We start from the raw sequence: 51,037 nt of genomic DNA on the forward strand, positions 1-51,037 counted from the left end.
CGGCCGCCCCGCGCCTGCCCTCCGGCGGATCGGGCGGTGGTGGCGCGTCAGCCCAGGCCGCCTCCGCCGCGACGGCGCCGCGCCTCGCCTCGGTCGCCAGGCCCGAGGGCGCGCCCATGGCGATGCGCGAACAGGCGGCGCCGCAGGCCCAGCCCCATCTGGCGCTGGCCGGCATCGCCGACATCATCAGGCTCTGCGCCGAGAAGCGCGACGTGCGCCTGAAGCAGCAGCTCGAGGGCGACATGCACCTCGTGCGCTGCGAGGACGGAAGGCTCGACTTCCGCCCCACCCGCAATGCCGCCCCGACGCTCGCCGGCGACCTGCAGAAGAAGCTGACCGACTGGACCGGCCGCCGCTGGGTCGTCACCATTTCCTCCGAAGAGGGTGAGCCGACGGTGCGCGAGCGCCTCGCTGGCGAACAGGCCGACCGCGAGCGCGGCGTCCTTGCCCATCCCTCGGTCCAGGCCGTGCTGGCGAAGTTCCCGGGCGCCGAGATCATCGCGGTGCGCCCGCTCGACGGCACGGGCGAACCCGTCCCCGCAACGCTGCAACCGGCCGACGACGACGATTCGGACTGCAATTGGGAACCCGTCGACCCCTGGGACGACGACTTCTGACGATCACGAAGGATTTCGCCATGAAGGACATTATGGGCCTGATGAAACAGGCACAGGCCATGCAGGCCAAGCTCCAGGAGGCCCAGGCTGACATGGAGCGCACCGAGGTGCAGGGCACCTCCGGCGGCGGCATGGTCACCGTCAGCCTCACCGTGAAGGGCGACCTGAGGAGCATCTCCGTCGACCCCTCGCTGCTGAAGGCCGACGAGAAGGAGATCGTCGAGGACCTCATCGTCGCCGCCCATGCCGACGCCCGCCGCAAGGCCGAGGTCGTGGCAGAGGAGAAGATGAAGGGCGTCACCGGCGGCCTGCCGCTGCCGCCCGGCATGAAACTGCCGTTCTGAGCCCCTGATGCCGCCGCGCCGCGTCGCCATCGCCGACATCACGCCCTTCGCCTATGCCTTCGAGGCGGGCATCGGCGGCACCATGACCGATGTCGGCCGCACCCTCGGCAGCGACACCATCGGCCTCCTCGTCCAGACGGTGAAACCGGGCATGCGCTCGTCGCGCCGGCACCGCCACATCTTCCAGGAGGAAATCCTCGTCGTCATGGCCGGCGAGGCGACACTCATCCACAGCGAGGAGCGCGTGCCCGCGAAGGCCGGCGACGCCTTCTGCTACCGCGCCGGCGACCCCGATCCGCATTGCTTCGAGAACACCGGCACGACAGACCTCGTCATCTGGGCCTTCGGCAACCGCTTTCCCCATGAGGTCTGCCTCTATCCCGACCAGGGCGTCGCCTTCGTGGAGGGGCTTGGCGCTGAGGTGCCGCTGGAAGCCGTCCAGCAGAGCGACTGGACCGAAGACCGCCGCAAGACCTGAGAAAGAAGCCCATCCATGTCCAAGAGGGTCGCTGGCCCCGAAATCGAGCGGCTGATCCAGCTCCTCGCCAAGCTGCCGGGCCTCGGCCCCCGTTCGGCGCGGCGCGCCGCGCTTCACCTCGTCAAGAAGCGCGAGAGCCTGATGCAGCCGCTAACCGCCGCCATGGCGGAGGCGCTGGACAAGATCGTCATCTGCAACGTCTGCGGCAATGTCGACACCTCCGATCCCTGCACGCTCTGCAGTGATCCGCGCCGCGACGGCGGGGTCATCGTGGTGGTGGAGGACGTTTCCGATCTCTGGGCGCTGGAACGCGCCGGGGCGATCAACGCCAAGTACCACGTGCTCGGCGGCACGCTGTCGCCGCTCGACGGCGTCGGCCCGCAGGACCTCAATATCGAAAGCCTGGTCAACCGGGTGCGCGAGGGCGGCGTGCGCGAGGTGATCCTGGCGGTCAACGCCACCGTCGACGGCCAGACCACCGCCCACTACATCACCGACCTGCTGGCGGGCACCGGCGTCGCGGTGACACGGCTCGCCCACGGCGTGCCGGTGGGCGGCGAGCTCGACTATCTCGACGAGGGCACGATCTCCGCGGCGATCAGGTCACGCACGAGCTTCTGAGAGGGCGCTGCCGGAGCCCCTGAGACCTTTCGCCAGCGCTCCGGAACGGGCGCCGCCTTCACCTCTCCCCGCCGGGGAGAGGTGAAGGATCCGCGCGGTCGTGCCCTCCATCGACCCCATCCGGCATATCGACCCAATCGACCACATCGCGTCATGACCGGGCCTGTCCCGGGCATCCACGACTTCATGTCGCATGCGGGTGTTCAAGACGTGGATGGCGGGAACAAGACAGGCCCTGACCCGCTGGATAGAGCGCCCGCCCTAGAGGCGATAGGCCTCCTTCGCCAGCCGGTAGGCGAGGTCCACCGCCAGCTCCTGGGCCTCGTCCTCATCGAGCCGGCCGTCACCAACGAGTTCGGCCAGATGCGCGCAGTCGACCCGCCGGGCGACGTCGTGGCGGGCCGGGATGGACGGGAAGGCGCGGGTGTCGTCGTTGAAGCCGACGGTGTTGCAGAAGCCGGCCGTCTCGATCGCTTGGCTCTTGAAGCGCTTCATGCCCTCGACCGAATCGAAGAACCACCAGGGCGGCCCCAGCCGCAGCGCCGGATAATGGCCGGCGAGCGGCGCGAGCTCGCGCGAATAGGCGGTCTCGTCCAGCGTGAAGAGGATGATGGTCAGCGAGGGCTCGTTGCCGACCGCGTCGAGCAGCGGCTTCAGGGCGGCGACATAGTCCGTCGGGCCGGGGATGTCGGCGCCCATGTCGCGGCCGAAGCGGGCGAAGATCCCGGCATTGTGGTTGCGGCGCGAGCCCGGATGGATCTGCAGCACCAGCCCGTCGTCGAGGCTCATGCGCGCCATCTCCGTCAGCATCTGGCCGCGGAAGAGATCGGCCTGCTCGGGCGACGGTTGGCCGCCGGAGACGATGCGGAACAGCCGGTCGGCCTCGACCGGATCGAGATCCGCCGTGCGCGCCGACGGGTGGCCGTGATCGGAGGCGGTGGCGCCGTGGTCGCGGAAGAAGGCCCGGCGTTGCCTGTGGGCCGCGAGATACCCTGTCCAGGTCGCGGTATCCTCGCCCGTCAGCTCACCGAAGCGGATGAGATTGCCGCGGAAACCCTCGAATTCCGGGTCGACCACCGCATCGGGCCGATAGGTGGTGACCACCCGCCCGCCCCAGCCGGAACGGCCGAGCTCCGCATGGCAGCTGAGGTCGTCGAGCGCGCCTTCCGTCGTCGCGATCACCTCGATCCCGAAGGTCTCGAACAGCGCGCGGGGGCGATAGGCTGGCAGCGCGAGGGCCGCCGCGATCCGCTCGTAGACCGCATCGGCATTGTCGGCCGACAGCCGCTCGTCGAGGCCGAACAGCGCGGCGAAGGCATGGTCGAGCCACAGCCGCGTCGGGGTGCCGCGGAAGAGATGATAATGTGCCGCGAAGCGCCGCCAGATGGCCCGCGGGTCCGTCTCGACCGGCGCGCCATCCCTCGTCGGCACGCCGAGATTCTCCATCCGCACGCCCTGCGAATAGAGCATGCGGAAGACATAGTGATCGGGCACGACGAAGAGCTTGGCCGGATCGGGAAAGGCGGCGTTTTCGGCATACCAGCGCGGATCGGTATGGCCATGCGGCGAGATGATCGGCAGGTTCGCGACGCTGTCGTAGAGCCGCCGCGCCACCGCCCGGGCCGTGGGATCGAGCGGAAGGAGCCGGTCGGGCGCGCAGATCTGGCTCGAGGGCGATGGCAGCCGCGACGGGGTCATGAAGCCTCCCGCTCCGGATGGCCGCTTGATGTCGCGCCTTTCCTCCGATAGCAGCAGCAAACTAGTATGGTAGCTTGCGAAGTCAACGTCGCCGGGCTTGTCGCCGTCGCGACGATGGGGCACTGAGACGGGATGCCTATGGCCGATCTCGCGAACCCCCGCCGGCGTCCCGAAGACATCGTGGCGATCCGCCACCCGAACGCGCGCCATGCCCAACATGCGGACGACAGATTCGCTGATGACGATCGGCGAAAGCCGCTGGACGATCTCGACGGAATCGGCCGGGTAGCAGACCATGCCGGCAGATGATCACGCTCGCGACAGGCGCCCAGCGCGCCGCCATAAGCCTCACCGGCGCCGAACTGAAGGCCTGGTCGGTCGACGGCCATGAGCTTCTGTGGCCGGGCGATCCCGCCTGGTGGAGCCAATCCGCGCCCATTCTCTTTCCCATCGTCGGCTGGGCCCGGGAAGGGCGCATCCGTGTCGACGGGACCGACCGCCCGATGGGCGTCCATGGCTTCGCCGCCGGCGGCAGCTTTCGCGTCCTGGCCGCGGACGCAGCCTCCTGCACCCTCGAACTCGCCGCTGATGCGGCAACGCGCGCGGTCTACCCCTTCGCCTTCCGCCTGACCGTCACCCATGCGCTGACCGACGAGGGCCTTGCCACCACCATCGCCGTCACCAACGACGGCGACCGGCCCATGCCCTATGCGATGGGCCTGCATCCCGGCTTCCGCTGGCCGCTGAGCGGGGAGCGTCGCGAAGGCCATGCCATCGTCTTCGCCGAGGCCGAGGAGCCCGCCGTTCCGGTCATCGCGGCCGGCGGGCTGTTCTCGGATGACCGGCGCCCGGTGCCGCTCGCAGGCACGCGCCTCGCCGTCAGCGACGACGCCTTCGCCGCCGAAGCGCTGTGCTTCCTGCAGGCCCGCAGCCGCTCCTGGCACTTCGAGGCCCCGGACGGGGCGAGGCTGACCATGGCGCTCGACGGCTTTCCGCATCTGGCGCTGTGGTCGAAGCCGGGCGCGCCCTTCCTCTGCATGGAGGCCTGGACGGGTCACGGCGACCCGGTCGGCTTTGCCGGCGACCTCGCCGACAAGCCGTCGATGCGGCTACTCGCTCCCGGTGCCTGCGACACGGCCCGGATGAGCCTCGCCTTCACGCCGCGCTGAGGCGATGGCCAGGTTCTGCGGCCCGGCCGAGGTCGATCTGGCATTGTCGGCGCCTCCCGCCAGCCGGACATGACCGTCCTTCCCCAGGACCCTTACCTCCAGGCCAATCGCGCGCTCGTCCGCAAAACTCTGGAATGATTCATAAAAAGATGCGGGTCCTGACGAAGTCGAGCATGGTCGCCTGACCCGAACCGAGGACGGCGGTGCCGAGCCTTTCGGCCCAGTAGCGCTCGGAGCCGTAGCGCAGCCGGCCGCGCCGCAGGCGGTCAGAGAGGAGATGGAGGTCGAGCTCCTCGGTCATGCCGATGGCGCCGTGCACCGCATGGGCGATGGCGGCGACCTCGGCCGCCGCTTCGCCCACCGTGACCTTGGCGGCCGCGACGGCCTCCATGCCGGTCGGGGCGCAGGCGGCGAGATTGGCGGCGGCCCGGGCGCCGTGGACCAGTTCGGTCATCACGGCGAGTTGCTGCTGCACCGCCTGGAACTTGCCGATCGGCTTGCCGAACTGCGAGCGATCATTGGCATAGCGCAGGGTGGTGGCGAACATCGCCTCCATCGCACCGGCCATTTCCGCGGCCTCGATCCGGGCACCGGTGAGAAGCGCGTCGAAACCGGGGAGCCGCGGGCCGTTGGCGCCGCGCCAGCGCATCCGGCAGAAGGTGCCCTCGCCGGTCGTCTCGAGGCTCGCCGCATCGGCCGACAGGAGGATCGCGCCGTCGCCGTCGGGCACCAGGACCATGTCGGCGAATTCCCCCGCCGGCACCTGGGCGAGCAGGACATCGTCGTCCGATCGTGCCGAGGCTGCGATGGCGATGATCCCTTCCGGGATCGCCTCCCCCGCCGAAGCGATCGCCGCCCGCGCCGCCATGGTGGCCGCCAGCGGCAGGGGCAGGGCGTGCCGGCCGGTGGCGAGCAGGACCGGCAGCGTCTCGGCGCAGGAGAGGCCCGCGCCGCCCTGTGCTTCGGCGACGAGCGCGTCGAGGAAGCCGGATTCGGCGAGCGACGCCCAGACGGGCGCCGCCGAGACGCGGTCCTTCAGCCCCCTCACCGCGGCGGGAGTGACGATCTCGGCCATCAGCCGGTCGGCGGTGTCTGCGATCAAGGTGTCGGTCATGGGGAGGCTTACCGGAGGCCGATGCCGCGGGCGATCATGCCGCGCAGGATCTCCCGCGTGCCGCCGCGCAGCGAGAAGGAGGGGGCCATGCTGACCGTATAGGCGAGGGTGCGCATGAGGGCGTCCGGCGGCGACGCCTCGGGGTCGGCGGCGATGGCGGCGGAGATCGCCGCCGGGATCATCTGCTCGTAGGTGGTGCCGAGATCCTTGACGAGGGCGGCATGGACCACCGGACTGTCGCCGGCGACGAGGCTGGCGGTGACGCTCAGCGACAAGGCCCGGAGCGATGCGAGATGGGCCGCCAGCCGGCCGACCAGCACGACGTCGTCGCGGCTGCGGGCCGGCAGGCTCTTCAGATAGCCGAGCCAGGTATCGACCAGCACCATGGACGACAGGATCCGCTCGGGACCCGAACGCTCGAAGGCGAGTTCGGCATTCACCTGTTCCCAGCCAGCACCCTCTTCGCCGATCAGCGCATCGGCGGGCAGGACGACGTCGTCGAAGGTCACCTCGGCGAAATGCGCGTCGCCCGACAGGTCGCGGATCGGCCGGATGGAGATGCCCGGCTGCTTGAGGTCGACGATGACCTGCGACAGGCCCCTCTGGCGGTCCTCGATGGTGCCCGAGGTGCGCACCAGGGCGATCATGGCGTCGCAGATCGCCGCGTTGCTGGTCCAGATCTTCCGCCCGTTGAGGCGGTAGCCGCCGCCGGGCAGCGGCTCGGCGCGGGTGCGGACGCTGGCAAGGTCCGAGCCGGAATTCGGCTCGCTCATGCCGATGCAGAAGAACATCTCGCCGGCCGAGATCTTCGGCAGATAGGACTGCCGCTGCGCCTCGGTGCCATAGCGCAGGATCAGCGGCCCCGACTGGCGGTCGGTGATCCAGTGCGCCGCCACCGGGGCGCCGGCGGCGAGCAGTTCCTCGGCGATGACGAAACGGGCGAAGAAACCGCGCTCGGCGCCGCCATAGCGCTTCGGCAAGCTGAGGCCGAGCCAGCCGCGCCGGCCGAGCGCCCGGCTGAAGGCCGGGTCCGAGCCCATCCACGAGCGCGCCCGCTTTTCGGGGGGCATGGCGGCGAGCGCCTCGGCGAGGAAGGCCTTCACCTCCGACCGCAGGGCTTCGTCCCCGGCCGGGATGGTCGCATAGGGCAGCGGCGAAAAGCTCGTCATGGGCGCGCGTGTCCTCGCAGGAGCTTGCCCGCGCGGCGCACGAGAAGCATCATTTCATTGCGTGAAATGGATTTTCGTGAAGATAGCGCCGCACCACGGCGCGTCAAGCATGCGGCGGGTCCGCCTTAGGACGGTGCCGGCCGTGTCGAGGACCTGACGATGACCGGCCTATTGCACCAGCTTGACCGGCTTTTCCAGCACGGCCAGCACGCGCCGGAGATCATGGCCGCGCTTCAGGACGAGGCCGGCCGTGTTGATCACGGCATAGGGGCCTTGCTTCGCCTCGGGGTTCTTCTCGACGCGGTAGAGCGGCATTTCCGAAGCGCGCCGGAAGATGGCGAAGACCGCCTTGCCCTTCAGGAAATCGATCGCATAGTCGCGCCACTCCCCGGCTGCGACCATACGCCCGTAAAGCTGGAGAATGGCCTGCAGCTCGCGACGATCGAAGGAGACCCGGGGTGGAGCGGCACCGACATTCAGGGGAACGACGGTACCGGGCGATCGCGGATCGATGTCGGACATGAGGCTCCTTCCAGCGCTCCGGTTCGCGTCACGGCGAGGTCATGATCGACCGGGCCGGTGCGATTGGCAAGACGGGGCCCCGCGATCCGTCCGGTGCATCAGACCGGCTTCGACGTCCGCTCGAACAGCGGCAGGGTCTTGTACTGTCCCTTCGGCGTCAGCAGACCCTCGGCGACCATCTTGTCGTGCTGGATCTTGGCGATGTCGTAGGCGTAGGAGCCGGCATAGAAGGCGATCGTGCCGCCCGGCCTGGTCTGGCCGACGAGCAGCTTGACCATCTGGTAGTCGGTGAGGCCGCCATAGGCGTCATTGGCCTCGGTGCGGAACTCGCCGACATGGAACAGCGTCACGATGTCGAACATCGGCAAGAGCCGGGCATCGAGCTGATAGATGTCGCCGAAGATCGCCTTGTAGCCCCAGCCGAGCTCGGGATTCTCGACGATCATCGTCTCGTAGGTGCGGATCTCGCCGGGCGAGGCGGTGATGCCGAGGATGACGTTCTTGCGGTCCTTCTCGACATTGTGAAGGCCGAGGATGTGGTGGCCGCCGGTACCGAAATGGAAGATCGTCTGGGCTGAAACGTCGTTCTCGTCGAGCCAGTCGCAGAAGTGGACGTCGCAGGGGCATTCCTTGACCCGGAGGTCCCAGAAGTGGTCCCAGATGTGCAATGACATGGCGTTGGTCCTTGTGACGCCGCGATCGCGGCGATGTGCCTAGGGTGAAGACGTCGCCACCGCCATCGGCGGCCTGAGGGCGACGGAGGAGAGGTGGGCGCCGCGGTCGCTGCGCGACAGCTGGAGCTTGCGGTCGTGCAGGGCCTCGAGGCCCGGCCTGAGCCCGACGCTGATCAGCGTCGATCCGTCGAGAGCGGCCACCAGGGTCGCCATCAGACGGGCCTCGCCGCCTTCGTCGAGCGCGCTGGTGGCGCCGTCGAGAATGACGAGGTCGGGGCGCTGGACCAGCAGGCGGGCGATGGCCAGGCGCTGGCGCTCGCCGTTCGAGAGGGTCTGATCCCAGCGGTCGACCTCGTCGAGCCGCCGGCTCAGATAACCGAGCCCCGACTCGGTCAGGGCTTCGCTCAGGACGGCATCGTCCACAGCGAGGCTCTGGGCGGGATAGAGCAGCGCGCCCCGCAGCGTCCCGGCTGGGAGGTAGGCCCGCTCCGGGACGAAGGCGATGGTGCCGCCGGCCGGCAGGGCGATGACGCCGGACCCCCAGGGCCAGAGGCCCGCGAGCGAGCGCACCAGCGTCGACTTGCCGGTTCCGCTCTCGCCCGAGACCATGACCTTCTCGCCGGCTTCGATCCGGGCATTGGCCTGGTCGATGAGCACGCGCCCCGAACGGTCGGAGATGGTGAGCTTGTCGAGCTGGACGGCGCCGGAGCCGGAAGGCGCCAGCACCACGCCGCCTTTGTGGTTGCGGTCGAAATCGCCGTCGATGTCGTCGATGGCATTGGTCAGTTCGGTGACGCGCTGCATCGAGGCGTAGCACTGGGCGAGCGCCCGGAAATTGTCGACCAGCCAGGCGATGGCCACCTGGACCTGGAGGAAGGCGCCGGCGAGCTGCGTCACCTGGCCGAGGGTGAACTCCCCCGACAGGTATTTCGGCGCGGCGAGCAGCAGCGGCAGGACGGGCACGAAGACGCCGCTGCCGTTGGTCAGCCAGGTGATGTGGCCGTGCCGGCGCACCACGCCGAGCCAGCGCCGCACGAGTTCCTGATAGGTGGTGCCGAGAGCCCGGCGTTCGTCCGCCTCGCCGCGGATCAGCGCGACGCTCTCGGAATTCTCGCGCAGCCGCGTCAGCTCGAAGCGCAGCTTCGCCTCCGCCTCGTTGCGGCGGGCGACCGCGCCCGGCAGGCGGTGGCCGACCCACAGCATCAGCAGCGACATGGTGATGCCGTAGAACAGCGCCGCCAGCACCATGTAGCCGGGGATCCAGAGGGTCGTGCCGCCGACCTGCACCGTCAGCGCCCCGCCGACCACCCATAGGACGCCGACGAAGGTCAGCGCCGAGACGATCGAGGACAGCAGGCCGATGGCGAAATCAACGATCGGTTCCGTCGCCAGACGGGTATCGTCGGCGATGCGGTATTCGGGATTGGCCGGCTCGGTCCGCGCCAGACCCATCCGGTAATAGCGCTGGCCGCCGATCCAGCGATCGATGAGCGACCCGATCAGCCATTCGCGCCACCGCACCTGCAGCGTCTCGCGCGACAGGACGATGCCGACGCCGATGGCAGCAGCGCAGACGACGAGACCGAAGAAGACGATGACGGCCCAGAACACCGTATGCGTGTCGGTGTTCTCCAGCGCATCGAAGAAACGCCGGTTCCAGGTATTGACCGCGAAATTGATGCCGACATTGACGATCAGGCAGGCGGCGAGCGCCGCCGTCAGGAACCACGCCCGGCGCGCCGTCGCCCCCGTCCACCAGCCCGCGGCGAGGAGGAAGAAGTCACGGAAAACCTTGCGGTCGAGACCGTCGGCGGCGGAGGCGGGTGGCATATTCAACGCTTTGGCACCCGCGAGCGGCTGAACACGAAATCGTGAGCGTCACAATCCACCATTCGCGGATGCTACGCAATTACCCACATTCCGCATGATCGCGCATGAACTGGCGATGAACCGCCTCAGCCGATGCCGAGCACGCGCAGCCAGAGGAGCGACGTGACGGCCGCCAGCAGGGTGGACAGCGCCACCGCCGTCGACGCGATGCCGACGCCCTGCCCGTAGCGTGCCGCGAACAGATAGGCGTTGATGCCCGCGGGCATGGCGGCGAATAGCACGACGGTGCCGGTCCAGGACGGCGGCAGCGCGAAGACGTGGTGCGCGACGACATAGGCGATGGCGGGATGCACCAGCAGCCGCAGCACGCAGATCATCAATGCCACCGGAACATCGGTGCGCACGCCATAGGTCTTCAGCGACAGTCCCAGCGCGATGAGCGACAGGGGAATGGTGGTGTTCGCTACCATGTCGAGCATGGTCGCGGCCACCCCGGATGGCCGAAGGCCGAAGACCTGGAAGGCGACACCCGCCGCCATGGCGATGATCAGGGGATGGGTGGCGAGACCGCGGCCGAGCTTGACGAAGAGCGCGCCGCCGGTGGCGGCACGGGTGCCCTCCAGCATCAGGGTCGCCAGCGTCATGGTGATCGGCAGGTTGACCGCCAACAGCATGGCGATGGGAAAGGCCGCCTCCTCGCCATAGGCCTTGAGGATGATCGGGATGCCGATCAGCACGGTATTGGCCTGGCCCGTGGCGAGACCGGCGATCACCGCGTCGCCGCGGGAGCGGCGGAACAGGCCGGCCGCCAGGACCGTCGCCAGGCCCCAGACGATGGCCATGCCGGCGTAGTAGGCGATCCAGTAGCCCCAGGGGAAAACGCCGGGAAACACGGCCGCGGTGAGCAGCTTGAACATCAGCGCCGGGGCGCCGATGACGAAGAGATAGGAGGTCAGCCCTTCATTGGCCCGCTCGCCGATCAGCCCCGCCAGCGCCGCCCCGTAGCCGAGGGCGACGAGCCCGAAGACCGGCGCGACGAGGAGCAGGAGTTCGACCATGGGGATGCGCGGCTCGGTGAACGGAACCCGCGCAATAAACCATTTCTTCGTCATTCCGCGTTAGGCCTGTCGCATGCCCGCCATGCCCGCCGGAAAAGCCGCGACAGCCGCGAGGGGACCGTCCCTGAAAGTGCTGATCGTCGACGACCACGCCTTCTCGCGTGAGGTCGTGGCGCGCATCGCGAGCGCGCTCGGGCATCGGGTGACCTCCGTCGACGGCGGCCACGCCGCCCTCGAGGCCGCCGCCGCCGACCACTTCGACGTCGCCGTCATCGACCGGCGGATGCCCGACATGGACGGCACCGCCGTCGCCCTGGCGATGCGGGCCCATTCCCGTCATCCGCGTCTGGTGGCGCTCTCCGGCGACGACCCCGCCGACATGCTGCCCGGCCTCTTCGACATCGTGCTGCAGAAGCCGGTCGAGGCCGCGGTTCTGGCGCGAGCGCTCGCCGGCTGAGCCCCCTTGCGGCGCCTCTGTGACAGTTGTGCAACGCACACCTGCCATTTGTTCAGCCATCTTTAAGCAAGCTCATCCTTTCATCACACTGTCCGCCAGTGAACAGGCCTCGAGGTGATTCACCGCCATGTCCGTGCGTCCTCTGCTGCGACCCGACGCGACGATTTCCGGACCGGTGACACCGGTCGTGCGGAAGAGGGGTGGTCCTCGCTCCAGCCGTCCGACGGACATCCTCATCGTCCTGCACCAGGAGCACTCGACGCCCGGCCGGGTCGGCCGCCTGCTCGAGGAGCGCGGCTTTCGCCTCGACATCCGCCGTCCCCGCTTCGGCGATCCGCTGCCGACCGATACGGGCAGCCTCGCCGGCGCCGTCATCTTCGGCGGCCCGATGAGCGCCAACGACCCCGACGACTTCGTCAAGGCGGAAACCGACTGGATCGGCGTCGCGCTGAAGGACGAGCTGCCCTTTCTCGGCATCTGCCTCGGTGCGCAGATGCTGGCGCGCCATCTCGGCGCCAAGGTCGCCTTCCACCCGGAAGGCCATGTCGAGGTCGGCTATTATCCGCTCCACGCCACCGAGGCGGCGCAGCGCGAACTGCCCTGGCCCGACCACGTCTACCAGTGGCACCGGGAGGGCTTCGACGTGCCCTGCGGCGCCGAACTGCTCGCCACCGGCGACTGCTTCGCCAACCAGGCGATCCGCGTCGGCCGTGCCGCCTACGGCATCCAGTTCCACCCCGAGGTGACGCACTGGATGATGAACCGCTGGACGACGCGGGCGCACGAGCGGATGGCCTCCCCCAATGCCCGCCCCCGGCAGGACCATTTCGACGGACGCTATCTCCATGACCCCGGCGTGCGCCTTTGGCTCGACGCGTTTCTGGATCACTGGACAGCCCTGAAGGTCGCCTGAACCGTCGGCGCCGATGCCGTGTCATGGTCATGACATCGACCCCGGCGAGCGTCACACTGGTTCTGCGGCCGATTCGCCGAGGTCCGCATCCCCGGACGGGGTCGTCGGGGGACGCGGGCGATGCGGCCGGGACGTTGATGGTTGCGGCGCCCGCTTGAGGCGTCGGCGTGCAGCGCAGGGAGGTCGTCATGCCCCGCATCTTCACCGGTCTCGAAGTTCCCGAGGCCCTGCGCGAGGATCTGGCGAGTTTGCGTGGCGGCCTGATGAGCGCCCGGTGGATGGAGCCGGAGGACTATCACCTCACCCTGCGATTCGTCGGCGACGTCGATGAACGCACCGCCAACGAGATCGCCGATCTCCTCTATGCCGTACGCAAGCGCTCCATCGAGGTGACGCTGACCGGCCTCGGCGCCTTCGGCGGCGACCGGCCGCGCTCCATCTACGTCGCGGTCAAGCAGACCCAGCCGCTGATGGACCTGCAGGCCGAACACGAGCGCATCATGCGCCGCGTCGGATTGCTGCCGGAACCGCGCAAGTTTGCGCCCCACATCACGCTGGCGCGCCTCGGCCGCGATGCCACCGCCCGCACCGTCGCCGACTGGCTGGCGCTGCGCGGCCTGTTCATCAGCCGCACCTTCATCGTCCCGAGCTTCGTGCTCTTCTCGTCGAAGGAATCAGTCGGCGGTGGCCCCTACCTCGTCGAAGAGACCTATCCGCTGGCGGCGTGAACGACGGCGACGGGCGCAAGTCGCCTCAGTTTCCGGCAGCGCCCTGGTTGGCCACCTGCGGCTGGGCGGGAGCCGGCGTCGCCTGCTGCTGCCCCTGGCCGAGGCCGACGGCTCCCATCGTCCGTGTGAACCAGTTGCCCTGCTGCGCCGGGGCCGGAGCGGGCTCCGCGGCGAAGGCTGATATGGTGGATGTCTGGGCAGGGCCAATGGTGCGTACGGCCACCGACGTTCTCAGAGGTGAGGGCATCGGCAAGGGCGCACTGGCGATGGTTGCCGCGACCGAGGTTTCGAGCGTTGCCGCCGCGGGTGCTGCAGGCGGCAGGCTGACGGGCGTCGACGTGGCGGAGGCGAGCGCGGGGGCTGCGGCCGGCGCCGCTTCGGCGACGACCGGCGAACGCGCCGAGACGAGCGTCACCGGCTGGCTCTGCTGGCTGGCGAGCGACAGGTGGGGCTCCGACGAGCCGACACGGATCTGGCGGTGGGCGAAGCGGTCCGCGAAGGTGCGATGTGTGCCGCCGTCGATGCCCGAACGGGCCGGCGCGGCCGGCAATTCGCGCGACAGCGCCGCGACCTGCGCCATGTCGCGGGCGTGTTTTGCGGCCACGGCCTGGCGGATGGCCGGCGGCACGACATAGGCCGGGCAGCGGCCAGCGGCCTGGAAGGTCGGGCGCGGCGCCGACGTATCGTCGCCGATGGCGGTGAAGCGGGTGCGGATCGACCGGGCGGAGGCCGGTGCCTCGCGCGTCACCGGGGCCATGGTGGTGACCGGCTGGTTCAGCGAGGTCGGCACCGGAGTGCGCGGCGCCGGTGCGGTCGTGACGTTGGCGGGGGCCGCACCGGTGCGGCGGGTGCCGGCCCAGGGATCACTGGCGGCGATCATCTCACGGGTCTCGCCCGTGCCGCCGGCCTGTGCCAGGACGGACTGCGGCGAGACTGCGTTGTAGACGTAGCGGCGCTCGCAGACGTCGACCTGCGGCTCCTGGCGCGTCACCTCGAAATGGTCGTGGCCTTCCTTGAGGTTCTTCCAGAAGGCCATGTTCGGGTTGTTGCGATGGCGGGCCATGTTCCGCGGCGTCATGCGGAACGGAAAGGCCTGCACCTGGAAGCTGTCCTGGCCGCCCTGCAACGCCTCGCGGGCCAGCGCATAGACCTCGCCGATGGCCTCGTCGGTCATCGCGTAGCAGCCGCGCGACGAACAGTCGCCATGCACCATCAGATGCGATCCGGTGCGGCCGTGCGAGCGGTCGAACTGGTTGGGAAAGCCCATGTTGAACGAGAGATAGAAGGACGAGCGCGGATTCATCAGGCCCATATTGATCTGATAGAACCCTTCCGGCGACTGGCGGTCACCCTCCCGCACTTTCGGGCCGAGATCGCCCGAGTAATTGCAGATCGGATAGGTCTTGAAATGGGCGTAGCGGCCGGTCGCGTCACGCTTCCAGACCTCGAGCTCGGCCTCTTCCTTGAAGATCCGCATCAGCACCGGCGAGGCGCGTGTCATGCCCTTGACGTTCAGTTCCTCGAGGACCGCTTGGGCGATCGGCACGTTGCCGCGGTTGGGATCGTTGCGCGATACCGTCTGGCTCTGGCAGCCGGCGAGCAGGACGGAGCAGGCGGCGACGGACAACGCCAGACGCCAGCCGCCGAGACGGTTGGACCGCGAGATTGCCACCTGGGGACTGCCGGCCGTCTGCTGCAATGCTATGCTCCCGAAACAGGGCGAAGAAAGCCCCTCGAACGGTATCAGCTTGGCGCTGCTGATCCTTAACGGACCCTTGAGACCGACCGATAGCGTCAACCCGCGGTTACCGCAACCCGCCGGAAACACCACCGAGGGTTAATGAATTCCTCAGACTGGTCACACGTCGGTGATGGTGCGGCAAGGAACGCGGCGGAACCATGGCGGGCGGGCCCGCCAGTCGCCTCAGATCGTCCGCCCGATGGCGAGGAACTTGTCCCGCCGCAGCCGGCGGATCTCTTCCGGCGGCAATCCGGCCATGCCCTGCAGCGCCGCCTCGATCGCATCGCCCACCCGCACCACCGCGAGATCGGGATCGCGGTGGGCACCGCCGAGGGGCTCCGGCACGATCTGGTCGATGACGCCGAACCGCATCAGGTCCTGCGCGGTGATCTTCATGTTTGTGGCCGCTTCCTGCGCCTTGGTCGTATCGCGCCACAGGATCGAGGCCGCCCCTTCCGGCGAGATCACGCTGTAGATGGCGTGTTCCAGCATCATCACCCGGTTGGCGGTGGCGATGGCGATGGCGCCGCCCGATCCGCCCTCGCCGATGATGATCGCGACGTTCGGCACGCCGAGGCCGAGGCTGCAATCGGTCGAGCGGGCGATGGCCTCGGCCTGGCCGCGCTCCTCGGCGCCGATGCCGGGATAGGCTCCCGCCGTATCGACCAGCGTGACCACCGGGATGTCGAAGCGCTGGGCAGTCTCCATCAGGCGCACCGCCTTGCGGTAGCCCTCGGGGCGCGCCATGCCGAAATTGTGCCGGATGCGGGTTTCGGTCGTGTCGCCCCGCTCGTGGCCCATGATGCAGATGCTCTGGCCGCGGAACCGGCCGAACCCGCCGATGATCGCCTCGTCCTCGCCGAAGACGCGGTCGCCGGCGAGCGGCGTGAAGTCCTCCAGGAGTTTCGCGATATAGTCGAGCGTGTGGGGGCGGCCGGGATGGCGGGCGACCAGCGTCTTCTGCCAGGGCGTCAGGCCCTGATAGAGGTCCTTCAGCGCCTGGCCGGCCTTCTGCTCGAGCCGCGTCACCTCCTCGGTGATGGAGACCCCGCCGTCGCGCGCCGCGACCTCGCGCAGTTCCTCGACCTTGGATTCGAGTTCGGCTATCGGTTTTTCAAAATCGAGGTAGCTGCGCATCGGCAAGGTGCGGCCCAGGACCTGTGGACGGTGGCCCGCGGGGGCCGGGGGGGACGGCCCCTGAGGGCCCGATGAAGCGCGAGCACATGCCTTTCGGGGCAGGGCAAGTCAAGGACGGACCTGTCCTTACCCGTCGTTGCCGAGGGGGTGCAGGTCCCGCACGAGGCTTTTCAGCCGCTCGTCCAGCACATGGGTATAGATCTGCGTCGTCGCAATGTCGGCATGGCCGAGAAGCTGCTGGACGGCGCGCAGATCGGCCCCGTTCTGCAGCAGATGGCTGGCAAAGGCGTGGCGCAGCACGTGCGGCGACACCTTGGCGGCGGAGAGCCCGGCTGCACCAGCGACACCCTTGAGTTCACGGCCGACATGCTGGCGCGTCAGATGGCCGCTCTCGCCGGAGGACGGGAACAGCCATTTCGACGGCCCGAAGCCGGCCGTCTCGCGCAGGGCGAGATAGGCGGCCATGGCGTCCTTCGCGGCACCGTTCAGCGGCACGATGCGCTCCTTGTCGCCCTTGCCGCGCACCATGAGGAAACGCTGGTCGCGGCGCGCCGCGGTCACCGGCAGGGCGATGAGTTCCGACACCCGCATGCCGGTGGCGTAGAGGAGTTCCAGAAGGCAGGTGATCCGCGCCGCCCTGAGGCGCTCGCCGACAGGCCGCGCGGCGTCGTCCAGGCCCTCGCGGGCGACGGCGAGCAGGCGGTCGACCTGGGCCAGCGCCAAGGTCTTGGGCAGCGGCCGGCCGCGCCGCGGGCCTTCCAGCACGGCGGCGGGGTCCTCGCCGTTCATGCCCTCGGCATAGAGGAAGCGATGCAACTGGCGAACCGCCGATAGCCGGCGGGCGACGGAGGCCGTCTTCAGTCCGCGCGACTGGCAATCGGCCAGATAGTCGCGAATCGTCGCCGTCGTGACCGCTTTCGGGCTCGCTCCGACGGCGCCGAGGAAACCGGCATAGTCGTCGAGGTCGCGGCGATAGGCCTCCAGCGTATTGCGCGCCGCGCCGCGCTCGGCGGCCATCATGTCGAGAAACAGGTCGATCTCGCCGGCCATCGCGCTACCGGCGCGGCTGCAGGCGGGCGGGCGGGACCTGCACGCTCATCTCGCGCGCCTCCGGCTCCACCAGATAGGCGAGCGCCAGCATGCCCGAAAAGCCGAGCCCGGCGAGCACGAAGAGGATCAGCAGGAAACGGAACAGCGTCGGCATGACGGGAGGCGCCCTTGTCCGAATCGTGTTGGACCATCAAAGCCGGTCCCGGGCAAGCCGCAAGCGGGCGGCGGTCCGCAGAGCGCTTCCTCCACCAACGCTGCAAACCGTGGACAGGCCGGTTCTGCCGCTTCCAGCGACGGCGGCGGCCTTCTATGGTCCGGCGCGCGAGGACCCATGACGCTCAAGATCGCCACCTGGAACATCAACTCCGTCCGTCTGCGCATCGAGACGGTCGCCCGCTTCGTCGGCGAGCATCAGCCGGACGTCCTTTGCCTGCAGGAGACCAAGTGCATCGACGGCCAGTTTCCGCTGGCCGACGTCCGCCGCATGGGCTTCGAGCACATCGCCATCCACGGGCAGAAGGGCTACCACGGCGTCGCCGTGTTTTCCCGCTTCGGCCTCGCCGACATCGACCGCCGCGCCTTCTGCGGCAAGAACGACGCGCGGCACATCGCGGTGACCCTCGCCGAGGGGCCTGCCGCCGGCACCCGCATCCATAATTTCTACGTCCCGGCCGGCGGCGACGAGCCCGATCCCGTGGTTAACGACAAGTTCGCCCACAAGCTCGGTTTTCTCGACGAGATGGAGGCCTGGGAGGCGCTGCGCGTCGGCGCCGGCGCGGACCGCGCCATTCTCGTCGGCGACCTCAACATCGCCCCGCTCGAGCACGACGTGTGGAGTTCGAAGCAGCTCGCCAAGGTTGTCTCGCACACCCCGCTCGAGCGCCGGCGGTTGACCGAGGTGGCGGCGGCCGGCGGCTGGGTCGACATGATGCGCGCGCTCACGCCCGAGCCGCAGAAGCTCTACACATGGTGGAGCTACCGTTCGGCCGAGTGGGACACCGCGGACAAGGGCCGCCGCCTCGACCATGTCTGGCTCAGCCCGGCGCTCGCCCCCGCCATGCGCTCCGTCGAAATCCTGCGCGAGGCACGCGGCTGGGACCGGCCCTCCGACCACGTTCCGGTGATCGCGACGCTGTCGCCCTGACGATGCAGGACGGATTGTGTTGCGCTGCATCACCCGAAGGCCCTATGGCGGCGCCGGGGTGGTTTCGTTGACACCCCGCGGGGCCGCTTCTAGGGTGCGCGCCCGGTCGAAATGACTTTTAAAACCGATTATCCGAGCGAAAAATCATCCGCTCGGGGAGGGACATGATGAAGATCCTTGTGCCCGTGAAACGGGTCGTCGACTACAACGTCAAGATCCGCGTGAAGCCCGACGGCTCCGGGGTCGAACTCGCCAATGTGAAGATGTCGATGAACCCCTTCGACGAGATCGCCGTCGAGGAGGCCATCCGTCTCAGGGAAAAGGGCGTGGCCACCGAAATCGTCGTCGTCTCCATCGGCGCGCAGGGTGCCGCGGAGACGATCCGCACGGCCCTCGCCATGGGCGCCGACCGCGGCATCCACGTGAAGACCGACGCGATCGTCGAGCCGCTCGCCGTCGCGAAGATCCTGAAGGGTGTTGTCGGTGAGGAGGCCCCGGGCCTGGTCATTCTCGGCAAGCAGGCGATCGACGACGACGCCAACCAGACCGGCCAGATGCGCGCCGCCCTCCTCGGCTGGCCGCAGGGCACCTTCGCCTCCAAGGTGGAAGTGTCCGGCGACACCGTCTCGGTCACCCGCGAGGTCGACGGCGGCCTGCAGACCGTGACGCTGAAGACGCCGGCCATCGTCACCACCGACCTTCGCCTCAACGAGCCGCGCTACGCCTCGCTGCCCAACATCATGAAGGCGAAGAAGAAGCCGATCGACGAGAAGTCTCCCGACGCCTACGGCGTCGACGTCACCCCCCGCCTCAAGGTCCTCAAGACCGCGGAGCCGGGCGGCCGCCACGCCGGCGTCAAGGTCGGCTCCGTCGCCGAACTGGTCGGCAAGCTCAAGAACGAAGCCGGGGTGCTCTGATGGCCACGCTCCTTCTCGCAGAACACGACAATGCCTCGCTGAAGGACCCGACGCTGAAGGCGCTAACCGCTGCGGTCGCGCTCGGCGCCCCGGTCACGGTGCTCGTCGCCGGCTCGGGCTGCCAGGGGGCCGCCGAGGCCGCCTCGAAGCTCGCCGGTGTTGCCAAGGTGCTGGTCGCCGATGCCCCCGCCTATGCCAACCTCCTGGCCGAGCCCACGGCGGCACTGATCGTCTCGCTCGCCGGCGGCTATGACGCGCTCGTCGCGCCGTCCACCGCCAACGGCAAGAACATCATGCCGCGCGTCGCCGCCCTCATCGACGTGATGCAGATCTCCGACATCACCAAGGTGCTGGCGCCCGACACGTTCGAACGGCCGATCTATGCCGGCAACGCCATCCAGACCGTGCAGTCGACCGACGCCAAGAAGGTCATCACCGTGCGCACCGCATCCTTCCAGGCGGCCGGCACGGGCGGCACCGCCACGATCGAGGCGGCCACGGCCGTCGCTGATCCCGGCCTGTCGACCTTCGCCGGCGAGGAGATCGTCAAGTCGGACCGTCCCGAACTCGGCGCCGCCAAGATCATCATCTCGGGTGGCCGCGCACTCGGCTCGAAGGAGAACTTCGCCAAGGTGATTGAGCCCGTCGCTGACCGGCTCGGCGCCGCCATGGGCGCCTCGCGCGCCGCGGTGGATGCCGGCTATGCGCCGAACGACTGGCAGGTCGGCCAGACCGGCAAGGTCGTGGCGCCGGATCTCTACATCGCCGTCGGCATTTCGGGCGCCATCCAGCACCTCGCCGGCATGAAGGACTCCAAGGTCATCGTCGCCATCAACAAGGACGAGGAGGCGCCGATCTTCCAGGTCGCCGACTACGGCCTCGTCGGCGACCTCTTCACGATCCTGCCCGAGCTCGAGAAAGAGCTCGGCAAGTAGGCAGAGACCTGCTGCGGGCGGGGAGCCACCTCCGCCCGCAGTCTTATTTGCGGTCGGGATGGCGTCGGCGGCGGGACCGTCGTAGAGATGTCCGCCAGTTCGTTTTGATCGCACCGCCGCCCGACGCCACGCGCCGGGCCGTCCACCGGGTGGAACCATGGAAATTCGCAAGATCGGCGTGATCGGCGCCGGACAGATGGGCAACGGCATCGCGCATGTGGCGGCTCTGGCCGGCATCGACGTGTCGCTGCACGACATCTCCGAGGATCGCATCAAGTCCGGCCTCGCGACGATCAATGGCAACATGAGCCGTCAGCTGTCGAAGAACCTCATTTCCGAGGAAGAGCGTCAGAACGCCCTGCTGCGCATCGGCGGCGCCCCCAAAGTGGACGACCTCGCCGACTGCGACCTCGTCATCGAGGCCGCCACCGAGAACGAGCAGGTCAAGGTCAAGATCTTCCAGTCCGTCTGCCCGGTGCTCAGGCCTGACGCGATCCTCGCCACCAACACCTCGTCGATCTCCATCACCCGCCTCGCCTCGACCACCGACCGCCCCGAGCGTTTCATCGGCATCCACTTCATGAACCCGGTGCCGATCATGCAGCTCGTCGAGCTGATCCGCGGCATCGCCACCGAGGACGAGACCTTCGAGGCCTCCCGCGCGCTCTGCACCAAGCTCGGCAAGACGATCGCGGTGGCCGAGGACTTCCCGGCCTTCATCGTCAATCGCATCCTGCTGCCGATGATCAACGAGGCGATCTACACGCTCTACGAGGGCGTCGGGTCGGTCGAGGCCATCGACACCGGCATGCGGCTCGGCGCCAATCACCCCATGGGCCCCCTGCAGCTCGCCGATTTCATCGGCCTCGATACCTGCCTTTCGGTCATGCAGGTGCTTTATGAAGGCCTCGCCGATTCCAAGTACCGGCCCTGCCCGCTGCTGGTGAAATATGTCGAGGCCGGCTGGCTCGGCCGGAAGTCGCAGCGCGGCTTCTACGACTATCGTGGCGAGCGCCCGGTTCCCACCCGCTGACGGGCGCCGTCAGGCTTTGAGACGGTCGGTGTCCTGCTGGTCGACCAGTTCGCTGTTGCTGACGACCCGGTTCCGGCCGGCGCGTTTCGCCGCGTAGAGGGCACGGTCGGCATCGCTCACGATGTCCATGGTGCCGGCAGGCCCCCGTGCCGTAGCGACCCCTATGCTGACGGTCAGCGGCCGTACCGCCGCCGGGTCACCGATCGCGGTCAGGATCTGGTCGGCGACGACGCGTGCCGCCGCCTCGTCGGCCCCCGCCAGAAGCACCGCGAATTCTTCGCCGCCGAACCGGGCCACCACATGATTGGGCCCGTCGGCAATGGCGCGCAACCGGTCCGCCACGCGTCGCAACGCCTCGTCGCCGGTGACATGCCCATGTTCGTCGTTGAAGCGCTTGAAGTGATCGACGTCGATCAGCAGCAGCGAGAGCGGTCTGCCGCTGCGGACGGCAGCCGGCGCCATCGTTGCCAGCGCCTCCTCGAAGCGCCGCCGGTTGCCGACACCGGTCAGCGGATCGCTGAGCGCCGAATCGGCGAGCCGGAGATTGGCGCGGGTGAGTTCGGTATTGGCGCACTGGAGCTCGTCGAGCAGCCGCAACGTCTCGCGCTCCGCCCGCATCTGCCGGACCCGGACCCTGCCGAGGGCGAGGATGCACATGCCCTGGAACAGCGTGTAGAGGATGCAGACCGGGATGAGGACGTAGAGCCCGTCATAGACGATCGCTGCGGCGTGGAAAGCGATGAGGATGGCGACCTGCGCCATGGTCGGGCCGGGAGCCATGTTGGTGCGCAGGGTCACCGCCTGAACGAGGACGCAGCCGATCCCGAGCACGGCGATGCGCATGCTGTCGTCCGCCACCCGGTAGAGGACGGCACCCGTCACGCCCCACAGCAGCGCCACGACGACGCACATGATGGCGAAGGCCTTGGCGCATCTGCCGACATCGTCGATGCCGTACTTCCCCTGGTAAGACCGCGCCACGGCGACGCGCATGATCGTTCCCAGCGCGACGAGCAATCCACAGAACACCGCCTCCTGACGGGCCCCCGACAGAAAGACGTGGATGATGACGAGCGTCATCGCCGCGCTGGCCATGAGATAGGGGCGGTAGTCGAAAAGCTCGCCGAGAACTTCGCGCCTCTGCCGTTCATCGAAAACGTCGGCGCCGAGCAGGAGGGGAAATCTGTCGATCACGCCGTGAGCCATGCCTCGCGCTGGAAAGGGAGCGAATCGGCAGGGCCGAAAGCTGGCAGAGCTTACGTAACGCCATCACCTGCGGCCATCCCATTTGTCCCGGATGATGGCGGTATCCACATCTTGCACGCAGGACGCGCAAAGGCTTCGTTAACCGCACCGTGCGAGAGATGGGGTCCGGGACAGGAGACCACCCATGTCGACAGTCGGTATCGCCAGCACGATGATCGCCATGCAGAGCGAGCAGACCCGCATGGGCATCCAGACCGCCATGGTCAAGCAGCAGGTCCAGGCCGACCAGGGCGTCGTTGACCTGCTGGCATCGGCGATTCAGGCGAGCCCCGCCCCCGGCACCGGATTGACCGTCGACAAGACCGCCTGACCGGCTACCTGAACTTCTGGATGAACGGCTCCACCAGCGGCCCCCAGATGCGGATGCCGCCGGGATTGGGCAACAGCGCATGCCCGTCGCGACCGAAGGGCGGCAACAGCTGGAAGTCGAGGGCGCCGCCAGCGCTGCGATAGGCCTCCGCCATGCGGCGCGTCAGCTCCGGGCCGAACGACTGGTCGTTCTCCGTGTAGAGCCACAGCGCCGGCGTCCGTGCCCGCCGTCCCATGTAGCGCGCGTCACGCACCAGTTCGTCGAGGGCACAGGTCTGGCCGGTATCGCCCGCCCGCCCGCGACGACCACCGCCGAAATTGATCGTCCCGGCGACGGCCGGATGGTTCTCCGCCGCGAGCGCCGCGGCTGCCCAGCCTCCCGTCGATTGCCCGACGGCGATGACGCCGTCCTTGCGCACGAAGGGCAGCGCGGTCAGCCCGTCGATGACGGCGGAAAGATCGGCCGCATCGGCGCGCCCGGCGGCGAAATGGTTGGGCCTGCGGCAGGCAAAACGCTCGGCACGCTCGCCGCCGGTCAGGCCGTAGCCGCGCCGGTGGACGACGGCGACGACATAGCCCCGCTCGACGAACCAGGAGACGACATGGGGATAGACGCCATGGCGGGGCTCACCGTTGCGGGCGGCGTCGCCCGACGTGTGGTGGGTCATCACCACCAGTTGCCGCGGCGTATCACCGGCCGGACGGAAGACGATCGCCGCGATCTCACGTCCCTCGTCGGCATTGTGCGACAGGCGCCAGACCTGCTCGCGGTGAACCGTGCCCTCGGCGCCCTCGGGCCGGGGAGCTTGGGCGGCGGTCTGGGCGGCGGCCGGAGCGCCGCAGAGGAGCGCGGCGGCCAGGATCAGAACTGAAAGCCGCCTCATGCGCGCACCAGATCGCCGAGCAGGCTCGCCGCGACCGTCGCCTTCGAGACGGTCAGGCCCGAACCGGCGATCTCCGCGACCGCCTTGCGGATCCGTTCGGCCCGCCCGCCATGCACGGCCATCCAGGCATCGACCGCGGCGGCGCCGGAGGTATCGCCCGAGACCATGTCGGCGGTGATGCGGCGCTCGGCGTCGGCGATCGAATCGAGCGCCCGATCGAGGGCCAGCCGGTCGAAGTAGTCGGTGACGGTGATCGCCTTGGCCGCGCCCTTCATCTGGTCGAGGCGGAAGACGGCCGATGCCGCGAAAGCGGTGGCGGCGACATCGGCGACGCCCCGCCCGGTCTGGTCGGCCACAGCAACGATATCGGGGGCGGCGGCGAGATGGTCGAGGCTCGCCAGCACGCCGGCGAGCGGGTCGGGAAGCCCGGCCGCCCGGAGTTCTGCCGTGCGGGCCGCCCTCGCCGCCGCGGCATCCGCCGGCAGCGCCGTATCGAGGCTCGCCGCCACCGTCTCGATGCCGGCGCGATGGTGGGCGACGACATCGGCGAGGCCGCGGGTCAGGTCGACATTGCGGATGAACCAGATGACCCGGTCGATCAGCAGATCCTGGATCGCCGCATAGAGTTCGAGCTGCAGCGCCCCCGACACGCGGTTGTCGAGGCTGTCGAGTTCGGTATTCAGCGCCGTCATCCCATAGGAGTCGCGCACGGCGGCGAAGGCCGAGGCGATGGTGGCGACGTCGGCGCCGGTCTGATCGATCAGCCGGGTGACGAAGGCGGGGCCGCCGCGGTTGATCATCGAGTTGGAGAGGCCCGTCGCGATGATCTCGCGGCGCAGCTTGTGGCTCTCCACGGCGTCAGGGAATTTGTCCTGCACCGGCCGCGGAAAGTAGCGGACCAGTTCGCGCGCCAGATAGGGATCGTCCGGCACCGACGAGGCGAGGAGGTGGTCGTAGAGATCGATCTTGGCATAGGCCAGCAGCACGGCGATTTCCGGTCGGGTCAGGGGATCGCCGCGCCGGCGCCGGTCGGCCAGTTCCATCTCGTCCGGCAGGTATTCCACCGCCCGGTCGAGCTTGCCCTGCGTTTCAAGGCTCTGCATCAGCCTTTGCTGGAAGCCGAGATCCTCGAGGCCGCGCCGCTGCGACAGCGACAGCGCCAGCGTCTGAAGGTAGTTGTTGCGCAGCACCAGCTGGCCGACCTCGTCGGTCATGGTGGCGAGCAGCGCGTTGCGCGCGCCGCCGTCCAGCCGGCCGTCGCGCTCCGGCGTCGTCAGGGCGATCTTGATGTTGACCTCGACGTCCGACGTGTTCACCCCCGCCGAATTGTCGATGGCGTCGGTGTTGAGGCGAACCCCGGCGCGCCCGGCCTCGATGCGGCCCCGCTGGGTCATGCCGAGATTGGCGCCCTCGCCCACCACCCTGGCACGAATGTCGGCGCCGGTGATGCGGATGGCGTCGTTGGCGCGGTCGCCGCCCTGGTCGTCGGTCTCGCCGCTGGAGCGCACATAGGTGCCGATGCCGCCGAACCACAGGAGATCGACCCGCGCCTTGAGGACGGCGTTCATCACCTCCTGAGGGGTCGCCTGGGCCTTCGGCAGGTCGAGCACCGCCTGCACCTCCGGCGACAGCGCGATGGACTTGGCCGAACGGGAGAACACGCCCCCGCCGGCCGAGATCAGGCTCTTGTCGTAATCGGCCCAGGACGAGCGCGGCAGGCCGAACAGGCGCTTGCGCTCGGCGAAGGCCGCCTCGGGATCGGACGAGGGATCGAGGAAGATGTCGCGATGGTCGAAGGCCGCCACCAGCTTGATGGTCTTTTCCAGCAGCATGCCGTTGCCGAAGACGTCGCCGGACATGTCGCCGACCCCGGCCACGGTGAAGGGCGTCACCGAAATGTCGGTGCCCATCTCGCGGAAGTGCCGCTTCACGGCCTCCCAGGCGCCGCGGGCGGTAATGCCCATGCCCTTGTGGTCGTAGCCCTGGCTGCCACCCGAGGCGAAGGCGTCACCCAGCCAGTGGCCCTTGTCGAGGGAGAGCTGGTTGGCGATGTCGGAGAACGTCGCCGTGCCCTTGTCGGCGGCGACGACGAGATAGGGATCGTCGCCGTCGTGCCGGACGGTTTCAGGCGGCGGCACGATGGTCGCCCCGTCGATATTGTCGGTGATCTGCAGGAGCGAGCGCACGAAGATGCGATAGGATTCGGTCCCCTCGGCAAGCCAGGCGTCGCGCTGGCTCGCCGGCGGCAGGCGCTTCGGCACGAAGCCGCCCTTGGCGCCCACCGGCACGATGACGGCGTTCTTCACCTGCTGCGCCTTGACGAGGCCGAGCACCTCGGTGCGGAAGTCCTGCGGCCGGTCCGACCAGCGCAGGCCGCCGCGCGCCACCTTGCCGAAGCGCATGTGCACGCCCTCGACCCGCGGCGAGTAGACGAAGATCTCATAGAGCGGGCGCGGCGCCGGCAGGTTGTCGATCCGCTTCGATTCGAACTTGACGGCGATCGTCGGCCTGACCTGCCCGTCCTCGCCGGTCTGGTAGAAATTGGTGCGCACCGCCGCCTGGATCAGGTTGATGAAGGCCCTGAGGATGCGGTCCTCGTCGAGCGAGGTGACATGCGCCAGGCTCTCCTCGAAGCGCGAGAGGAGATCGACGAGCTTCGCATTGCGCTCCTCCGGCGACAGGCCGAGCCGCGGATCGAAGCGCAGGTGGAACATCAGCACGATGCCTTTGGCGATCGCCGCATGTTTGCGCAGCGTCGCCCACAGGTAGTCCTGGCTGAAGGGTGCGCGGATCTGCCTGAGGGTGCGGGCGAGGGTGCGGATGACCGCGACGTCCCGCCAGGCGAGACCCGCCTCCAGCGTCAGCGCATTGAATCCGTCGCTTTCCGCATCGCCGCGCATCACCGCCATGAGGGCTGATCCGAGTTTCTCGTCGAGCGCCTCGAGGTCGATGACCTGACCCCCGGGCCGGGCGAGCGACATGTCGTGCAGCCAGACCGGCGCCGTACCGGCCGGCGCGATTTCATAGGTGCGCTCGTCGACCACCGCGAAGCCCATGGCCTCGAGGATCGGCACGCGTTCGGAGAGCGGGATCGGCCGCCCGCGGGCGAAGACCTTGAGGCCGGCTTCCGTGCGTTGGGCGGGGTCCGGCCGGTAGAAGTCGATGGCGAGGGAGCGGGACTCGGTGAGGCCTTCGAAGATGCGGATGTCGCCGATCGCGTCTTCCGCCGGCACTGCCTCGCGATAGGCGGCGGAGAAAGCCTCGCGGTAGCGCGCCGCGAGATCGCCGGCCCGGGCCGGGCCGTGGATCAGCGCGAGAGCCTCGCCGAGCCCGTCGCTCCAGGTCCGCACGATGCGCGACACCGCCGCCTCCAGCTCCGCCCGGTCGATGCGCGGGGTCTCCCCCTCGTCGCGGCCGATGATGAAGTGCACCCGCGTCAGCGGCCCGTCCGGGAAGAACGGGTAGAAGGCCGAGACGCGCCCGCGATAGACGCCAGCCAGGTAATTGCCGATGGCGAGCCGCACCGTCGTGTCGAACCGGTCGCGCGGCACATAGACCATCACCGAAACGAAGCGGTGGAAGCGGTCCTCGCGCGGCAGGACCCTGACGCGCGGCCGGTCCTCGAGCTGCATCACCGCCATGGCGTGGTTGAACAGCGTGTCGTCGTCGATCTGGAACAGTTCGTCGCGCGGATAACTCTCCAGCACGTTGACCAGCGCCTTGCCCGAGTGACCGTCGGGATCGAAGCCGGCCCGCGTCAGCACGCGGTCGACCTTGCGCCTGAGATAGGGAATGGTTCGCGTCGAACGCGTGTAGGCGGTGGAGGTGAAGAGCCCGACGATGCGGGCCTCGCCGACGAGCTGGCCCTGCCGGTCGAAGCGCTTCACCCCGACATAGTCCATGTGGATTCGGCGGTGCACGCGCGAGCGGACATTGGCCTTGGTGATGATCAGCGGCACCGGCTGCATCAGGAATTCGCGCAGTTCCGGCGTCATGGTGACGAGGTCGGTGCCACGTCGCAGGATGCGCACGTTCTCGTCGCGCAGGATGCCCAGTCCGGAGGTGAATTCCGGTTCGAGCTGACCTTCGGCGACGCCGCCGACATAGGCATAGTCGCGGACGCCGAGCAGGGTGAAATTGTTGGCGGCCAGCCATTCCAGGAACTGGATGCCCTCCGCCATCTCGGTGACCGGCAGGACGGGGTTCGCCTTCAGGTCCTCGATGATGGCGCGCACGCGCGCCTGCATCGGCTTCCAGTCGGCGACGCAGATCCGCACGTCGGCGAGGGTCGCCTCCAGTTCCTCGACCAGAGCCGCGCGGCGGCCCTCGTCGCCGATCCTGTCGACATGGACGTGGATAAGGCTTTCCCGCGGCGCGGCGGGATCGGGCTCGAGGCCGCGATAGGCGGACAGGGTTCCGTCCAGCTCGCGTTCGACGGTCAGGATCGGGTGGACGACCAGGCCGACCTTCAGACCCTGCTCGGCCAGCACGCCGAGCACCGAATCGACGAGGAACGGCATGTTTTCGTTGACCACCTCGATGACCGTGATGGCGGCGAGGCGCGAGGCGACCGAGGTCGGTTCGGGATCGGCGAGGCGGATCGACGACCGGCCGGGGGTCCGCCGGGAGAAGGCGGCATGGCTGGCGACGGCCAGCGCCGCGAGATCGCGCGCGTCGTAGGCGACCACGTCCTCCGGGTCGGCGCGGCCGAAGAGGTCGACCGCATAATCGGCGGGAACACTGGCTTCGGTACCGCGCAGGATGATGCCCGCCTGCTCGATGATGGCCGCGGCCCCCCGCGCATCCTCGGCCCGATTGCTCATGCTCGTCTCCTTGCGGCAGATTCGTCTTGGTTGTTGGCGCCGTGCGGGCAGGATGATCACGCTGCCCCTCGGCCGTAAAGTCAATTTCGCCGGCCCGATGGGCCATGCTACCACCCTGCGACGCGGTGATGACGCCGGCCGGAACCGGCGGGTCATCGGATCGGTTTCGGGAGACAGCGCCATGCCGGCATCGCCATCGAAGACGAAAAGCGCAGCCAAGGCCGGTCCGTCCGCCAGATCCGCCAAGAGCGCGGAAAAGCCGACCGGCCGGGAGACGGCCGCCACCGAGGCGATCATCGCCCTCGACCTGCCCGCCGCCCCGCTCGATGCCGAGATCGAGGCATTCTTCCAGAAATGCCGCGACAAGATCGGCTTCGTGCCGAACGTGCTCCTCGCCTATACCCACGATCTCGCCAAGCTGAAGGCCTTCTCGGCCATGTACAACGACCTGATGCTGGCGCCGTCCGGCCTCAGCAAGCTGGAGCGCGAGATGATCGCCGTGGTGGTTTCGGCGGTGAACCGCTGCTTCTACTGCCTCACCGCCCATGGCGCGGCGGTCCGCCAGCTCTCCGGCGATCCCGAACTTGGCGAGATGATGGTGATGAACTACCGCGCCGCCCGACTGGATGCCCGCCAGCGCGCCATGCTCGATTTCGCCGTGAAGCTCACGGAAACGCCCTGGACCATCGACGATCCTGACCGGGACGCGCTGCGCAAGGTCGGCTTTTCCGAACGCGACATCTGGGACATCTCGGCCACCGCCGCCTTCTACAACATGTCGAACCGCGTGGCCTCGGCCACCGATATGCGGCCCAACGCCGCCTATCATGCGACGGCGCGCTGATTTGCGATCGCCCGGGACTGGCAGCGCGCCCCGGCGCGCCTAGATGACACGGGATCAGTTCCTGTCGTCGCGCCACGGAGCCATGCCATGGCCACCAACACCTCCTATCTCGGACCGGCCGATCTTCCGGACGTGATCCCGGTCTTTCCCCTGCCGGGCGCGCTGCTGCTGCCACGCGGCCAGCTGCCGCTCAACATTTTCGAGCCGCGCTATCTGGCGATGATCGACGACGCCTTCCTGTCGGGCCGCCGCCTGATCGGCATGGTGCAGCCGGTTCCCGCTGACGAGGACGCCAGGCGTCCGACCCTGTCTGCGGTCGGATGCGTCGGGCGTATCACCCAGCTCGCCGAGTCCGGCGACGGGCGCTACATGCTGAGCCTGACCGGTATCACCCGTTTCCGCATCGTCGAGGAACTTTCGGTCACCACTCCCTATCGCCAGTGCAAGATCGACTGCGAACCCTATCAGGGTGATTTCGAGGCGCGGGTCGGCGAGGATGACGTCGATCGCGACGGTCTCCTGAAGACCCTGAAGGAGTTCCTCGAGGTCAACGACATGGAGGCGGACTGGGACGGCATCCGCCGGGCCCCGACGGAGATCCTCGTCAACGCTCTCTGCATGATGTCGCCCTGGGGCCTGAAGGAGAAGCAGGCCCTGCTGGAGGCACCCGACCTGAAGACGCGGGCTGCCCTGCTCGTCGCCGTCACCGAGGTCGCCCTCGCCAAGGACAGGCCCGCCGACGATAAGCAGCCGCTCAACTGACGCCGCTGGCATGGCGCCCCGCGACCGGCTAGACCGATCCTTGCCCGTGTCTCAGGGGGAACCCATCACATGACGACGCCGAATGATCCCGGGACCGCCGCAGACGGCGACCCGAAGCCCCTCGAGAGCAAGACGGCGGTGCCGCAGACCCGGCCCGGGACGGTCGATCCGCGCCTCCTCGAGGTGCTGGTCTGCCCGGTGACCAAGGGGCCCCTCGAGTACGACGCCGAGGCCGGAGAGCTCGTCTCCCGCGCCGCCAGGCTCGTCTACCCGATCCGCGAGGGCATCCCGATCATGCTGCCTGAGGAAGCCCGCCCGCTGGCCGACTGATCCGGTCAGAGCAGGGCCGTGCCGTCGGTGTGGCGCTCCACCAGCGCCTGGCGCAGCTTTTCGATGGCGCGGTTCTCGATCTGCCGGACCCGCTCCTTGGAGATGCCCAGCCGCTCGCCGAGCGATTCCAGCGTTGCGGTCTCCTCGCTCAGCCGGCGCGCCCGGATGATGTTGAGCTCCCGGTCCGACAGGACATGCAGGACGTCGCGCAGCCAGGCGACCCGGCGGCTGCTGTCGATCGTCTCGCCCACCACCTCGTCGGGGAGCGGCGCCGCGTCGACAAGATGATCAAGCCGCTCCGACGACCCGCCGCCGTCGCTTTCGTGGCTGGGCGCGTTGAGCGACAGGTCGGAGCCAGAAATGCGGGCGTCCATGACCGCGACGTCGGCCTGCGATACGCCGATGGCCGCGGCGATCTGCTGGTGGAGGACCGCCGAGCCGATCCCCGCACCCAGGGTCTGAGACAACTGCGCCCTGAGGCGCCGCAGATTGAAGAACAGCGCCTTCTGCGCCGACGACGTTCCGCCGCGGACGATCGACCAGTTGCGCAGGATGTGGTCCTGGATCGAGGCGCGGATCCACCAGGTGGCATAGGTGGAGAAGCGCACGTCCCGCTCCGGCTCGAATCGGGAGGCTGCCTCCAGCAGGCCGACATGGCCCTCCTGGATCAGGTCGGCCATCGGCAGCCCGTAATGGCGGAAGCGCGCGGCGATGGAGATGACGAGCCGCATATGCGCCTGCGCCAGGCGATGGAGCGCCACCTCGTCGCGGCGGTCCTTCCAGCGGACGGCGAGGGCCTGTTCCTCCTCGCGATCGAGGAAGGGAGCGTTGCGCGCCGCCTTCGCCAGGCTCTGACCGATCCCGAAAACCTGCGCCATCACATGCCTTCCCTGAGCTCTCCCGGACAGGCTTGCCCTGCGTTCTTGACCGCGATTACGACGCCCGGCCGGCGCCGGATCAACTGTCCCTGCGCAATGAGAAGCCCTGTTGCCACCGTCCGGGGCGCGCGGGGGATTGGGGGCAGGTCTTTGCTCTGTGACCGGTCATGCGACAGCAGGCCTCGTGCCGCCGGGGCGCGCCCAGCAAAAAGCCCGGCGCGACGGCCGGGCTTTCTGCAGAGATGAGATGGGACGGGCCGGTCAGGCGGCTTCGACCTCGGGCTCGTCGCTCTCGTCGGCTTCGTCCGCTTCGGCCTTGGCCGGACCGCGGCGCGGACCCTTGGCGAGTTGCGCCTCGATCAGCTTGACGGCCTCGGCCTCGACCACCCGCTCGACGGCAGCGAGTTCGCGCGCCATGCGGTCGAGGGCCTGTTCGTAGAGCTGGCGCTCCGAATAGGACTGTTCCGGCTGGGCGTCGGAGCGGAAGAGATCGCGGACGACCTCGGAGATGGCGATCAGGTCGCCAGAAATGAACTTCGCTTCATATTCCTGGGCGCGGCGCGACCACATGGTGCGCTTGACGCGGGCACGGCCCTTGAGGACCTCCATGGCCCTGGCCATGACCTCGGGCTCGGCGAGCTTGCGCATTCCGACCTGAGCGATCTTGGCGGTCGGCACCCGAAGCGTCATCTTGTCCTTCTCGAAGGTGATGACGAACAGTTCGAGCTTGAACCCAGCGATGTCCTGCTCCTCGATCGACACGATCTGTCCGACCCCGTGGGACGGATAGACGATGAACTCGCTCGTCTTGAAGCCCTGACGGGTCTGCGCGTTCTTCTTCACGGTCATACTGCGCCTTACTCCTCGCCGGCCGGATGGCGGCCGCTGGTGATGCCCGCCCCGCATGGCGCGGATGGCGGACCCACGGCCACCCTGCGGCGCCGTGGCGTTGTGCGCGAAAGGAACGACGACCCCGGCTGATCGCCCGGACGGCCCCTGACGTCAGACGACGAGAAACGACCTGCGGCGGCACGATCAGCACCCTTTGGCAGGGTCCATCGCGACGATTTGTCGGAGATTTCCGAAAAATAACGCTCCGCACGAGGGGAGCGTACCGGTAGGACCGCTTTTCTGATCGACTGTGGCAGGACCATACCACAATTTTCGCCGAATTCAAAGGCTTGCGCTCAGGCGGGCCGTCGGCACCGCCGGCCCGCGCCCGATTCTGCACACGTGGTTACCGCAAGGGGAGGTTCAGTCGCCCTTGCCGGGAGCAGCCGAGAGCAGCGGCTCCTTGCCGGGCTTTCCGTCCCACTCCTTGGCGTCGGGAAGCGGATCGCGCTTCTGCGTGATGTTGGGCCATTGCGCGGCGAAATCGGCGTTGATGCCGAGCCATTTTTCCAGGCCCGCCTCGGTGTCCGGCTTGATCGCCTCGGCCGGGCACTCCGGCTCGCAGACGCCACAATCGATGCATTCGTCGGGATGGATGACGAGAAAATTCTCGCCTTCATAGAAACAGTCGACCGGGCACACCTCGACGCAGTCGGTATATTTGCATTTGATGCAATTCTCGGTGACCACGTAGGTCATGCGAAATCTCCGGAAGCGCGGCGGCTGTCGACCTCGCCGATTACCAGATGAGGTCGTTCGTACGCAAGCGATGGCGTGGCGCGACGCACGCGCCCCCTTGTCCGCAGCCGGAGCCCACACGATCTAGTGAACGATTTCCACGGGGAGCCGCGCCATGAACTACATGAAGACCGCCATCCTCCTGGCAGCCATGACCGCCCTCTTCATGGGCGTCGGCTTCCTCGTCGGCGGCCAGGCCGGCATGCTGATCGCACTGGCCGTCGCCTGCGCCATGAATTTCTGGAGCTACTGGGGTTCCGACAAAGCCGTCCTCAACATGTACGGCGCCGAGGAGGTCGACCAGAATTCGGCGCCGGACCTCTATCAGATGACCTGGGACATGGCCCAGCGTGCCGGCATGCCGATGCCGCGGCTCTTCATCATCCACGAGGACCAGCCCAACGCCTTTGCCACCGGCCGCAATCCGGAAAACGCGGCGGTCGCCGTCAACACCGGCCTTCTCAACACGCTGACGCGCGAGGAAGTCGCCGGCGTGGTGGCGCATGAACTGGCGCATATCAAGAACCGCGACACGCTGATCATGACGATCACCGCGACACTCGCCGGCGCTCTCTCCATGCTCGCCAATTTCGCCGCCTTCTCAGGCGGCAACAACCAGAACCGCAACGGCTTCGGCGTCATCGGGACCATCGCCATGATGATTCTCGCGCCGCTCGCCGCCTCCATCGTGCAGATGGCCATCTCCCGCTCGCGCGAATACGAGGCGGACAAGATGGGCGCGGAAATCTGCGGCAATCCGATCTGGCTCGCCTCGGCGCTCGCCAAGATCGCCGGTGCCCATGACCGCACGGTCAACAACACCGCCGAGCACAATCCGCAGACGGCGCACATGTTCATCATCAACCCGCTGTCGGGCGAGCGCATGGACAACCTGTTCTCGACCCATCCCGACACCGGCAACCGCATCGCCGCCCTGCAGCAGATCGCCCAAGCCTGGGGCATGGCCGGTCAGGTCGGCCATGGCCAGTCGCAACCGGCCCCCTGGGGCAGCAATGCCCGCCGTGGCGGCCCCTGGGGCTGACGAACCGCCTTTGCGGGTTGCCGCAGGGGCGCACGCAGCCTAAACGGGCGCCATGACCAAGCGCCCGTTTTTCCATAAGGCCCGGCCGAAGACCATCAAGCCGAAGCCCGCCGCCCATCCGGGCCTGCCGGCCCGCCGCCGGGCCTGCGATCTCGTCGAGGCCGTGCTGCTGCGCCGTCGCCCGCTCGACGAGGCGCTGGAACTGCCGACCGAACTCGACGCCCTCGACCGGGCGCTCGCCCGCAAGATCGCCGCCACGACGCTGCGGCGGCTCGGCACCATCGACCGACTCCTCGCCGAACGCCTCGCCAAGGGCCTTCCCGACGGCCTGCCGCGGCTCGAGACCGTCCTGCGGATCGCCGCCTGCCAGATCCTCTTCCTCGACGTGCCGGACTATGCCGCCGTCGACAGCGCGGTGCGCATGGTGGAGAACGACCGCAAGGCCAAAGGCTTCGCCGGGCTCGCCAATGCGGTGCTGCGGGGCCTCGCCCGCGATCGGGAGGAGGCGCTCGCCTCCCTCGACCCGCTGGACGACCTCGCGCCCTGGCTGCGGCAGCGCTGGACGCGGGCCTACGGGGCCGAGACCACGGCCGCCATCGCCGCGATCGTCTCGTCAGAACCACCGCTCGACCTCACCGTGTCCTCCGACCCCGAGGGCTGGGCCGACCGGCTCGGCGGCTTCGTGACGCCGACGGGCTCGGTCCGGCTGAAGGCGGAGGGCGCAATCCCCGATCTCGCCGGCTATGCCGACGGCGCCTGGTGGGTGCAGGACGCGGCTGCCGCCCTGCCGGCCCGTCTGCTCGGCGACATCGCCGGTCTTTCCGTCGCCGACCTCTGCGCCGCGCCGGGCGGCAAGACCGCGCAGCTCGCGCGCGCGGGCGCCCGCGTCACCGCCGTCGACCGCTCCCCGCGGCGGCTGGAACGTCTCGTCGAGAACATGACCCGTCTGAAGCTCGACGTCACCGTGCGCGCCGTCGACGCCCTCGACCTCGAAGGCCCGTTCGACGCGATCCTCATCGATGCGCCCTGCACCGCCACCGGCACCCTGCGTGGCCATCCCGACGTCATGCACCTGAAGTCGGCCACCGACGTCGACGGGTTGGCGCGCCTGCAGGCGCGCCTGCTCGACCGGCTCGCCGTCCTCTTGAAGCCCGGCGGGCGCGCGGTCTACTGCACCTGCTCGCTGGAGCCGGAGGAGGGCGAGGACCAGATCGCCGCCCTGCTCGCCCGGGAGCCGCGCCTCGCGCTCGATCCGATCCGCCCCGACGAATGGCCCGGCATCGCCCCCTTCGTCACCGCGGCGGGCCATCTGCGCACCCTGCCCTCGCACTGGCCCGACCCCGACCCGGCCCGCGCCGGCCTCGACGGCTTCTTCGCCGCCCGCCTCGTCTTCCGCGGCCCCTGACACGGCAAAGCCCGCCCGGATCGCTCCGGGCGGGCTTCGTGAGGGGTTGGACGATCAGCCCTGGCGGCGCGGGATCAGGCGGGTAACCTCGCGCGACATGTCGCGCAGCACCTCGTCCGGCGTCGCCTTCTGCTCGACGATGCGGGCGAGGTTGTCGACCATGACCTGCGTCACGCGGACCGAGTTCTGGCCCGGGAAGGCGTACCACGGGATCATCAGGTGAACCTGCTTGGTGGCGGCCTGGAAAAGCGGGTTCGCCTTGTAGAACTCGCTGAGATACATCGGATCGTCGATGGCGAGCTGGTTGCACGGCACATAGCCGGTGTTCTTCGTCATCAGCGTCGTGCCCTCGGCGGAGGTCGCGAACTTGATGAACTCCCAGGCGGCGGCCTGACGGGCCGGATCCTTGGCGGTCATCATGGCGCCGGCACCGCCGGTCGGCAGGCGGCCCTTCACCGGATCGATGACCGGCAGGATCGTGGTCTGCAGCTCGAAATTGCTGCCGACCATGCCGGAGACCTGGCGAACCTGCGCCGTGGTGCGGAACATCATGCCCATCTTGCCGGCGCCGAAGGACTGCAGGTCGGCATTGCCGGTGAGGTTCGGCATCTTGCCTTCCTTCACCATACGGTCGAGCAGGCGGAGAGCGGCGAGGCCTTCGGCGCCGTCGAAGGCGACCTTGCTCTCGTCCTCGGTCAACATCCGGCCACCATGGCCATAGAGCAGCGCCGAGAACATCCAGTCGTCACCCGGCCAGCGGAAGAACATGCCGGAATTGCCGTCGCCGAGGGCGGAGATCTTCGCCGCAAGGGCGATGACGCCGTCCCAGTTCGTCGGGAAGGTCTCGGCGCTGGCGCCAACCTTCTTGAGGAGATCGACGTTGAGATAGCTGATCGGGTTGGACGTGGCGAAAGCCAGGCCGCACTGCACGCCGCCATGGAAGCCGAGGCCGAGGATCGGATTGGAATAACCGAGCTTCGCCAGATCACCCTCGCGGGCGAGGAAGGGCTTCAGGTCGGCGGCGATCGAACGCTCGGCGAACAGGCGCAGGCGGTTGAGGCCCTGGAACGAGACGTCCGGCATGCCGCCGGTGGTCGCCTGGCGCAGCACCAGCTGGGCGCCGTCCTCGTAGGTGGGCGTCGGATTGACATAGGTGACCTTCACCTTGTCGCTCTTCTTGTTGAAGGCCTCGGCGACGGCGTCCATGGCGGCCTTGAAGATCGGCGGCATGGAATAGTGGGCGACGACCTCGATGGTCTGGGCGCGGACCACGTTGGGCATGGCGATGGTGGCGGCGCCGGCCATCAGGCCGAGCGTCGTACGGCGGGAGAGTTTCTGAGACATGACAACCTCGGTTCCGGGGCTGGTCGGTTGAAGGTCCCCGTCGGCCGGCCCCTTCCGGCGCGGCGGGGTATGAACGGGATCAGGCGCGGGGCAGAAGGCGCGTGACGTCGCGCGCCATGTCGGCCAGCGCGACATCGACGCTCGCCTTCTGCTCGACGACGCGCGAGACGTTGTCGGTGATGGTGGAGGAAATCCGCACACCATTGGCGCCGGGGAATGCGTACCAGGGCACCATGATCGGCATCTGCCGGACGCCGGTCATGAACAGCGGATTGTCGCGGTAGAACTCGCCGAGATAGCGCGGATCGTCGGCGGCCAGCTGGTTGACCGGCACATAGCCCGTGCCCTTGACCATGATGGCCGAGCCCTCCGGCGAGGTGCAGTAGCGCAGGAAACGGTACGCCGCCTGCTGCTTGGCGGGATCCTTGGACAGCACCATGCCGGCGGCACCGCCGGTCGGCAGGCGGCCGCGGGCACGGTCTCCCAGCGGGAATTCCCAGGTAGCGAGATTGAAATTGCTGCCGAGCGAACGCATCGCCTGGCGCAGGAACGCGGTCGACCAGAAATACATGCCGACCTTGCCGGCGGCGAAGGCCTGGGCGCCCGCTTCTCCCGAGAGCGCCGGCATGCCGCCCTCCTTGACCAGGCGGTCGAGCACGGTCAGGGACGCCTTCCCCTCGGGTCCGGCGAAACCGATGGTGCGCTCGGCCTCATCCATCATGCGGCCACCGAAGCCGAAGAGCAGCGCCGAATAGATCCAGTCGCCCTGCCAGCGGTAATAGGCGCCATGGACACCGTCGCCGAGCGCTGAGATCGTCTTGGAGGCGGCGATGATCTCGTCCCAGGTCGTCAGCTTCCTGTCGGGATCGAGGCCGGCGCGCCGGAACAGGTCGGCATTGATGAAGATGATCGGATTGGATGTGGCGAAGGCGAGCCCCGCCTGGATGCCGCCCGCCGCCCCGATGCCGAGCAGCTCCGGCGTGTAGCCAAGCTTCGCACTGTCGCCCTCGCGCTTCAGCAACGGGGCGAGGTCGACGGCCAGGCCCCGCTCGGCGATAACCCTGAGGCGGTTGAGGCCCTGGAACGTCAGGTCGGGCTGGCGGCCGGTGACCGCCTCGCGCAGCACCAGCTGGGTGCCGTCGTCATAGCTCGCCGTCGCCTGGCGGTAGCTGACCTTGACGTCGGACTGGGCCGCCATGAAGCCGGCGGCGAGCTGCTCCTGCACGTCCTTGAAGACGGCCGGCATCGAGTAGTGGACGTCAATCTCGACCGGGTTGGCCAGCGCGAGGCGCGGCGCCGCGAGGGTGGCGGCCGTGGCGGCGAGCACCGTGCGACGGGTCAGGCGGATCGTCATGACGATCTCCGTTCGTGGGGCGGGAAAGGAACCGGCCTCATCCCTTGAGGCCGGTCATGGTGATGCCTTCGATGAAGCGCCGCTGGGCGAGGAGGAAGGCGGCCACCAGCGGGATCGTGGTGATGGTCGCAGCCGCCATCAGGGCGCCGAAATCGTCGCCGGCTTCCTCTGTGCGGAAGTAGATGACGCCGAGCGCCGGGGTTGCCAGTTCGCCCTTGCCGGAGACGGCGATGAGCGGCCAGAACAGGTCGTTCCAGTGGGCCACCACCGAGAAGATCGCGAAGGCGGTGGCGGCAGGCCAGGCATTGGGCACGATGATGCGCCAGACGATGGACCATTCGCCGAGCCCGTCCATGCGGGCGGCGTGGATCAACTCGTCCGGCATGGCCCGGAAGAACTGGCGGAACATGAAGATGGCGAAGACCGAGATGGTCGAGGGCGCGATCAGCGCCGCATAGGTGTTGAGGATGCCGGTCTGGGCGAAGGCGATGTAGAGCGGGATCGCCGGGACGTGGGCGGGGATCAGCAGCCCCAGCATGACGAAGGCGAAGAGCGTCTCGCGGCCGCGGAAATTCAGCTTGGCCAGCGCATAGCCGGCGGGCAGCGCGAAGGCGAGCTGGAAGACGAGGATGCCGAAACAGACGATGACGCCGTTCAGCAGGTAGCGGCCGATCGGCACTTCGCTCAGCACCCGGCCATAGTTCTTCTCGAAGGCGAAGGTCTGCGGGATCAGCGACATCGAGGCCCGCCAGACCTCGTCGAGCGGCTTCAGCGAGACCGAGATCATCCAGATGTAGGGCATCAGGAAGATCAGGCCGAGGACCGAGAGCAGCACCAGCCGCGGCAGGTCGGCGATGAGGCTCTTGTCGTGTGGTGAGGAGGGGGTCATCGGCACCTCACCCGTAATGGACGCGGCGGTCGAGCACGCGCGTCTGGAGGAGCATGAGGACCACGACGGCGCCGAGGAAGACGACGGTGATCGCCGCCGAGTAACCCATGCGGAAGAAGGTGAAGCCCTCGGTGTACATGGTGTAGAGCAGCACCTCGGAGGCCTTGTTCGGCCCGCCCTGCGTCAAGGTCGCGACGATGTCGAAGACCCGGAGCGAGCGGATCATCGTGATGGTCAGCACGAAGAGGCTGGTGGGGCCCAGCAGCGGCCAGGTCACCGTCCAGAAGCGCGACCAGGCCGAGCGCACCCCGTCCACTTCCGCCGCCGCATAAAGGTCGCGCGGGATGGCGGTCAGACCCGCCAGGAACAGCACCATGTTGAAGCCGATCTGCTCCCACACGCCGATGATGGCGAGGGTCCACATGACGCTGTCGGAGGAGCCGAGCCAGTTCGGGCCGACGATGCCGAGGCCGCGGAGCGCCGCGTTTACCGGGCCGATTGTCGGGTGGAACATGTACTGGAAGGCGGTCGCCATCGCGACCATCAGCGAGACCACCGGCAGGAAGAACACGGCGCGGAAGAAGGTGCGCCCGCGCGTGCCGCTCTCGATCAGCAGCGCCAGCATCAGCCCGCCGATGATCGAGACAGGCGTCGTCACGGCGACGAAGAAGGCGGTGTTGCGGAACGAGGTGACGAAGCCCCGGTCTTCCATCAGCTCGGCGAAATTGGCGAGCCCGACGAAGCGCAGCGCCGGCGCGCCCAGCTCATAATCGGTGAAGGCGATGGCGACGACCGCAGCCGTCGGGATCAGCAACATCAGCACGAAGGCGAGGACGGCCGGGGCGGTCAGCAGCCAGGCGGCCAGCGCCTCGCCGCGATGGATCCGCTCGCCCGCCGGAGCCGCCGCGGCATAACCGCGGGGAAGCGCAACGTCAGACATGCGCCGCCTCCGTGGGCTGGGGCTGCATCCCGCCGGCGCCGATGCGCGCCGCCGTCTCGCTGCCGATGAGACCGACGCGGTTGCCGACGGGATCGAAGGCGAGAAGGCGCCCGGCGAGCGGCGCGACCGTCAGCGTCTGGCGCGACGACGCGGTTTCCCAGGCCTCCGGGGAGAGGCGGAGGATGAGGTCGGACCCCTCGCGGGTCTCGCGGGCATAGACCAGCACTTCCGACCCGAGGAACTCGACATGGCCGACCGTCACAGAGATGCCCTGGGCGGCCAGCGTCAGATGTTCCGGCCTGACGCCGATGGAGAGCTTGCCGGTCAGGCGCGGCGCGACGAGGCCGCTCGGGACGCCGGCGACCGACACCCGGCCCTCGCCGTCGGCCTCGCCGGCCAGGATGTTGATCCGCGGCGAGCCGATGAACCTGGCGACGTCGATCGTCGCGGGCTGCTCGTAGACCTCGCGCGGCGAGCCGAAATGCAGGACATTGCCGCCGAGCATGACGGCGACCTTGTCGGACATGGTCATCGCCTCGGCCTGGTCATGGGTCACGTAGACGGTGGTGACGCCGATGCGCTTGTGCAGGTCGACGAGTTCGCGGCGCATGTCGTGGCGCAGGGCGGCGTCGAGATTCGACAGCGGCTCGTCCATCAGGAAGGCCTTGGGGTGGCGCACGATGGCGCGGCCGAGCGCGACCCGCTGGCGCTGGCCGCCCGAGAGCTGGCCGGGCCGGCGCTCCATCAGGTGACCGATGGACAGGAGCTTGGCCGCCTGCGCGACCTCCTCCAGGATCGCCGCGCGGCGGGCGCCGGTGCCCGAGACGAAGCGGCCGATGAACGGCGCGCGCTCCAGGGTCGTGAGCCGGCGCATGACCAGTGGCAAGGCCATGTTCTGCTCGACCGTCATGTGCGGATAGAGCGCGTAGTTCTGGAACACCATGGCGACGTCGCGGTCGGCGGCGCGGATCCGGGTGACATCGCGCCCGCCGATCGACACCGCACCGCGGTCCGCCTGTTCGAGACCCGCGATGATGCGCAGGAGGGTGGTCTTGCCGCAGCCGGAAGGACCGACCAGCGAAATGAAGGATCCGGCATCGAAGGACAGCGACACGCCCTTCAGGACGCGCGTCTCGCCAAAAGACTTCTCTATCCGGTCGAGGACGATTCCGGCCATGAATTCCCAACTCCCAGGATGGGGTGGGGGTACGCGGCTTTCACGACAGCACGGCAACGCACGAATGACGTTAAGCCGACGCACGGACAACGGCTGGATGACGGCAGCTCAGCCGGCGCACCTGTCGTCGCGCTGTCATGCTGGATGCCTAGTCAGCCGGCGAACCGCACCCTAGGGAAGGCCCTCATGCTCATCGCCCATCTGACCGATCTCCACATCCGCCCGCACGGTCTTGCCGCCTACCGGACGGCCGAGACCAACATGCTGACCGAGCGTGCCGTCGATGCGGTCCTGGCGCTCGACCCGCGACCGGATTGCGTGCTCATCACCGGCGACCTCACCGACAACGGCCTGCCGGCAGAATACGAGAACCTGAAGCGGATGCTCTCCCGTCTGCCGATGCCGGTCTGGCTCATCCCCGGCAACCATGACCGCCGCGAGAACCTGAAGAGCATCCTCGGCGACTATCCGGGCCTGTCCGACGATCCCCATTTCGCCCAGTGGGCGACCGACCTCGGTCCCGTCCGCATGATTGGCCTCGACACCGTCGTTCCCGGTTCCGGCGCCGGGCGCCTCTGTGCCGACAGGCTCGCCTGGCTGGAGGCCCGCCTGTCGGAAGACACCGCCAAGCCGACCATCGTCGCCTTGCACCACCCGGCCTTCGTCTGCGGCATCCATCACATGGACCGCATCAACCTGCTCGAGGGCAAGGCGGAACTCGAGGCGATCATTCGCCGTCACCCCCAGGTCGTGCGAGTCCTCTCCGGTCACCATCACCGGCCGATCCAGGCGCTCTTCGCCGGCACCCTCGCCATGGTGGCGCCGAGCGTCGCCCATCAGGTGGTGCTGGATCTCAACGACAAGCCGTCGGGGCAGTTCAACTTCGAGCCGGCCGCCTTCCACCTGCATCTGTGGACGGAGGCTGCCGGCCTCGTCAGCCACACCGCCTATGTTGAGAAGGCGCCGGGCCCCTACCCCTTCCTGCGCGATGCCGACTATCCCGGCGCGTGAAGCGGCTGGCGGCGCGGTCCGGGCTGGCGAGGCCCGGACCGCCACGGCGCATCAGTCGTAGCGCAGGTCGGTCGCCTTGCCACGGAACACCCAGTAGCTGAAGGCCGAATAAGCGACGATGACGGGCACCACCACGAGGGCGCCAACGAGGATGATGATCAGGCTCTCGGGGGCCGACGCCGCGGCATAGATGGTCAGCCGGTCGGGCACGATGAAGGGATAGAACGAATAGGCGAGACCGAAGAAGGCCAGCGTGAAGATGCCCGCCGAGCCGGCAAAGGGCACCCAGGCAAAACGGTCCCGCGCATGCGGCTGGTTGGCCAGCACGACCCATACCACCGTGGCAAGCACCAGGGCCATTAGCGGCAGGGGCGACAGGAACAGAAACTCGGGCAGCGAGAACCAGCGGTCGAAGATCCGCGCCGAGACGAGCGGGGTCACCACCGAGATCACCGCGAAGCCAATCATCGTGAGGACCAACGCGACGCGGGCCCGCCTCACCGCCCGCCGCTGCAGGTCGCCGTCGGTCTTGATGATCAGCCACGTCGCACCCATCAGCGTGTAGCCGGCCGCCACGCAGACCGCGGTGACCAGCCCGAAGCCGACGGTCGCCAGGCTGCGGTCCAGCCCCATCACATAGAGCCCGAGCATGTAGCCCTGCGACAGCGCGGTCAGCAGCGAACCGGCGAAGAAGACGCGGTCCCAGGTCGGCTTCCAGCCGGCCTCGGCCTTGGCGCGGAACTCGAAGGCCACGCCGCGCATGATGAGCGCGATGAGCATCACCGTCACCGGCAGGTAGAGCGCCGAGAGGATCGCCCCGTGGGCGACCGGGAATGCGACGAGGAGAAGGCCGACGGCAAGCACCAGCCAGGTCTCGTTCGCATCCCAGAACGGCCCGATCGAGGCCACCATGCGATCACGCTCCTCGGCACGGGCGATCGGGAACAGGATGCCGACGCCGAGGTCGTAGCCGTCGAGGATCACATAGATCAGGATCGACAGGCCCATGAGGGCGGCGAAAGCGACGGGCAGCCATACGGCGGGATCATCGAACATGGCCGGTCACTCCGCCGCTACGAAGGCGTTGGGATGCGTGGTCGGGCCGGTCTCGATCGACTGCGGCTTTGCACCCTTGCGCGCCAGCAGGAACAGCGTCGCCACATAGGCCGCCAGCAGCAGGACGTAGACGACGAGGTAGGCGGCGAGCGTGGCGGCGATCATCGCCGCGGGCACCGCCGACACAGCCTCCGATGTCCGCAGCACCCCGGTCACCAGCCAGGGCTGGCGGCCGATTTCGGTGACGTACCAGCCGGCGAGTGTGGCGAGCCAGCCTGAAAAGGTCATGCCGACCAGCGCCCGGGCGAGCCAGGGATGGGGATCGCCGCGGCGCCAGAGCCACCATGCGGCGACCCAGGACACCGCCAGCATGAGCAGGCCGACACCGATCATGATGCGGAAGGCGAAGAAGACCGGAGCCACCGGCGGATGCCGCCCCTCGAAGTCGTTGAGCCCTGGAACGACGCCCTGCGGGTCGTGCTTCAGGACGAGGCTCGCCCCATAGGGAATGCCGATCTCGAACCGGTTCGAGCGCGTCGCCTCGTCAGGCAAGGCGAAAAGGATGAGCGGCTTCGCCGGACCAGTCTCCCAGTTGCCCTCCATGGCGGCGACCTTCTGCGGTTGATGCTCCAGCGTGTTGAGCCCGTGCATGTCACCGACGAAGATCTGCAGCGGAATGAGGATCGCGGCGCAGCCCACACCAAAGCGCAATGCCGCGAGGACCGCAGGCGAACGATCGTCGCGCAGCCAGCGATAGGCCGACAGTCCGGCGATCAGGAAGGCCGTCGTCAGCCCAGAGGCGAGCAGCATGTGGGTCAGGCGATAGGGCATGGACGGATTGAAGATGATCTCCATCCAGTTGGTGGCATGCACCACCCCGTTGCGGATTTCGAATCCGGCCGGCGTGTGCATCCACGAGTTCAGCACGATGATCCAGAACGCCGACAGGGTCGTGGCACCCGCGACCAGCACGGTCGCGAGGGTGTGGACCCATCCCGGCACCTTGCGGAAGCCGAACAGCATGATGCCGAGGAAGACGGCCTCGAGGAAGAAGGCGGTCAGCACCTCATAGGCGAGGAGCGGACCGGCGACATTGCCGACGCGCTCCATGAAGCCGGGCCAGTTCGTGCCGAACTGGAAGCTCATGGTGATGCCCGAGACGACGCCGAGGGCGAAGCTCAGCGCGAAGATCTTCACCCAGAAATGGTAGACGTCCATCCACTTGAGGTCTTGCGTCGCGCGGTAGCGCAGCTTGAAGAAGACCAGGGCCCAGCCCAGCGCGATGGTGATCGTCGGGAAGAGGATGTGGAACGAGATGTTGGCGCCGAACTGGATGCGCGCGAGAAGGATCGGGTCCATGGGTCAGACCTCCTGAGCCTGAACCGGCCGCCCCGGCAGAGCAGCGTGACGACGGGCGATGTTGAGAACGCGCTTGCCGGTCGCGATCCGGCGGGCGCGGTGGTCCCTGCGGAATAGCAAGCCCCGTCCGTGGCGGCCTGATGACGGCGCGACGGCGCATCGACGGGATGGACCGGATGGCGGCGCGATGGACGCGCCGGCGGAAAAGCGAAAGGGTGACCGGAGCATCGGGGGATACCGGGATTTCTTGATTTTCAGATATACCTGAAAATAGCGAAAGCCGCGCGAAGATCAAGATGCCGGTCGAAGACCCCGCGGGCCCGATGGTGTCGCATGGAACGCCGCACCGCCCTCATGCGCGCGGCCTCCGGTCGGTCCCGGTTCTCAGCGGGAGGCGGTGTCGCGGTCCGCCGGCTCGATCGCCGAGAGTTGCTGGATCAGATCGCCGACGGAGCACCAGTCGTCGTCCTGACGGCCGGACGCGGCGAGGCCCTTCAGGATCTGCAGGATGGCGGCGGAGACCGGCGCGAAGACCTGGGCATCGTTGAGGGCTTTCGCCGCGATGGTCAGGTCCTTGGTGATCAGGGCGGTGCGGAAGCCGGGCCGGAAGTCGCGATCGAGCAGTTTCTGGACGTGGCGCTCGAGCACCACGCTGCGGGCCGCGCCGCCGAGCAGCGCCTCGCGCACGCGCGAGGGGTCGACGCCCATCTTCATCGCCAGCGCCATGGCCTCGCTGGCGCCGACCAGATTGGCGGAGACGCAGATCTGGTTGCAGGCCTTGGCGACCTGACCGGCACCGCTCGCGCCGATATGGACGATCGTGGTCGCCATCGCTGCAAGGAAGGGCCGGGCCGTTTCGAGGGCCTCCGCCGGGCCGCCGACCATGCAGGTCAGGGTGCCGTCCACGGCGCCCTTCTGGCCACCGGAGACCGGCGCGTCGAGCATCGCGACGCCGCGGGCGGCGAGGCTTTCGGCGAATGCGCGGGTCGCGACCGGGTCGATGGTGCTGGTGTCGACCACCACCGTCCCGGCAGCGAGGATGTCGGCGATGCCCTCGGGGCCAAACAGCAGCGCCTCGACGTTGCTGGTCGCCGGCAGGCAGAGGAACACGACTTCCGCACCGCCGACCGCCTCCCGTGCCGAAGCCGCCACCCGGGCACCGGCCGCGGCCAGGGGGGCCGCCTTGGCGGCGCTGCGGTTGAAAACAGTCGTCGCGAACCCCTTTTGCGCCAGGTTGGCGGCCATGCCCGCGCCCATGACGCCGATGCCGATGAAGGCGACGCTCCCTGCCGACCCCGTCATGACTCAGGAATCGCCCTTGGCGGCGAGCACCGCCCGGGACGTGTCGTCCATCGCCTTCATGAAGCCGGCGCCGTCGAGATAGGCGAGATCGAGATTGGTCCGCTGGGCGATCTCCTTCATGCGCTCGCTCTGCAGAATCCGCGCAAACAAGGCGTCGTGATAGGCGATGATCGGCGCCGGCGTGCGCGCCGAGACCATCAACCCCTTCATGTTCTCGATGTTCACCGGCACGCCCGCTTCGGTGAGCGAGGGCGTATCGGGTAGAACACCGCTGCGGTTGGACGTGGTGGCGAGGATGAAGACATGGCCGGCATCGGCCTGGTTCTTGGCCTCGGCCGGCGTCAGCAGCGTCATGTCGAGACGACCGCCGAGCAGATCCTGCAGCGCATGGGCGCCGCCGCGATAGGCGACGTGCGTCATCTGGATGCCGGCCGTCTTCTCCAGCGCCTGGAACGCGGCGTGCAGGATGCCGCCCTGGCCGGAGGACCCGTAGGTCAGCTTGCCAGGCTCGGCCTTGGCACGCTTCACCAGCTCCGCCACCGAATTGATGCCACCCTGCCTAAAGGTGACCAGCACCATGTGCTCGCGGTTGACCCGGGCGATGCCGCGGAAGTCCTCCAGTTTGTAGTTGAGGCGGTTGTAATGCGGCAGGGTCGTGCTCTCGCTGCCGCCGCCGACAAGCATCGCATAGCCGTCGGCCTCGCCGCGGGCGATGAACTCGGCGGCGATGGCACCGGCCGCACCGGGCCGGTTCACCACCACGATCGGCACCGGCGAGATGCCTTCGGCGGCCTGGACGACGGCGCGGGCGGTGACGTCGGTGCCGCCGCCGGGCTGGAAGCCGACGAACAGCGTGATCGGGCGGCTTGGCGTCCAGCCGGACTGTGCCCGTGCGGACAGGACCGGAAGGGCGAGGGCGGAACCGGCAAGGCTCAGAATGTGACGGCGGTGCAACATGTAAATCCTCCCTTTGCGACGTCGCGCTGCGGCGACTTGATGATGGAGCGGTCAGGCGCCGGCGGCGGCCTGCATGCTCGTGAGATCGACGGGGTCGATCGGTTGCGGCATCACGACGGCGAGATCCGCCGCCAGTTCCGACAATTCCCGCACCAGCGCGGGAACGAGGAAGATGCCGTTCTGCCGGCGACCCTGTGCGAGGCGATGCTCGTATTCTCCAGCGAACAGGATCTCCGGAATGCCTGGCGCCCGCGGCTCGGCCTTCAGCAGCGCCACATAATCCTGCATGCGGGCGAGGAACGTGGAAAGCGGCATGAAGGCGGTGATGTCGATGAGGATGAAGCTATGGCCGACATCCTGCGGGTTCTGCCAGTCCTCGTACATGTTGCGCACATGCGGGCCGTAGCCGGCACCGGTGAGAACGCCGGCGAGGATGTCGATCGCCATGGACAGGCCATAGCCCTTGGCGCCGCCGAGCGGCAGGACGGCCCCGGCGAGCCCTGCCTCCGCATCGCGCGTCGGCTGTCCGGCGGCATCGATCGCCCAGCCCTCGGGAATCGCCTCGCCGCGTCGCGCCGCCGCGATGATCTTGCCGCGGGCCACCTGGCTCGTCGCCATGTCGAGGAGAAACGGCGTCGGCCCGCCGGTGGGGGCAGCAATCGCCAGCGGATTGGTGCCGAGGAAAGGCCGGACCCCGCCGGTGGGCGGCATGGTCTGCGAGGCGTTCGAAACGATGATGGCGATGAGGCCCGCCGCGGCCGCCTGTTCGGCGAAATACGCCGCCGTGCCGAAATGGTTGGAGCGGCGCACACCGACCGTCGCCACGCCGTGACGCCGCGCCCTCTCGATGGCGAGGTCAAGGGCCTTCTGGCCGACATAGGCGCCGAAATTGTTGCCGCCGTCGACCAGCGCCGTCGCGCCGCGGTCCTGCACGACGGCGGGCTCCCGGGCCACGTCCACCATGCCTTCCCTGACACGGCGGATGTAGATGGGCAGGCGCAGCACGCCGTGGGACTCGACGCCGCGCACATCGGCATAGACGAGCGAGGTGGCCACCGAAACGGCCACCGGCTGCCTCACCCCGCCGGCGACGAGCGCCGCGGTGCAGAAGTCGGTGAGGGCCTCCGGAGCGAACTGGGTCACAGCGCGCAGCCCCGCGCCTTCAGGGTCGCATCGACCCAGGACCGGTCGATGCTGCCGTCGGCGATCGAGGCGAGGATCGCCTGCTCGCGCGCCATCTGCTCGCGGCTGAACCGGGCGACTTCGGCCGCTGCCGCCTGGGGAATGGCGAGGACGCCGTCGGCATCGCCGATGATGACGTCGCCGGGCATGACCGGCATGCCGCCGATGCTGACCGGACAGTTGAGCTCGCCCGGACCGTCCTTATAGGGACCGCGGTGGGTGACGCCCCGCGCATAGACCGGCAGCGGCGAGGCGCCGATATGGTCCGTGTCGCGCACCGCACCGTCGATGACGAAGCCGGCGAGGCCGCGGCGGGCGGCAATCGACAGCATGATCTCGCCGATGATCGCATTGGTGAGGTCGCCGCCGGCATCGACCACGACGACATCGCCCGGCTCCGCCATGTCGATCGCCTTGTGGACCATGAGATTGTCACCCGGGCGGGTGCGGACGGTGAAGGCCGTCCCGAGCAGCGCCCCGCCCCGGTGATAAGGCCTGAGGCCGCAACCACCGGCGAAGAGCCGCGCCATGTTGTCGGAGGCGATGGACGTCGGCACCCCCGCAAGGCCGTCGACGAGGTCTTTGCTGGCCGCCACCCGCGGCCTCACCCGAAATCCGATGCTCATCTGTTCTCCCGGACCGTCTTTTCGCCGGGAGTATGGAGATCACTCAAAAGACGTCCAATAAATTGATAGACAACGATTGATGCGCTATCCGTATCAATATGGATATTGTCGGGCTCCGCAGTTTCGTCGTCCTCGCCGAGGACCTGCATTTCGGCCGCGCAGCCGGGAGGCTCGGCATTGCCCAGCCGCACCTGAGCCGCCGCATCCGCGATCTCGAAAAGGACCTCGGCGCTGTCCTGTTCGACCGGACCCAGCGCCGCGTCGCGCTGACCCGCGCCGGAACCGCCCTCCTCGCACGCGCCCGGCGCATTATCGAGGATCTCAGGCGCGCCGGCGACGAGACCCGGGCGATCGCCGAGGGCAAGTCGGGCCGGCTGCGCATCGGCTTCATCCATTCCTCGACCTACGGCACCCTGCCGGAACTTCTCCGCCTGTTCAGCCGAGATCATCCGCAGGTCGGGCTCGACCTGTCGGAGATGACCATGGTCGAGCAGGCGGCCGCGCTCGCCGCGGGCGACATCGACGTCGGCATTCTCCGGCCCGTCGCCGGCGTCGAGGGCATCTGCTTCGAGACGATCCGCCACGAGCATTTTCTGCTCGCCGTGCCGGCGGACATGGCGTTCTCCGCCAAGGCCACGGTCTCCCTCCGCGATCTCGCCACCACGCCGATGATCGGCTTTCCGTCCCTGACGAGCCCGCTTTTCCATGCGCGCATTACCGGTGCCCTCGACCGCGCCGGAGTGACGCCGGCCATCGTCCAGGAGGCGACGCAGATCCACACCGTCGTCGGCCTCGTTTCGGCGGGCCTCGGCGTCGCGCTGGTGCCGGAGGTCGCGGCACGCCTCGGCGTCAGGGGGGTGCGCTTCCTTGTCGTCAGCGACGGACCGGATCCGGTGGAGGTCTGTATCGGGACGCGGCGGGGCGAGACGTCGCCTGCGGCGCTCGCCTTCGCCAGGGCCGGCGCGCGGCTTCACGGCATATCGACGCAAGAGGCGGGGGAACCGGATTGACCGGGGCATGCGGCCGGGCGAAGGGTCGGCGCGATACTGCAGAAATCTCCCTGACGCGCGTGCGGTCTTCGAAGGACGGGCGACAATGACGGCCTTTCGCAGGCCCGTCGCTTTTGGATATCGGCTGGGCGGCAGATAGCCCTCGCCGCTGACTCATGTCAGAAGTGCAGCGCTGTGAGCACAGCGTCCTCCAGGTGAGCGGGCAGGGGACGGGCTGGTGGGGGGTCCCGTGAGCGTCGAGACCATGACGGGGAAGCAGCGCGGCATCGGGGCAATCCAGACAGGAAGCCGGCTGCTGAACGCCTTTGTCGCTATCGGTCGGCCCGCCATGCTGCGAGAACTGGCCGAGCAGGCTGACCTCACCCCGGCCCAGGCCCATGCCTATCTCGTCTCCTACAGGAGCGTCGGGCTCGTCGAACAGGACACTCATTCGGGACATTACCGGCTGGGTCCATTCGCGCTGAATCTCGGCCTCGTCCGCCTGCGCACGCACGATCCCCTGCGGATGACGAGCGAAGAGATCGTCACCCTGTCGGCGGTGCAGGGGACGATGGTGTCGCTGTCGGTTTGGGGAACCTATGGACCGACCATCATTCAGGTCCAGGAAGGTCCGAGCCAACTGCACGTCAATGTCAGGGCGGGCACCGTCTTTTCCATCACCGGGACGGCGACGGGACGGGTGTTCGCCGCCTTCCTTCCCGAAGACCTCATTGCGCAGCAGGTCTCAGTCGAGATGGCGGACAAGGGTACCCAGCGCATCGGGGCCCCCTCCTCGCTGACGGACCTGCGCCGGCATACGGAATTCGTGCGCCATCACGGCTATGCACCGATCGAGGGGCAGCCGGTCCCCGGCGTCAACGCCCTCGCCGCGGCGGTCCGTGACTATACTGGCCAGGTCCAATGCGTCGTGACGATGATCGGCGCTGCCGGCATGATGGACACCCGCTGTGGTGGCCAGCGGGCCGAGGCTTTGCTGGCCTTTGTCGCCAGACTATCGGCGAATCTGGGATATTCTGGAATATAGAGCCCGACAATCGGGCCGAACCTGATCCTTGGGAGGATGAGATGCTGCTCGAGAACCGTGTAGCCCTGATCACGGGCGCCGGCGGCGGGATCGGCCGGGCCCTGTGTCTGGGCTTGGCCCGCGCGGGCGCCCATGTCGTCGCGACCGACAGTGCCGCGCAGGCCGCCCGCGCCAGCGCCGATCACGATCAGGTTGCGGTCGAAGCGCGCGGGCTTCACACCGGCCCAGCGCGCATACACCTTGCGCTTCTGCACCACGCCCACGATCCATTTCGCGATCAGCGGA

50 protein-coding genes and 1 pseudogene are annotated in these 51,037 nt (G+C 68.4%); 23 read left to right on the forward strand and 28 right to left on the reverse strand.

The genetic code is table 11. The features are described 5' to 3' along the window. The 4 genes and pseudogenes from Q8O26_RS14980 to recR all read left to right on the forward strand — a co-directional run. Nucleotides 1–617 (forward strand): annotated as a pseudogene (locus Q8O26_RS14980) (DNA polymerase III subunit gamma/tau); the annotation flags it as partial. A gap of 20 nt (nucleotides 618–637) precedes the next feature. Continuing rightward, complete coding sequence (locus Q8O26_RS14985) at nucleotides 638–961, forward strand: YbaB/EbfC family nucleoid-associated protein (protein WP_305576960.1); 324 nt, start codon at nucleotides 638–640, stop codon at nucleotides 959–961. 7 nt (nucleotides 962–968) lie between these two features. Continuing rightward, a complete protein-coding gene (locus Q8O26_RS14990) occupies nucleotides 969–1,439 on the forward strand; it encodes a cupin domain-containing protein (protein ID WP_305576962.1) in 471 nt (156 codons plus the stop codon). Between the two features lie 15 nt (nucleotides 1,440–1,454). Further along, entirely contained in the window at nucleotides 1,455–2,060 is a 606-nt protein-coding gene (gene recR / locus Q8O26_RS14995) for a recombination mediator RecR (RefSeq protein ID WP_305576964.1), read from the forward strand. 261 nt (nucleotides 2,061–2,321) lie between these two features. Here the strand turns inward: recR and uxaC are convergent, their stop codons facing one another. Beyond that, nucleotides 2,322–3,758 (reverse strand): glucuronate isomerase, encoded by a 1,437-nt coding sequence (uxaC, locus tag Q8O26_RS15000; protein ID WP_305576966.1) that lies wholly within the window; start codon nucleotides 3,756–3,758, stop codon nucleotides 2,322–2,324. Nucleotides 3,759–3,896: 138 nt separating this feature from the next. Between uxaC and Q8O26_RS15005 the strand changes: the two genes are divergently transcribed. Further along, nucleotides 3,897–4,067 carry a hypothetical protein gene (locus Q8O26_RS15005; RefSeq protein ID WP_305576968.1) on the forward strand — a complete coding sequence of 57 codons (171 nt, stop codon included), beginning with the start codon at nucleotides 3,897–3,899 and terminating at the stop codon, nucleotides 4,065–4,067. Continuing rightward, on the forward strand, nucleotides 4,064–4,927 hold the full coding sequence (locus Q8O26_RS15010) for an aldose 1-epimerase family protein (protein WP_305576970.1): 864 nt from the start codon (nucleotides 4,064–4,066) through the stop codon (nucleotides 4,925–4,927). The genes Q8O26_RS15005 and Q8O26_RS15010 overlap by 4 nt, the downstream gene beginning before the upstream one ends. A gap of 139 nt (nucleotides 4,928–5,066) precedes the next feature. Here Q8O26_RS15010 and Q8O26_RS15015 read toward each other — a convergent pair whose 3' ends face one another. From Q8O26_RS15015 to Q8O26_RS15040, 6 genes are all read right to left on the reverse strand, one after another. After that, nucleotides 5,067–6,041, reverse strand: coding sequence for an acyl-CoA dehydrogenase family protein (locus Q8O26_RS15015; protein ID WP_305576972.1), 975 nt, complete (start codon nucleotides 6,039–6,041; stop codon nucleotides 5,067–5,069). Between the two features lie 8 nt (nucleotides 6,042–6,049). After that, nucleotides 6,050–7,210, reverse strand: a complete 1,161-nt coding sequence (locus Q8O26_RS15020) for an acyl-CoA dehydrogenase family protein (RefSeq protein WP_305576975.1) — start codon at nucleotides 7,208–7,210, stop codon at nucleotides 6,050–6,052. A gap of 168 nt (nucleotides 7,211–7,378) precedes the next feature. Beyond that, on the reverse strand, nucleotides 7,379–7,732 hold the full coding sequence (locus tag Q8O26_RS15025; RefSeq protein ID WP_305576977.1) for a DUF2794 domain-containing protein: 354 nt from the start codon (nucleotides 7,730–7,732) through the stop codon (nucleotides 7,379–7,381). Between the two features lie 98 nt (nucleotides 7,733–7,830). After that, on the reverse strand, nucleotides 7,831–8,406 hold the full coding sequence (locus Q8O26_RS15030; protein ID WP_305576979.1) for a hypothetical protein: 576 nt from the start codon (nucleotides 8,404–8,406) through the stop codon (nucleotides 7,831–7,833). 39 nt (nucleotides 8,407–8,445) lie between these two features. Further along, nucleotides 8,446–10,236 carry an ABC transporter ATP-binding protein/permease gene (locus Q8O26_RS15035; RefSeq protein ID WP_305576980.1) on the reverse strand — a complete coding sequence of 597 codons (1,791 nt, stop codon included), beginning with the start codon at nucleotides 10,234–10,236 and terminating at the stop codon, nucleotides 8,446–8,448. A 125-nt stretch (nucleotides 10,237–10,361) separates the two neighbouring features. Beyond that, on the reverse strand, nucleotides 10,362–11,348 hold the full coding sequence (locus Q8O26_RS15040) for an AEC family transporter (protein ID WP_305576981.1): 987 nt from the start codon (nucleotides 11,346–11,348) through the stop codon (nucleotides 10,362–10,364). A gap of 19 nt (nucleotides 11,349–11,367) precedes the next feature. Between Q8O26_RS15040 and Q8O26_RS15045 the strand changes: the two genes are divergently transcribed. From Q8O26_RS15045 to thpR, 3 genes are all read left to right on the forward strand, one after another. Then, complete coding sequence (locus Q8O26_RS15045) at nucleotides 11,368–11,751, forward strand: response regulator (protein ID WP_305576983.1); 384 nt, start codon at nucleotides 11,368–11,370, stop codon at nucleotides 11,749–11,751. Nucleotides 11,752–11,878: 127 nt separating this feature from the next. Continuing rightward, nucleotides 11,879–12,664 (forward strand): glutamine amidotransferase, encoded by a 786-nt coding sequence (locus tag Q8O26_RS15050; RefSeq protein ID WP_305576985.1) that lies wholly within the window; start codon nucleotides 11,879–11,881, stop codon nucleotides 12,662–12,664. 188 nt (nucleotides 12,665–12,852) lie between these two features. Further along, the gene (gene thpR / locus Q8O26_RS15055; protein ID WP_305576986.1) at nucleotides 12,853–13,392 is read left to right on the forward strand and encodes an RNA 2',3'-cyclic phosphodiesterase; all 540 of its coding nucleotides are present in this window, start codon (nucleotides 12,853–12,855) and stop codon (nucleotides 13,390–13,392) included. A gap of 25 nt (nucleotides 13,393–13,417) precedes the next feature. Here thpR and Q8O26_RS15060 read toward each other — a convergent pair whose 3' ends face one another. The 4 genes from Q8O26_RS15060 to Q8O26_RS15075 form a co-directional block, all read right to left on the reverse strand. Then, a complete protein-coding gene (locus Q8O26_RS15060) occupies nucleotides 13,418–15,064 on the reverse strand; it encodes a hypothetical protein (protein ID WP_371134575.1) in 1,647 nt (548 codons plus the stop codon). Nucleotides 15,065–15,316: 252 nt separating this feature from the next. Continuing rightward, nucleotides 15,317–16,270: an acetyl-CoA carboxylase carboxyltransferase subunit alpha gene (locus Q8O26_RS15065; protein ID WP_305576990.1), complete on the reverse strand. Its 954-nt coding sequence runs from the start codon at nucleotides 16,268–16,270 to the stop codon at nucleotides 15,317–15,319. Between the two features lie 126 nt (nucleotides 16,271–16,396). Next, the gene (locus tag Q8O26_RS15070; RefSeq protein ID WP_305576992.1) at nucleotides 16,397–17,320 is read right to left on the reverse strand and encodes a site-specific tyrosine recombinase XerD; all 924 of its coding nucleotides are present in this window, start codon (nucleotides 17,318–17,320) and stop codon (nucleotides 16,397–16,399) included. Nucleotides 17,321–17,324: 4 nt separating this feature from the next. Further along, nucleotides 17,325–17,474, reverse strand: a complete 150-nt coding sequence (locus tag Q8O26_RS15075) for a histidine kinase (protein ID WP_305576994.1) — start codon at nucleotides 17,472–17,474, stop codon at nucleotides 17,325–17,327. A gap of 177 nt (nucleotides 17,475–17,651) precedes the next feature. Here Q8O26_RS15075 and xth point away from each other — a divergent pair, with 177 nt between their 5' ends. From xth to Q8O26_RS15095, 4 genes are all read left to right on the forward strand, one after another. Beyond that, a complete protein-coding gene (xth, locus tag Q8O26_RS15080) occupies nucleotides 17,652–18,464 on the forward strand; it encodes an exodeoxyribonuclease III (protein WP_305576996.1) in 813 nt (270 codons plus the stop codon). A gap of 167 nt (nucleotides 18,465–18,631) precedes the next feature. After that, a complete protein-coding gene (locus Q8O26_RS15085; protein WP_305577051.1) occupies nucleotides 18,632–19,381 on the forward strand; it encodes an electron transfer flavoprotein subunit beta/FixA family protein in 750 nt (249 codons plus the stop codon). Then, nucleotides 19,381–20,316 (forward strand): electron transfer flavoprotein subunit alpha/FixB family protein, encoded by a 936-nt coding sequence (locus Q8O26_RS15090; protein WP_305576998.1) that lies wholly within the window; start codon nucleotides 19,381–19,383, stop codon nucleotides 20,314–20,316. Before Q8O26_RS15085 ends, Q8O26_RS15090 begins: the two co-directional genes overlap by 1 nt. Nucleotides 20,317–20,473: 157 nt before the next feature. Beyond that, the gene (locus Q8O26_RS15095; protein WP_305577000.1) at nucleotides 20,474–21,349 is read left to right on the forward strand and encodes a 3-hydroxybutyryl-CoA dehydrogenase; all 876 of its coding nucleotides are present in this window, start codon (nucleotides 20,474–20,476) and stop codon (nucleotides 21,347–21,349) included. Nucleotides 21,350–21,358: 9 nt separating this feature from the next. Here Q8O26_RS15095 and Q8O26_RS15100 read toward each other — a convergent pair whose 3' ends face one another. Continuing rightward, nucleotides 21,359–22,543: a diguanylate cyclase gene (locus tag Q8O26_RS15100; protein WP_305577002.1), complete on the reverse strand. Its 1,185-nt coding sequence runs from the start codon at nucleotides 22,541–22,543 to the stop codon at nucleotides 21,359–21,361. 196 nt (nucleotides 22,544–22,739) lie between these two features. Here Q8O26_RS15100 and Q8O26_RS15105 point away from each other — a divergent pair, with 196 nt between their 5' ends. Then, complete coding sequence (locus Q8O26_RS15105; RefSeq protein WP_305577004.1) at nucleotides 22,740–22,925, forward strand: hypothetical protein; 186 nt, start codon at nucleotides 22,740–22,742, stop codon at nucleotides 22,923–22,925. A 4-nt stretch (nucleotides 22,926–22,929) separates the two neighbouring features. On the opposite strand, the gene Q8O26_RS15110 is transcribed toward Q8O26_RS15105, so the two are convergent. Further along, nucleotides 22,930–23,808 (reverse strand): S9 family peptidase, encoded by an 879-nt coding sequence (locus Q8O26_RS15110; RefSeq protein WP_305577006.1) that lies wholly within the window; start codon nucleotides 23,806–23,808, stop codon nucleotides 22,930–22,932. Further along, nucleotides 23,805–28,631 (reverse strand): NAD-glutamate dehydrogenase, encoded by a 4,827-nt coding sequence (locus Q8O26_RS15115; protein WP_305577008.1) that lies wholly within the window; start codon nucleotides 28,629–28,631, stop codon nucleotides 23,805–23,807. The genes Q8O26_RS15110 and Q8O26_RS15115 overlap by 4 nt, the downstream gene beginning before the upstream one ends. Before the next feature lie 181 nt (nucleotides 28,632–28,812). On the opposite strand from Q8O26_RS15115, the gene Q8O26_RS15120 reads away from it, so the two are divergent. The 3 genes from Q8O26_RS15120 to Q8O26_RS15130 all read left to right on the forward strand — a co-directional run bounded on the left by Q8O26_RS15120 (nucleotide 28,813) and on the right by Q8O26_RS15130 (nucleotide 30,567). Beyond that, nucleotides 28,813–29,475 (forward strand): peroxidase-related enzyme, encoded by a 663-nt coding sequence (locus Q8O26_RS15120; RefSeq protein WP_305577009.1) that lies wholly within the window; start codon nucleotides 28,813–28,815, stop codon nucleotides 29,473–29,475. 87 nt (nucleotides 29,476–29,562) lie between these two features. Further along, nucleotides 29,563–30,237, forward strand: coding sequence for an LON peptidase substrate-binding domain-containing protein (locus Q8O26_RS15125; protein ID WP_305577011.1), 675 nt, complete (start codon nucleotides 29,563–29,565; stop codon nucleotides 30,235–30,237). A 138-nt stretch (nucleotides 30,238–30,375) separates the two neighbouring features. Next, entirely contained in the window at nucleotides 30,376–30,567 is a 192-nt protein-coding gene (locus Q8O26_RS15130) for a Trm112 family protein (RefSeq protein WP_305577053.1), read from the forward strand. Nucleotides 30,568–30,572: 5 nt separating this feature from the next. Here Q8O26_RS15130 and Q8O26_RS15135 read toward each other — a convergent pair whose 3' ends face one another. The 3 genes from Q8O26_RS15135 to fdxA form a co-directional block, all read right to left on the reverse strand. After that, a complete protein-coding gene (locus Q8O26_RS15135; protein ID WP_305577013.1) occupies nucleotides 30,573–31,445 on the reverse strand; it encodes an RNA polymerase factor sigma-32 in 873 nt (290 codons plus the stop codon). A gap of 261 nt (nucleotides 31,446–31,706) precedes the next feature. Further along, on the reverse strand, nucleotides 31,707–32,294 hold the full coding sequence (locus Q8O26_RS15140) for a CarD family transcriptional regulator (protein ID WP_305577015.1): 588 nt from the start codon (nucleotides 32,292–32,294) through the stop codon (nucleotides 31,707–31,709). Between the two features lie 405 nt (nucleotides 32,295–32,699). Next, nucleotides 32,700–33,035: a ferredoxin FdxA gene (gene fdxA / locus Q8O26_RS15145; protein WP_305577017.1), complete on the reverse strand. Its 336-nt coding sequence runs from the start codon at nucleotides 33,033–33,035 to the stop codon at nucleotides 32,700–32,702. Nucleotides 33,036–33,189: 154 nt separating this feature from the next. On the opposite strand from fdxA, the gene htpX reads away from it, so the two are divergent. Both htpX and Q8O26_RS15155 read left to right on the forward strand, forming a co-directional pair. After that, nucleotides 33,190–34,116 (forward strand): zinc metalloprotease HtpX, encoded by a 927-nt coding sequence (htpX, locus tag Q8O26_RS15150; protein ID WP_305577019.1) that lies wholly within the window; start codon nucleotides 33,190–33,192, stop codon nucleotides 34,114–34,116. A gap of 52 nt (nucleotides 34,117–34,168) precedes the next feature. Next, nucleotides 34,169–35,521 (forward strand): RsmB/NOP family class I SAM-dependent RNA methyltransferase, encoded by a 1,353-nt coding sequence (locus Q8O26_RS15155; RefSeq protein WP_305577021.1) that lies wholly within the window; start codon nucleotides 34,169–34,171, stop codon nucleotides 35,519–35,521. Nucleotides 35,522–35,575: 54 nt separating this feature from the next. Here Q8O26_RS15155 and Q8O26_RS15160 read toward each other — a convergent pair whose 3' ends face one another. From Q8O26_RS15160 to Q8O26_RS15180, 5 genes are all read right to left on the reverse strand, one after another. Next, nucleotides 35,576–36,865: an ABC transporter substrate-binding protein gene (locus Q8O26_RS15160; protein ID WP_305577023.1), complete on the reverse strand. Its 1,290-nt coding sequence runs from the start codon at nucleotides 36,863–36,865 to the stop codon at nucleotides 35,576–35,578. Nucleotides 36,866–36,944: 79 nt separating this feature from the next. Next, nucleotides 36,945–38,219, reverse strand: a complete 1,275-nt coding sequence (locus Q8O26_RS15165; RefSeq protein ID WP_305577025.1) for an ABC transporter substrate-binding protein — start codon at nucleotides 38,217–38,219, stop codon at nucleotides 36,945–36,947. A gap of 37 nt (nucleotides 38,220–38,256) precedes the next feature. Further along, entirely contained in the window at nucleotides 38,257–39,108 is an 852-nt protein-coding gene (locus tag Q8O26_RS15170) for a carbohydrate ABC transporter permease (RefSeq protein WP_305577027.1), read from the reverse strand. A gap of 7 nt (nucleotides 39,109–39,115) precedes the next feature. Next, nucleotides 39,116–40,048, reverse strand: coding sequence for a carbohydrate ABC transporter permease (locus Q8O26_RS15175; protein ID WP_305577029.1), 933 nt, complete (start codon nucleotides 40,046–40,048; stop codon nucleotides 39,116–39,118). Beyond that, nucleotides 40,041–41,225: an ABC transporter ATP-binding protein gene (locus Q8O26_RS15180; RefSeq protein WP_305577031.1), complete on the reverse strand. Its 1,185-nt coding sequence runs from the start codon at nucleotides 41,223–41,225 to the stop codon at nucleotides 40,041–40,043. Before Q8O26_RS15180 ends, Q8O26_RS15175 begins: the two co-directional genes overlap by 8 nt. A 186-nt stretch (nucleotides 41,226–41,411) precedes the next feature. On the opposite strand from Q8O26_RS15180, the gene Q8O26_RS15185 reads away from it, so the two are divergent. Next, nucleotides 41,412–42,236: a phosphodiesterase gene (locus Q8O26_RS15185; protein WP_305577033.1), complete on the forward strand. Its 825-nt coding sequence runs from the start codon at nucleotides 41,412–41,414 to the stop codon at nucleotides 42,234–42,236. Nucleotides 42,237–42,287: 51 nt separating this feature from the next. On the opposite strand, the gene Q8O26_RS15190 is transcribed toward Q8O26_RS15185, so the two are convergent. The 6 genes from Q8O26_RS15190 to Q8O26_RS15215 all read right to left on the reverse strand — a co-directional run bounded on the left by Q8O26_RS15190 (nucleotide 42,288) and on the right by Q8O26_RS15215 (nucleotide 48,718). Continuing rightward, nucleotides 42,288–43,292 (reverse strand): cytochrome d ubiquinol oxidase subunit II, encoded by a 1,005-nt coding sequence (locus tag Q8O26_RS15190; RefSeq protein ID WP_305577035.1) that lies wholly within the window; start codon nucleotides 43,290–43,292, stop codon nucleotides 42,288–42,290. Nucleotides 43,293–43,298: 6 nt separating this feature from the next. Continuing rightward, a complete protein-coding gene (locus tag Q8O26_RS15195) occupies nucleotides 43,299–44,651 on the reverse strand; it encodes a cytochrome ubiquinol oxidase subunit I (protein WP_305577037.1) in 1,353 nt (450 codons plus the stop codon). A 384-nt stretch (nucleotides 44,652–45,035) separates the two neighbouring features. Continuing rightward, nucleotides 45,036–45,953: an NAD(P)-dependent oxidoreductase gene (locus tag Q8O26_RS15200; RefSeq protein WP_305577039.1), complete on the reverse strand. Its 918-nt coding sequence runs from the start codon at nucleotides 45,951–45,953 to the stop codon at nucleotides 45,036–45,038. A 3-nt stretch (nucleotides 45,954–45,956) separates the two neighbouring features. Then, complete coding sequence (locus tag Q8O26_RS15205) at nucleotides 45,957–46,910, reverse strand: tripartite tricarboxylate transporter substrate binding protein (protein WP_305577040.1); 954 nt, start codon at nucleotides 46,908–46,910, stop codon at nucleotides 45,957–45,959. Nucleotides 46,911–46,961: 51 nt separating this feature from the next. Beyond that, the gene (locus Q8O26_RS15210) at nucleotides 46,962–48,053 is read right to left on the reverse strand and encodes an Ldh family oxidoreductase (protein WP_305577042.1); all 1,092 of its coding nucleotides are present in this window, start codon (nucleotides 48,051–48,053) and stop codon (nucleotides 46,962–46,964) included. Further along, entirely contained in the window at nucleotides 48,050–48,718 is a 669-nt protein-coding gene (locus Q8O26_RS15215) for an RraA family protein (protein WP_305577044.1), read from the reverse strand. Before Q8O26_RS15215 ends, Q8O26_RS15210 begins: the two co-directional genes overlap by 4 nt. Before the next feature lie 98 nt (nucleotides 48,719–48,816). Here Q8O26_RS15215 and Q8O26_RS15220 point away from each other — a divergent pair, with 98 nt between their 5' ends. The 3 genes from Q8O26_RS15220 to Q8O26_RS15230 all read left to right on the forward strand — a co-directional run. Next, on the forward strand, nucleotides 48,817–49,728 hold the full coding sequence (locus tag Q8O26_RS15220; RefSeq protein ID WP_305577046.1) for a LysR family transcriptional regulator: 912 nt from the start codon (nucleotides 48,817–48,819) through the stop codon (nucleotides 49,726–49,728). A 229-nt stretch (nucleotides 49,729–49,957) separates the two neighbouring features. Next, nucleotides 49,958–50,752 carry an IclR family transcriptional regulator gene (locus Q8O26_RS15225; protein ID WP_305577048.1) on the forward strand — a complete coding sequence of 265 codons (795 nt, stop codon included), beginning with the start codon at nucleotides 49,958–49,960 and terminating at the stop codon, nucleotides 50,750–50,752. 41 nt (nucleotides 50,753–50,793) lie between these two features. Then, the coding region (locus Q8O26_RS15230; protein WP_305577049.1) for an SDR family NAD(P)-dependent oxidoreductase at nucleotides 50,794–51,037 on the forward strand (244 nt) is incomplete at its 3' end.

The organism is Phreatobacter sp. (genome assembly GCF_030691135.1).
Taxonomy (GTDB): domain Bacteria; phylum Pseudomonadota; class Alphaproteobacteria; order Rhizobiales; family Phreatobacteraceae; genus Phreatobacter.

What these genes read in the sequence shown, in the direction of transcription:
- Q8O26_RS14985 (WP_305576960.1), top strand. Translation starts at nt 638, where the DNA reads ATGAAGGACATTATGGGCCTGATGAAACAGGCACAGGCCATGCAGGCC.
- Q8O26_RS15010 (WP_305576970.1), top strand. Translation starts at nt 4,064, where the DNA reads ATGATCACGCTCGCGACAGGCGCCCAGCGCGCCGCCATAAGCCTCACC.
- Q8O26_RS15120 (WP_305577009.1), top strand. Translation starts at nt 28,813, where the DNA reads ATGCCGGCATCGCCATCGAAGACGAAAAGCGCAGCCAAGGCCGGTCCG.
- Q8O26_RS15050 (WP_305576985.1), top strand. Translation starts at nt 11,879, where the DNA reads ATGTCCGTGCGTCCTCTGCTGCGACCCGACGCGACGATTTCCGGACCG.
- thpR (WP_305576986.1), top strand. Translation starts at nt 12,853, where the DNA reads ATGCCCCGCATCTTCACCGGTCTCGAAGTTCCCGAGGCCCTGCGCGAG.
- Q8O26_RS15105 (WP_305577004.1), top strand. Translation starts at nt 22,740, where the DNA reads ATGTCGACAGTCGGTATCGCCAGCACGATGATCGCCATGCAGAGCGAG.
- Q8O26_RS15190 (WP_305577035.1), bottom strand. Translation starts at nt 43,292, where the DNA reads ATGTTCGATGATCCCGCCGTATGGCTGCCCGTCGCTTTCGCCGCCCTC.
- recR (WP_305576964.1), top strand. Translation starts at nt 1,455, where the DNA reads ATGTCCAAGAGGGTCGCTGGCCCCGAAATCGAGCGGCTGATCCAGCTC.
- Q8O26_RS15040 (WP_305576981.1), bottom strand. Translation starts at nt 11,348, where the DNA reads ATGACGAAGAAATGGTTTATTGCGCGGGTTCCGTTCACCGAGCCGCGC.
- Q8O26_RS15085 (WP_305577051.1), top strand. Translation starts at nt 18,632, where the DNA reads ATGAAGATCCTTGTGCCCGTGAAACGGGTCGTCGACTACAACGTCAAG.
- Q8O26_RS15045 (WP_305576983.1), top strand. Translation starts at nt 11,368, where the DNA reads ATGCCCGCCATGCCCGCCGGAAAAGCCGCGACAGCCGCGAGGGGACCG.
- Q8O26_RS15215 (WP_305577044.1), bottom strand. Translation starts at nt 48,718, where the DNA reads ATGAGCATCGGATTTCGGGTGAGGCCGCGGGTGGCGGCCAGCAAAGAC.
- Q8O26_RS15185 (WP_305577033.1), top strand. Translation starts at nt 41,412, where the DNA reads ATGCTCATCGCCCATCTGACCGATCTCCACATCCGCCCGCACGGTCTT.
- Q8O26_RS15110 (WP_305577006.1), bottom strand. Translation starts at nt 23,808, where the DNA reads ATGAGGCGGCTTTCAGTTCTGATCCTGGCCGCCGCGCTCCTCTGCGGC.
- Q8O26_RS15035 (WP_305576980.1), bottom strand. Translation starts at nt 10,236, where the DNA reads ATGCCACCCGCCTCCGCCGCCGACGGTCTCGACCGCAAGGTTTTCCGT.
- Q8O26_RS15070 (WP_305576992.1), bottom strand. Translation starts at nt 17,320, where the DNA reads ATGGCCGGCGAGATCGACCTGTTTCTCGACATGATGGCCGCCGAGCGC.
- Q8O26_RS14990 (WP_305576962.1), top strand. Translation starts at nt 969, where the DNA reads ATGCCGCCGCGCCGCGTCGCCATCGCCGACATCACGCCCTTCGCCTAT.
- htpX (WP_305577019.1), top strand. Translation starts at nt 33,190, where the DNA reads ATGAACTACATGAAGACCGCCATCCTCCTGGCAGCCATGACCGCCCTC.
- Q8O26_RS15170 (WP_305577027.1), bottom strand. Translation starts at nt 39,108, where the DNA reads ATGACCCCCTCCTCACCACACGACAAGAGCCTCATCGCCGACCTGCCG.
- Q8O26_RS15075 (WP_305576994.1), bottom strand. Translation starts at nt 17,474, where the DNA reads ATGCCGACGCTGTTCCGTTTCCTGCTGATCCTCTTCGTGCTCGCCGGG.
- Q8O26_RS15160 (WP_305577023.1), bottom strand. Translation starts at nt 36,865, where the DNA reads ATGTCTCAGAAACTCTCCCGCCGTACGACGCTCGGCCTGATGGCCGGC.
- Q8O26_RS15015 (WP_305576972.1), bottom strand. Translation starts at nt 6,041, where the DNA reads ATGACCGACACCTTGATCGCAGACACCGCCGACCGGCTGATGGCCGAG.
- Q8O26_RS15140 (WP_305577015.1), bottom strand. Translation starts at nt 32,294, where the DNA reads ATGACCGTGAAGAAGAACGCGCAGACCCGTCAGGGCTTCAAGACGAGC.
- fdxA (WP_305577017.1), bottom strand. Translation starts at nt 33,035, where the DNA reads ATGACCTACGTGGTCACCGAGAATTGCATCAAATGCAAATATACCGAC.
- Q8O26_RS15125 (WP_305577011.1), top strand. Translation starts at nt 29,563, where the DNA reads ATGGCCACCAACACCTCCTATCTCGGACCGGCCGATCTTCCGGACGTG.
- Q8O26_RS15090 (WP_305576998.1), top strand. Translation starts at nt 19,381, where the DNA reads ATGGCCACGCTCCTTCTCGCAGAACACGACAATGCCTCGCTGAAGGAC.
- Q8O26_RS15065 (WP_305576990.1), bottom strand. Translation starts at nt 16,270, where the DNA reads ATGCGCAGCTACCTCGATTTTGAAAAACCGATAGCCGAACTCGAATCC.
- Q8O26_RS15095 (WP_305577000.1), top strand. Translation starts at nt 20,474, where the DNA reads ATGGAAATTCGCAAGATCGGCGTGATCGGCGCCGGACAGATGGGCAAC.
- Q8O26_RS15200 (WP_305577039.1), bottom strand. Translation starts at nt 45,953, where the DNA reads ATGACGGGGTCGGCAGGGAGCGTCGCCTTCATCGGCATCGGCGTCATG.
- Q8O26_RS15175 (WP_305577029.1), bottom strand. Translation starts at nt 40,048, where the DNA reads ATGTCTGACGTTGCGCTTCCCCGCGGTTATGCCGCGGCGGCTCCGGCG.
- Q8O26_RS15180 (WP_305577031.1), bottom strand. Translation starts at nt 41,225, where the DNA reads ATGGCCGGAATCGTCCTCGACCGGATAGAGAAGTCTTTTGGCGAGACG.
- Q8O26_RS15135 (WP_305577013.1), bottom strand. Translation starts at nt 31,445, where the DNA reads ATGGCGCAGGTTTTCGGGATCGGTCAGAGCCTGGCGAAGGCGGCGCGC.
- Q8O26_RS15220 (WP_305577046.1), top strand. Translation starts at nt 48,817, where the DNA reads ATGGATATTGTCGGGCTCCGCAGTTTCGTCGTCCTCGCCGAGGACCTG.
- Q8O26_RS15005 (WP_305576968.1), top strand. Translation starts at nt 3,897, where the DNA reads ATGGCCGATCTCGCGAACCCCCGCCGGCGTCCCGAAGACATCGTGGCG.
- Q8O26_RS15155 (WP_305577021.1), top strand. Translation starts at nt 34,169, where the DNA reads ATGACCAAGCGCCCGTTTTTCCATAAGGCCCGGCCGAAGACCATCAAG.
- Q8O26_RS15020 (WP_305576975.1), bottom strand. Translation starts at nt 7,210, where the DNA reads ATGACGAGCTTTTCGCCGCTGCCCTATGCGACCATCCCGGCCGGGGAC.
- Q8O26_RS15205 (WP_305577040.1), bottom strand. Translation starts at nt 46,910, where the DNA reads ATGTTGCACCGCCGTCACATTCTGAGCCTTGCCGGTTCCGCCCTCGCC.
- Q8O26_RS15165 (WP_305577025.1), bottom strand. Translation starts at nt 38,219, where the DNA reads ATGACGATCCGCCTGACCCGTCGCACGGTGCTCGCCGCCACGGCCGCC.
- uxaC (WP_305576966.1), bottom strand. Translation starts at nt 3,758, where the DNA reads ATGACCCCGTCGCGGCTGCCATCGCCCTCGAGCCAGATCTGCGCGCCC.
- Q8O26_RS15030 (WP_305576979.1), bottom strand. Translation starts at nt 8,406, where the DNA reads ATGTCATTGCACATCTGGGACCACTTCTGGGACCTCCGGGTCAAGGAA.
- Q8O26_RS15195 (WP_305577037.1), bottom strand. Translation starts at nt 44,651, where the DNA reads ATGGACCCGATCCTTCTCGCGCGCATCCAGTTCGGCGCCAACATCTCG.
- xth (WP_305576996.1), top strand. Translation starts at nt 17,652, where the DNA reads ATGACGCTCAAGATCGCCACCTGGAACATCAACTCCGTCCGTCTGCGC.
- Q8O26_RS15115 (WP_305577008.1), bottom strand. Translation starts at nt 28,631, where the DNA reads ATGAGCAATCGGGCCGAGGATGCGCGGGGGGCCGCGGCCATCATCGAG.
- Q8O26_RS15025 (WP_305576977.1), bottom strand. Translation starts at nt 7,732, where the DNA reads ATGTCCGACATCGATCCGCGATCGCCCGGTACCGTCGTTCCCCTGAAT.